This window comes from uncultured Pseudoramibacter sp., assembly GCF_903789625.1.
GTDB classification, from domain to species: Bacteria; Bacillota; Clostridia; order Eubacteriales; family Eubacteriaceae; genus Pseudoramibacter; species Pseudoramibacter fermentans.
Genome location: NZ_CAIFFF010000010.1, coordinates 1 through 56,917 on the forward strand (window position 1 = coordinate 1; position 56,917 = coordinate 56,917).

The 56,917-nt window shown below is 55.8% G+C and carries 57 protein-coding genes and 2 tRNA genes (1 of these 59 cut by a window edge); 19 read left to right on the top strand and 40 right to left on the bottom strand.

Going from position 1 to position 56,917, the window contains the following annotated elements; translation table 11 throughout:
* Positions 1-107: 107 nt before the first annotated feature.
* The 8 genes from QZX60_RS06535 to folE all read right to left on the bottom strand — a co-directional run bounded on the left by QZX60_RS06535 (position 108) and on the right by folE (position 8,653).
* Positions 108-1,118, bottom strand: coding sequence for a linear amide C-N hydrolase (locus QZX60_RS06535; protein WP_295362655.1), 1,011 nt, complete (start codon positions 1,116-1,118; stop codon positions 108-110).
* Between the two features lie 208 nt (positions 1,119-1,326).
* Entirely contained in the window at positions 1,327-2,568 is a 1,242-nt protein-coding gene (locus tag QZX60_RS06540; protein WP_295362658.1) for a phenylacetate--CoA ligase family protein, read from the bottom strand.
* 5 nt (positions 2,569-2,573) lie between these two features.
* Positions 2,574-3,170: an indolepyruvate oxidoreductase subunit beta gene (locus tag QZX60_RS06545; RefSeq protein ID WP_295362663.1), complete on the bottom strand. Its 597-nt coding sequence runs from the start codon at positions 3,168-3,170 to the stop codon at positions 2,574-2,576.
* Positions 3,167-4,951, bottom strand: coding sequence for an indolepyruvate ferredoxin oxidoreductase subunit alpha (gene iorA / locus QZX60_RS06550; protein WP_295362666.1), 1,785 nt, complete (start codon positions 4,949-4,951; stop codon positions 3,167-3,169). The genes QZX60_RS06545 and iorA overlap by 4 nt, the downstream gene beginning before the upstream one ends.
* A gap of 124 nt (positions 4,952-5,075) precedes the next feature.
* Entirely contained in the window at positions 5,076-5,759 is a 684-nt protein-coding gene (locus QZX60_RS06555; RefSeq protein ID WP_295362669.1) for a DNA alkylation repair protein, read from the bottom strand.
* A gap of 169 nt (positions 5,760-5,928) precedes the next feature.
* Positions 5,929-6,630, bottom strand: a complete 702-nt coding sequence (locus tag QZX60_RS06560; RefSeq protein WP_295362671.1) for an ATP-binding protein — start codon at positions 6,628-6,630, stop codon at positions 5,929-5,931.
* A 104-nt stretch (positions 6,631-6,734) separates the two neighbouring features.
* On the bottom strand, positions 6,735-8,093 hold the full coding sequence (locus QZX60_RS06565; protein WP_295362674.1) for an MATE family efflux transporter: 1,359 nt from the start codon (positions 8,091-8,093) through the stop codon (positions 6,735-6,737).
* A complete protein-coding gene (gene folE / locus QZX60_RS06570; RefSeq protein ID WP_295362677.1) occupies positions 8,090-8,653 on the bottom strand; it encodes a GTP cyclohydrolase I FolE in 564 nt (187 codons plus the stop codon). The genes QZX60_RS06565 and folE overlap by 4 nt, the downstream gene beginning before the upstream one ends.
* Before the next feature lie 142 nt (positions 8,654-8,795).
* On the opposite strand from folE, the gene QZX60_RS06575 reads away from it, so the two are divergent.
* Positions 8,796-9,380: a biotin transporter BioY gene (locus QZX60_RS06575; protein WP_295362680.1), complete on the top strand. Its 585-nt coding sequence runs from the start codon at positions 8,796-8,798 to the stop codon at positions 9,378-9,380.
* Here QZX60_RS06575 and queF read toward each other — a convergent pair.
* The 11 genes from queF to QZX60_RS06630 all read right to left on the bottom strand — a co-directional run bounded on the left by queF (position 9,377) and on the right by QZX60_RS06630 (position 18,247).
* Positions 9,377-9,874 (bottom strand): preQ(1) synthase, encoded by a 498-nt coding sequence (gene queF / locus QZX60_RS06580; RefSeq protein ID WP_295362683.1) that lies wholly within the window; start codon positions 9,872-9,874, stop codon positions 9,377-9,379. The genes QZX60_RS06575 and queF overlap by 4 nt on opposite strands.
* Positions 9,875-9,889: 15 nt before the next feature.
* Entirely contained in the window at positions 9,890-10,612 is a 723-nt protein-coding gene (gene queC, locus QZX60_RS06585) for a 7-cyano-7-deazaguanine synthase QueC (protein WP_295362686.1), read from the bottom strand.
* Positions 10,613-10,641: 29 nt separating this feature from the next.
* Complete coding sequence (queE, locus tag QZX60_RS06590; RefSeq protein ID WP_295362688.1) at positions 10,642-11,307, bottom strand: putative 7-carboxy-7-deazaguanine synthase QueE; 666 nt, start codon at positions 11,305-11,307, stop codon at positions 10,642-10,644.
* A 1-nt stretch (position 11,308) separates the two neighbouring features.
* Positions 11,309-11,752 (bottom strand): 6-carboxytetrahydropterin synthase QueD, encoded by a 444-nt coding sequence (queD, locus tag QZX60_RS06595; protein WP_295362691.1) that lies wholly within the window; start codon positions 11,750-11,752, stop codon positions 11,309-11,311.
* Positions 11,753-11,952: 200 nt separating this feature from the next.
* Positions 11,953-13,050: an ABC transporter substrate-binding protein gene (locus QZX60_RS06600; protein ID WP_295362694.1), complete on the bottom strand. Its 1,098-nt coding sequence runs from the start codon at positions 13,048-13,050 to the stop codon at positions 11,953-11,955.
* 11 nt (positions 13,051-13,061) lie between these two features.
* Positions 13,062-15,380 carry a sulfatase-like hydrolase/transferase gene (locus QZX60_RS06605; RefSeq protein WP_295362697.1) on the bottom strand — a complete coding sequence of 773 codons (2,319 nt, stop codon included), beginning with the start codon at positions 15,378-15,380 and terminating at the stop codon, positions 13,062-13,064.
* Positions 15,367-16,026: an HD domain-containing protein gene (locus QZX60_RS06610; protein ID WP_295362701.1), complete on the bottom strand. Its 660-nt coding sequence runs from the start codon at positions 16,024-16,026 to the stop codon at positions 15,367-15,369. The genes QZX60_RS06605 and QZX60_RS06610 overlap by 14 nt, the downstream gene beginning before the upstream one ends.
* Before the next feature lie 32 nt (positions 16,027-16,058).
* A complete protein-coding gene (locus tag QZX60_RS06615) occupies positions 16,059-16,526 on the bottom strand; it encodes an Rrf2 family transcriptional regulator (RefSeq protein WP_295362703.1) in 468 nt (155 codons plus the stop codon).
* Between the two features lie 299 nt (positions 16,527-16,825).
* Positions 16,826-16,917 (bottom strand) — tRNA-Ser (locus QZX60_RS06620).
* A gap of 64 nt (positions 16,918-16,981) precedes the next feature.
* Positions 16,982-17,070: transfer RNA gene (locus QZX60_RS06625), tRNA-Ser, on the bottom strand.
* 112 nt (positions 17,071-17,182) lie between these two features.
* Positions 17,183-18,247 carry a branched-chain amino acid aminotransferase gene (locus QZX60_RS06630; RefSeq protein ID WP_295362706.1) on the bottom strand — a complete coding sequence of 355 codons (1,065 nt, stop codon included), beginning with the start codon at positions 18,245-18,247 and terminating at the stop codon, positions 17,183-17,185.
* Between the two features lie 160 nt (positions 18,248-18,407).
* Here QZX60_RS06630 and mutY point away from each other — a divergent pair, with 160 nt between their 5' ends.
* Complete coding sequence (mutY, locus tag QZX60_RS06635; protein ID WP_295362710.1) at positions 18,408-19,511, top strand: A/G-specific adenine glycosylase; 1,104 nt, start codon at positions 18,408-18,410, stop codon at positions 19,509-19,511.
* 57 nt (positions 19,512-19,568) lie between these two features.
* Here the strand turns inward: mutY and QZX60_RS06640 are convergent, their stop codons facing one another.
* Genes QZX60_RS06640 through QZX60_RS06650 form a run of 3 tightly spaced genes read right to left on the bottom strand, consistent with a single transcriptional unit; the run spans position 19,569 to position 22,230 of the window.
* Positions 19,569-20,090, bottom strand: a complete 522-nt coding sequence (locus QZX60_RS06640) for a nitroreductase (protein WP_295362713.1) — start codon at positions 20,088-20,090, stop codon at positions 19,569-19,571.
* A 45-nt stretch (positions 20,091-20,135) separates the two neighbouring features.
* Positions 20,136-21,467 carry a chitobiase/beta-hexosaminidase C-terminal domain-containing protein gene (locus QZX60_RS06645; RefSeq protein ID WP_295362716.1) on the bottom strand — a complete coding sequence of 444 codons (1,332 nt, stop codon included), beginning with the start codon at positions 21,465-21,467 and terminating at the stop codon, positions 20,136-20,138.
* A gap of 49 nt (positions 21,468-21,516) precedes the next feature.
* Positions 21,517-22,230, bottom strand: a complete 714-nt coding sequence (locus QZX60_RS06650; RefSeq protein ID WP_295362718.1) for a gamma-glutamyl-gamma-aminobutyrate hydrolase family protein — start codon at positions 22,228-22,230, stop codon at positions 21,517-21,519.
* Between the two features lie 199 nt (positions 22,231-22,429).
* Here QZX60_RS06650 and ppk1 point away from each other — a divergent pair, with 199 nt between their 5' ends.
* Positions 22,430-24,619, top strand: coding sequence for a polyphosphate kinase 1 (ppk1, locus tag QZX60_RS06655; protein WP_295362723.1), 2,190 nt, complete (start codon positions 22,430-22,432; stop codon positions 24,617-24,619).
* A gap of 112 nt (positions 24,620-24,731) precedes the next feature.
* On the opposite strand, the gene galU is transcribed toward ppk1, so the two are convergent.
* Both galU and QZX60_RS06665 read right to left on the bottom strand, forming a co-directional pair.
* A complete protein-coding gene (gene galU / locus QZX60_RS06660; protein ID WP_295362725.1) occupies positions 24,732-25,613 on the bottom strand; it encodes a UTP--glucose-1-phosphate uridylyltransferase GalU in 882 nt (293 codons plus the stop codon).
* A 79-nt stretch (positions 25,614-25,692) separates the two neighbouring features.
* Positions 25,693-27,099, bottom strand: coding sequence for a UDP binding domain-containing protein (locus QZX60_RS06665; RefSeq protein WP_295362727.1), 1,407 nt, complete (start codon positions 27,097-27,099; stop codon positions 25,693-25,695).
* A 172-nt stretch (positions 27,100-27,271) separates the two neighbouring features.
* On the opposite strand from QZX60_RS06665, the gene QZX60_RS06670 reads away from it, so the two are divergent.
* From QZX60_RS06670 to QZX60_RS06700, 7 genes are all read left to right on the top strand, one after another.
* On the top strand, positions 27,272-27,631 hold the full coding sequence (locus tag QZX60_RS06670) for a P-II family nitrogen regulator (protein WP_295362729.1): 360 nt from the start codon (positions 27,272-27,274) through the stop codon (positions 27,629-27,631).
* Positions 27,632-27,681: 50 nt separating this feature from the next.
* On the top strand, positions 27,682-29,142 hold the full coding sequence (locus tag QZX60_RS06675; RefSeq protein ID WP_295362731.1) for an APC family permease: 1,461 nt from the start codon (positions 27,682-27,684) through the stop codon (positions 29,140-29,142).
* A 65-nt stretch (positions 29,143-29,207) separates the two neighbouring features.
* Complete coding sequence (locus QZX60_RS06680) at positions 29,208-30,350, top strand: tyramine oxidase subunit B (protein ID WP_295362733.1); 1,143 nt, start codon at positions 29,208-29,210, stop codon at positions 30,348-30,350.
* Positions 30,351-30,473: 123 nt separating this feature from the next.
* Entirely contained in the window at positions 30,474-30,812 is a 339-nt protein-coding gene (locus QZX60_RS06685) for a (2Fe-2S)-binding protein (protein ID WP_295362737.1), read from the top strand.
* Positions 30,809-32,386 carry an FAD-dependent oxidoreductase gene (locus QZX60_RS06690; protein WP_295362739.1) on the top strand — a complete coding sequence of 526 codons (1,578 nt, stop codon included), beginning with the start codon at positions 30,809-30,811 and terminating at the stop codon, positions 32,384-32,386. Before QZX60_RS06685 ends, QZX60_RS06690 begins: the two co-directional genes overlap by 4 nt.
* Before the next feature lie 15 nt (positions 32,387-32,401).
* Positions 32,402-32,752 carry a (2Fe-2S)-binding protein gene (locus QZX60_RS06695; protein ID WP_295362742.1) on the top strand — a complete coding sequence of 117 codons (351 nt, stop codon included), beginning with the start codon at positions 32,402-32,404 and terminating at the stop codon, positions 32,750-32,752.
* Positions 32,752-33,879: an FAD-binding oxidoreductase gene (locus tag QZX60_RS06700; protein ID WP_295362745.1), complete on the top strand. Its 1,128-nt coding sequence runs from the start codon at positions 32,752-32,754 to the stop codon at positions 33,877-33,879. Before QZX60_RS06695 ends, QZX60_RS06700 begins: the two co-directional genes overlap by 1 nt.
* Positions 33,880-33,924: 45 nt before the next feature.
* Here the strand turns inward: QZX60_RS06700 and QZX60_RS06705 are convergent, their stop codons facing one another.
* From QZX60_RS06705 to QZX60_RS06720, 4 genes are all read right to left on the bottom strand, one after another.
* Positions 33,925-34,725 (bottom strand): helix-turn-helix domain-containing protein, encoded by an 801-nt coding sequence (locus QZX60_RS06705; protein WP_295362747.1) that lies wholly within the window; start codon positions 34,723-34,725, stop codon positions 33,925-33,927.
* A 116-nt stretch (positions 34,726-34,841) separates the two neighbouring features.
* Positions 34,842-35,297: a ribose 5-phosphate isomerase B gene (rpiB, locus tag QZX60_RS06710; protein WP_295362750.1), complete on the bottom strand. Its 456-nt coding sequence runs from the start codon at positions 35,295-35,297 to the stop codon at positions 34,842-34,844.
* Positions 35,298-35,391: 94 nt separating this feature from the next.
* Positions 35,392-36,258, bottom strand: coding sequence for an aldo/keto reductase (locus QZX60_RS06715; protein ID WP_295362753.1), 867 nt, complete (start codon positions 36,256-36,258; stop codon positions 35,392-35,394).
* Positions 36,259-36,313: 55 nt separating this feature from the next.
* Complete coding sequence (locus tag QZX60_RS06720) at positions 36,314-37,258, bottom strand: DMT family transporter (protein ID WP_295362757.1); 945 nt, start codon at positions 37,256-37,258, stop codon at positions 36,314-36,316.
* A 148-nt stretch (positions 37,259-37,406) separates the two neighbouring features.
* Between QZX60_RS06720 and QZX60_RS06725 the strand changes: the two genes are divergently transcribed.
* The gene (locus QZX60_RS06725) at positions 37,407-37,940 is read left to right on the top strand and encodes an ECF transporter S component (protein WP_295362759.1); all 534 of its coding nucleotides are present in this window, start codon (positions 37,407-37,409) and stop codon (positions 37,938-37,940) included.
* A gap of 1 nt (position 37,941) precedes the next feature.
* Positions 37,942-38,676 (top strand): alpha-ribazole-5-phosphate synthase, encoded by a 735-nt coding sequence (locus tag QZX60_RS06730; RefSeq protein ID WP_295362762.1) that lies wholly within the window; start codon positions 37,942-37,944, stop codon positions 38,674-38,676.
* Between the two features lie 94 nt (positions 38,677-38,770).
* Here QZX60_RS06730 and QZX60_RS06735 read toward each other — a convergent pair whose 3' ends face one another.
* The 10 genes from QZX60_RS06735 to QZX60_RS06780 form a co-directional block, all read right to left on the bottom strand.
* A complete protein-coding gene (locus QZX60_RS06735; RefSeq protein WP_295362765.1) occupies positions 38,771-39,673 on the bottom strand; it encodes a patatin family protein in 903 nt (300 codons plus the stop codon).
* Positions 39,674-39,686: 13 nt separating this feature from the next.
* Positions 39,687-40,340: a TrkA family potassium uptake protein gene (locus tag QZX60_RS06740; protein ID WP_295362768.1), complete on the bottom strand. Its 654-nt coding sequence runs from the start codon at positions 40,338-40,340 to the stop codon at positions 39,687-39,689.
* Positions 40,341-40,358: 18 nt separating this feature from the next.
* A complete protein-coding gene (locus tag QZX60_RS06745; protein ID WP_363174783.1) occupies positions 40,359-41,606 on the bottom strand; it encodes a potassium transporter TrkG in 1,248 nt (415 codons plus the stop codon).
* Positions 41,607-41,730: 124 nt separating this feature from the next.
* Positions 41,731-42,591, bottom strand: coding sequence for a methylenetetrahydrofolate reductase [NAD(P)H] (gene metF, locus QZX60_RS06750; protein ID WP_295362774.1), 861 nt, complete (start codon positions 42,589-42,591; stop codon positions 41,731-41,733).
* A 9-nt stretch (positions 42,592-42,600) separates the two neighbouring features.
* The gene (locus tag QZX60_RS06755; protein ID WP_295362776.1) at positions 42,601-43,485 is read right to left on the bottom strand and encodes a patatin family protein; all 885 of its coding nucleotides are present in this window, start codon (positions 43,483-43,485) and stop codon (positions 42,601-42,603) included.
* A gap of 88 nt (positions 43,486-43,573) precedes the next feature.
* The gene (locus QZX60_RS06760; RefSeq protein ID WP_295362779.1) at positions 43,574-44,332 is read right to left on the bottom strand and encodes an amino acid ABC transporter ATP-binding protein; all 759 of its coding nucleotides are present in this window, start codon (positions 44,330-44,332) and stop codon (positions 43,574-43,576) included.
* A 15-nt stretch (positions 44,333-44,347) separates the two neighbouring features.
* Positions 44,348-45,001 (bottom strand): amino acid ABC transporter permease, encoded by a 654-nt coding sequence (locus QZX60_RS06765; protein WP_295362782.1) that lies wholly within the window; start codon positions 44,999-45,001, stop codon positions 44,348-44,350.
* Positions 45,002-45,121: 120 nt separating this feature from the next.
* Positions 45,122-45,937, bottom strand: coding sequence for an amino acid ABC transporter substrate-binding protein (locus tag QZX60_RS06770; protein ID WP_295362785.1), 816 nt, complete (start codon positions 45,935-45,937; stop codon positions 45,122-45,124).
* A gap of 131 nt (positions 45,938-46,068) precedes the next feature.
* Positions 46,069-47,061: a pyruvate kinase gene (locus QZX60_RS06775; protein WP_363174780.1), complete on the bottom strand. Its 993-nt coding sequence runs from the start codon at positions 47,059-47,061 to the stop codon at positions 46,069-46,071.
* Positions 47,062-47,104: 43 nt separating this feature from the next.
* Positions 47,105-48,274 carry an alanine--tRNA ligase-related protein gene (locus tag QZX60_RS06780; RefSeq protein ID WP_295362788.1) on the bottom strand — a complete coding sequence of 390 codons (1,170 nt, stop codon included), beginning with the start codon at positions 48,272-48,274 and terminating at the stop codon, positions 47,105-47,107.
* A 147-nt stretch (positions 48,275-48,421) separates the two neighbouring features.
* Between QZX60_RS06780 and QZX60_RS06785 the strand changes: the two genes are divergently transcribed.
* The gene (locus tag QZX60_RS06785) at positions 48,422-48,844 is read left to right on the top strand and encodes a PaaI family thioesterase (RefSeq protein WP_295362790.1); all 423 of its coding nucleotides are present in this window, start codon (positions 48,422-48,424) and stop codon (positions 48,842-48,844) included.
* A gap of 213 nt (positions 48,845-49,057) precedes the next feature.
* On the opposite strand, the gene QZX60_RS06790 is transcribed toward QZX60_RS06785, so the two are convergent.
* Positions 49,058-49,489 (bottom strand): Hsp20/alpha crystallin family protein, encoded by a 432-nt coding sequence (locus tag QZX60_RS06790; RefSeq protein ID WP_363174781.1) that lies wholly within the window; start codon positions 49,487-49,489, stop codon positions 49,058-49,060.
* Positions 49,490-49,635: 146 nt separating this feature from the next.
* The gene (locus QZX60_RS06795; protein ID WP_363174782.1) at positions 49,636-50,064 is read right to left on the bottom strand and encodes an Hsp20/alpha crystallin family protein; all 429 of its coding nucleotides are present in this window, start codon (positions 50,062-50,064) and stop codon (positions 49,636-49,638) included.
* A 367-nt stretch (positions 50,065-50,431) separates the two neighbouring features.
* On the opposite strand from QZX60_RS06795, the gene QZX60_RS06800 reads away from it, so the two are divergent.
* The 6 genes from QZX60_RS06800 to QZX60_RS06825 all read left to right on the top strand — a co-directional run.
* Entirely contained in the window at positions 50,432-50,944 is a 513-nt protein-coding gene (locus tag QZX60_RS06800; RefSeq protein ID WP_295362793.1) for an HD domain-containing protein, read from the top strand.
* A 67-nt stretch (positions 50,945-51,011) separates the two neighbouring features.
* On the top strand, positions 51,012-51,173 hold the full coding sequence (gene rd / locus QZX60_RS06805; RefSeq protein ID WP_295362795.1) for a rubredoxin: 162 nt from the start codon (positions 51,012-51,014) through the stop codon (positions 51,171-51,173).
* A 30-nt stretch (positions 51,174-51,203) separates the two neighbouring features.
* A complete protein-coding gene (locus QZX60_RS06810) occupies positions 51,204-51,707 on the top strand; it encodes a hypothetical protein (protein WP_295362798.1) in 504 nt (167 codons plus the stop codon).
* A 54-nt stretch (positions 51,708-51,761) separates the two neighbouring features.
* A complete protein-coding gene (locus QZX60_RS06815) occupies positions 51,762-52,991 on the top strand; it encodes an exonuclease SbcCD subunit D (RefSeq protein WP_295362800.1) in 1,230 nt (409 codons plus the stop codon).
* Entirely contained in the window at positions 52,978-56,169 is a 3,192-nt protein-coding gene (locus QZX60_RS06820) for an SMC family ATPase (protein WP_295362803.1), read from the top strand. The genes QZX60_RS06815 and QZX60_RS06820 overlap by 14 nt, the downstream gene beginning before the upstream one ends.
* 71 nt (positions 56,170-56,240) lie before the next feature.
* On the top strand, positions 56,241-56,917 hold the 5' portion of the coding sequence (locus QZX60_RS06825) for a hypothetical protein (RefSeq protein WP_295362806.1). Its footprint extends 592 nt past the window's final position; only the first 677 of its 1,269 coding nucleotides appear in the window; its start codon is at positions 56,241-56,243; its stop codon lies beyond the right edge, outside the window.

A 56,917-nucleotide genomic window follows, 5' to 3' on the forward strand; every position in this document is an offset into this window, starting at 1 on the left:
TAAAAAAACAAAGCCTAGAGCGTTTCCCTCTAGACTTTGTCGACAGTCTGAAGCACGCTTCTAAATAAAGAAGCGCGCTTTGTTTTCACCGCACCAGTTTCACGCCTTTAATCCAGCGTGAATAAAAAGGTATCGCCCCAATGCCTGCGCTGAACAAACCGCGCCGTTCGGTTGGTGTTGTCGTACACGACAGACCACTGGGTGTTGCTGGTGATGTCCTCGGGGTTGGGTGCCTGGGACGACGCCCGCAAAGCTGCCCACGCCGCCTCTACCGTGGCGGCGCCCTCGTCGAGGATTGCCGCGATGGCCAGCGCGCGCTCTTTGCCGTGACCGAACGCACCGTTGATCTGATTGGGTTTCACCTGGTCGGCGTACAGGGCGTAGAAATTCGTGATCTCCCGCGCCGGCGTGACCGTCATCCTTCGTGTGGGATCCAACAGATCGTACTCCACCACGACGCTGTCACCCGATTCGTCGTTGATAAAGAAATGGTAATCGCGCCCCGCCATCGCGTGCATGTCGTAGCGGCCCAGCAGTTCGACAGCCTCCCGGGTCGTGGCCGCGCGGTCCAGCACCAACCGAATGGTCAGAGCGGTGTTGATCGCCTCCGCTTTTGCGTGTTGGTCGACCGGCTCGCTGTCCAGAGTCAGCACCGCGATGCTCACCCCCATGGCGTTGACGCCGTCAAGACAAGCGAAAGGCGCGAGCAGTGACGCAGCCCGCTGCTCGATGCTCATGTCGGCCTCGTTCGCGCCGAGGTTATTCAAGCAGGCGAAGGCGATGGACGCGTAGCCGTCTTTGGGATTCGCGCGGACCAATAAGGCCGAGGTGTCCTCTTTGAAATCGTAATTCCGTCCTGTGAGCACTGCCGTGTCTGTCTTGGCACAGAAAGCGCTGCAGCCGAAGGACGGCGGCGCAGCTTTAACGGATATCCCGGGAAGGGCCTGCGCCACGGCGGCGTCCGTGAATGTCTGGTCGTCTCTGGCGGCTTCGCCGATCAGAGCGTCCAAATCGTAGTCGTAATTGACCGTCATTTCGTACAAATTGTACTCGCCCTCGTAGGCGGTGAGCCTTTTAATCGAGGCTGCCGTTGATACGCGTGGGTTACTTTTTTTCATATTCTCTCCAATCTGCACTGATGAGATGTGCGCGAAAATTTTTGATTGACGATTTGGGCCTGGTTATTCTAACTCTTCATCTAGCCAAATAAGTATTTATTTATATCATGCGGGGCGATGCTGCCTTTGTCAAGGATTTCATTAAAACTTAAAATAAAAAAGACCGGGAGCGCGCATTTTTTGCGCTTCTCGGTCTCCTTGTCTGCGGTTAATAACGATAATCGTAAATCCGCGTGGCTTTCTTTTCGCTGCGGGGCAGATCGCCGATGGCCACCGCCTTTGGAATGATGCCGACGTTGATCACGGACTTGAAGGTGTCTCTCAGCTGCTTTTCAAAGGCCTTGTACCCTTCCTTCGGCAGCGACGTTTCGACAAAGACCGTGATGTTGTCCCGGCCGTTGACGTGATCGATGAACACCTGGTATTCGCTGCTGGCGCCGTCCACCTGCTTGAGGACGTCGTCGATCTGTCCCGGGAACATGTTGACGCCGTGGACCTTGACCATGTCGTCTGTGCGCCCGAGGATGACGTCGATGCGCGGCAGGTCGCGCCCGCAGGGGCAGGGTTCGTCGTCGGGGATGATCCGAGTCAAGTCGTGGGTGCGGTAGCGGATCAGCGGCGCCCCTTCCTTCTGGAGAGTCGTGATGACCAGCTCGCCGAGCTCGCCGTCCGGCAGTACCTCGCCGGTCTTCGGATCGATGATTTCAAAGTAGAGATAGTCATCGAAATAATGCATCCCGGTGTTGTACTTGCAGTTGATCGCGATCCCCGGGCCGTAGACTTCCGTCAGCCCGTAGATATCGAAGAGCTCGACGCCGAGCTCGTCCGCGATCCGGGCGCGCATCTTTTCGCCCCAGCGTTCCGAGCCGATAACGCCCTTCTTCAGCGCGATGCGGTCGCGGATCCCGCGCTTTGTGATTTCTTCAGCCAACAGCAGCGCGTAGGAGGACGTCGCGCAGAGCACCGTCGACTGCATGTCTTCCATGAATTTCAGCTGCTTGGCCGTATTGCCCGGCCCCATCGGCACGGTCATCGCGCCGAGCTTTTCCGCGCCGAGCTGAAAGCCGATGCCGGCGGTCCACAGGCCGTAGCCCGGCGTGATCTGAATCCGATCCTTCGGGGTGATGCCGGCGATTTCGTAGCAGCGTGCGAACAGCGTCGCCCAGTCGTCCACATCTTTTTGGGTGTACGGGATGATCACCGGCGTCCCCGTCGTGCCGGACGAGGAGTGGATGCGCACGATTTGTTCTTCTGGGACAGCGGCGAGCCCCAGCGGATAGGCGTTTCGCAGGTCCGCCTTTTCGGAAAAGGGCAGCTTTTCAAAATCAGCCTGAGACTTGATATCTTCCGGTTCGATGTCCTGGAGGCGCTTGGCGTAAAAGCCTCCGGCCGCCTTGACCCGTTTCATCTGAAATTTGATCTGTTCAAGGGTTTCTGATTTCATTTTCATGGATCTTATCTCCTCACCATTTCAGCGCCGAGGGCCAGCGCCTTTTTATTCATTTCGACAAAAGCCGGCTTGACCCTGCGGATCATCGCCTGTTCCACTGCCTCGAGGGACAGCCCCATCGCGCCGGTTTCAGCCAATGCGCCGGCCAGCGCGACGTTGAGGACTTTTTCTGAGCCGCACGCCTGCGCCACACGGTCGCCGTCGACGATGAAGCAGTGCGCCGCGTTGTCCTGAAGCCATTTCAGCACCGCTTCGCCGTTGTAAGCGCTCTTCCCGAGAGACGCCGTCACCGGGTAGATGGGCCGGCGGTTGACGATGACGATGCCGTCCGGCTTCAGCACCTTGAGATTTCGCGCCGCCTCTCCGGGTTCAAAACCGATGAGCACGTCGGCCTGACCGTCTGGGATCAAAGGCGACGTCACCGTCTCATCCGGCGTTTCGCCGATTCTCACGTGGGAAACCACGGCGCCGCCCCGCTGGGCCATGCCGATGGTTTCCGCCGTTCGGGCCTGGTGTCCACTGTCCATCGCCGCCTGCGCGATAATTCGGGAAGCCAATACCGTGCCCTGTCCGCCGACACCGCAAAGTAATGCGCTTTTCATCGTTTCACCTCCATGCAATGCTTCGGACAGACCTGATTGCAGAGGCCGCAGCCGGTGCACAGCGCCGGATCGATCACCGCTTTCAAGCCTTTTTCCGTCTCCGTCATCGTAATCGCCGGGCAGCCCAGCTCGTTGATGCAGCGCTTGCAGCCGATGCAGGCGTCCTGATCCACTTCCGCGATGCCCTGCTTCGGCACGATCGCGATACACGGCGATTTAAAGATGATCGCCCGAACGCCCTTTTCGTCTGCCGCCGCCTGAATCGCAGGAATGGCTTCGTCGAGATTGAGGGGATCCACCGTCCGCACGCTGGTGACCCCTGCGCCGCGCAGCACGCTTTCGATAGACACCGGTTCAACCCGTTCGCCCATCATCGTCACGCCAGTGCCCGGGTGCGGCTGATGGCCGGTCATGGCCGTCGTCGAATTGTCGAGAATCGCGAGGACGATGTCTGCCTGGTTGTAGACGCCGTTGATCGCGCCGGTAATGCCCGAGGCGAAGAAGGTCGAGTCGCCGACGAACGCGAAATTAACGGTGGACGGGTCCACATGATTCATCCCCTGAGCCATCGTGACACCGGCTCCCATGCACAGGCAGGTGTCTACCATGTCCAGCGGCATCGCGTTGCCCAGGGTGTAGCAGCCGATATCGCCGAGGGCGATGATTTTCCGGCCGCGCATCGCTTTTTTTACTGCGTAAAATGCGCCGCGGTGCGGACAGCCCGCGCAGAGCACCGGCGGGCGCACCGGCAGTGCCGGCGCTTCCGGCAAGTCCGCAGGATGGAGATCCAGCGTCACGCCGGTCTGTTTTGCGATGATGCCTGCGACGGCGAGCGCCGACAGCTCACCCGCTTCGGGCACTGCCCCCGAGCGCTTGCCGATGACGTCGACGCCCATCGCCAACAAGTGATCTTCGATGTACGGGTCCAATTCTTCAAAAACCAGCACCGAATCGACCTGATCCGCAAATTGCCGGGCCGCCTGAATCGGGAACGGGTACGGGGTGTTCACGGTAAAGACCGTAAATTGATCCTCGTGGCCTTTAATCGCATCGGCGGTGTAGGCGGCGGAAATCCCGCCGCAGGCGATGCCGATTTTCCCAGAGCCGGCGATCGTGTTCTTCCCATTTTCGGAGAAGGTCTTCGCCAATGCCGTTTCTCTCGCGAAAATTTTCTTCTTATTCTGATAGGACAAGCCCGGGAAAATGACCCATTTTTTGTCCTTGATAAAGCCTTCAGCCGGCTTCGGCGGCACAAAGGCCGGCACGTCGACGATCGCACAGGCGTGGCACACCCGTGTGGTCGATCTCAAAATCACCGGCATCCCTTTGGCTTCGGACAGTTCAAAGGCGTACTGTACCTGCTCAAAGGCCTGTTCCGGAGACGTACAGTCGAGGACCGGAATCTTCGCGAACTGGCCCCAGCTCCGGGTATCCTGCTCCGTTTGAGACGAGATCGGCCCCGGATCGTCTGCGACGTAAATGACCATGCCCCCTTTGACGCCGACGTAGTTGACGCACATGATCGGGTCCGACGCGACGTTGAGCCCCATTTGTTTCATCGTCACCATCGACCGGGCCCCGGCGTAGGCCGCGCCAGCCGCGACCTCGGCACCGGCCTTTTCGTTGATCGACCATTCGACGTAAACCCCGTCGGGCTTGCGCTTCGCGATGGTCTCAAGGGCTTCGGTGGACGGCGTGCCCGGGTAGCCGGCAACCACCTGAACTCCGGCCGCCAGCGCGCCGCAGGCGACCGCTTCGTTTCCCATTAATAATTCCTTCATCTTACTCCTTCTCCGTTGATCCTTTGATCTAATAAAAAAGCCTCCGGGCAGGCTTATCTGCCTTCCCAGAGACTGAATCATCTGCTCGTTTCAATTTAACACAGCGTTAAAAATGTGTCAAGGCTCAAAGGTATTTCGACGCCTCCGACACGCTGAGATGGGCCATTTGACGCTGGTGCCCGTCGAGGAAATCCCGCACCCAGTCCGGGTCGGTTTTCGAATACTCTCTTAGGCTCCAGCCGATGGCTTTGTTGATAAAAAATTCGTCAGAGCCCAAATTCATCTCGATCAGCTCCGCCAACAGCTCAGGATTGGTTTGTTCTTTCATGCCCCGCTGGTGGTCGATCGCCGCCCGACGCATCCAAAAATTGGCATCCTGCGCCCAATTTCTCATCACTTTTTCGATAACCGGCCGATAGGCGGGATCGTTCAGGCCGATGCGCCCGACGATTTTGTCAAATCCGTCGATGGTGTCCCACCACTGCTTGTGCCTGAGATAGGGCTCGATGTGCCGAACGTCATCCGGCGTTAAACGCCGCTGCACGCCGGCGAGGGCGTCGACAACGAAATACTGCATCTCCCGGTGGCTGTCATCGAAGCAGAGATTTAAAAAGTCGTAGTCGATCGCCGTCGCCTGCTTAAAGGCCTTGATTGCTTCCTTATAGGCCTGACGCCGGACGGCGGCTGGAATGCCGTAAAAGGCGAACTGGTTACGCATGTAGGCCGCCATCGGCACGGCGCGCGCACTGTCCGCCACGGCCGCAAGAGCCTGCTTCACCGCTGTGTATTTCTGATTCGCTTGTTTCATCCTGGACCTGCGTTTCTAAAGCCCTCCGGCTTTTTGCATATTATACCATAATTTCTTATATTTAACCGAAGGACAGCTTAAACGCTTTGACTTTCAGAAATATAAATGTAAAAAATAAAACCTCAGCCCGCACCATATTGCGAGACTGAGGTTAAAAGCTATACGGCTTTTATCCCAAGCGTCTGCCATCGATGCCGATGGTGACGATCTGCCACGGGATAAATTTGCCGGAAGCCTGGAGGGCGTTTTTCGCTGCCATGGCCAGGCCGCCACAGCACGGCACTTCCATGCGCACGACCGTCACATCCTGAATGTCATTTTCAGCGATGATGGCGGTGAGCTTTTCGGCGTAATTGACCGCGTCCAATTTCGGGCAGCCGATCAGCGCGACCCGTCCCTTGATGAAGTCTTCGTGCATCCGAGCGTAGGCGTAAGCCGTGCAGTCCGCCGCGATGAGCAGTCTGGCGCCGTCAAAATACGGGGCCTGCGTCGGCGCAAGTTTAATCTGTACCGGCCAATTCGTCAGCTGGCTCTTAGCCGCAGGTGCTGCCGCCGGAGCCGGGTCGGCGTCTCTTCGAATCTGTCTGACCTGTGAGCCTGGGCATCCGGCAAAGGGTGCCGCCTGCTGAGCCTTAGCCGCCTTGGCGCGGGCGACCGCCGCTTCGTCGTAAGCGGGCGCTTCCCGTTCTTCAAAGGTGATGGCCCCTGTCGGGCATTCAGGCAGGCAGTCACCGAAGCCATCACAGAAATCTTCCCGGGTCAATTTGGCGACGCCGTCAATGATTTCAATGGCACCTTCGTGGCAGGCCGAGGCGCACAGCCCGCAGCCGTTGCATTTTTCTTCGTCGATATGGATAATTTTGCGTATCATAAACATGTCCTCCGTCACATTTTTTCATTCTAATCTTCAATGGTGCCTCTATTGTGACAGAAGAACGGCCGAACGTCTGTTGTTATAACCACATTTTGCGTTTTTTATTCCGCCGACTCGGTGACAATCTTCCGAGACGGCCGTAGAATGAAGACGATCACCGCGATGGCCAGGGAGGTGACGCCGAGGGACACCGGGTAAATCAGCATGATCGTCCGAAAGGTCGGCGACCGCCTGAAGATTTCCGCGATCCAGAACATCCGGAAGACGCAGATCCCGACGATGGACACCAGCGCCGGCATGAATGACAAGCCGAACCCCCGCAGATAGCCAGACCCCACCTCCAGCCACGCGGTGTAGAGGTAGGAGACGTAAACGTAATCCGTCAGGACAACACCGTAGCGAATGACCGCTGGGTTGGTCGAAAACAGACTGAGGATCGGCCGCAGCCCCGCGAGAATGGCTATGGCCATGCCGCCGGATAACAAGTAACCCTCGGCAAGGCAGAGCCAAAAGGTCCGGCGGCAGCGTTCGGGCTGCTTCGCGCCGTAGTTTTGGCTGGTGAACGTCGTGCAGGCCTGATTGAAGGCGTTGAGCATGTAATACGCGGCAATTTCGACGCTGAAGGCCGCCGAAGCCGCGGCCATGATCGTCGGACCGAGGCTGTTGATCGCCGCCTGGATGATGATATTGGCAATGCAGAACATCGCGTCCTGCAGCCCAGACGGCACCCCGATGTGGAGCATCTTTTTTAGGCTAATGCGGTCGACGTGCAGCTCAGACCGGCGCAGACGAATACCGGCGTCCTCGCGGGTCAAACGCATCGTCAGGAAAATTGAGGCCACCGCGTTGGCAATCACGGTCGCCACTGCGACACCGCCGACCCCGCGGCCCAATCCCGCGACAAAAATCAAATTCAGCACGACGTTTAACACGCCGGAGAGCGCCAGCGCGACCAGTGGGGTCTGCGCGTCGCCCTGACTTCTGAAAATCGCCGCTTCAAAATTGTAGAGCAGGATAACCGGCATACCGACCAGATAAAGCCGCAGGTACACCGCGGCGTCGGCCATGACGCTCGCGGGTACACCCGTCCAGCGCAGCACCGGCTCCACGAACAGCTCCCCGACCACGAGAACAGCGGCGCCGGCCAGTACGGCGAAAATCACCGAGGTGTGGGCCGTGCGCACCGCTTCTCGATGATCCCGGCGGCCGATGGCGTGGGCGATCACCACGTTGGCCCCGAGGGAAATGCCGATGAAGAAATTGACGAGGAGACTGACGATCGGCGAGTTGGCGCCGACCGCGGCCATCGCCTCTTTCCCGGTGAAACGCCCAACCACGGCCACATCCGCCGCGTTGAACAGCTGCTGGAGAATGCCGGTCAGAGCCAGCGGCAGCGCGTAGATCAAAATCTTTTTCCACAGACCGCCGTGGAGCATATCGATGTCGTGTGCTGCCGTCATGACTGCCGAATTAAATCGAAAAACATCTGGCGCTGTTCAGACTCAGATTCGAAAATGCCTCTGGCCGCCAGGGTGACGGTCTGGGTGCCGGGCTTCTGGACGCCGCGCATCGTCATGCACATGTGCTCCGCCTCGATTTTGACGATGACGCCCTTCGGGGTCAAGCAGCGCGCCACCGCGTCGGCGATCTGCCCGGTCAGCCGTTCCTGAATCTGCGGCCGTCTGGCGTAAACCTCAACGGTCCGCGCGAGCTTGCTTAAACCCACTACCTTGCCGTCAGGCAGATAGCCGATATGCACCTTTCCGTAAAAGGGCACGAGGTGATGCTCACAGGTCGAGAAAAACGGGATGTCTTTGACGACGACGATCCCGCTTCCGCCGCCCTCGGCGTCAAACTGTCTGGCCAGATGAGCGTCCGGCGTCTGGCCCAATCCGCCGTAGATTTCCTCACACATCCGCGCGATCCGATCCGGCGTCTCCAAAAGCCCGGGGCGGTCTGGATTCTCGCCGATCCCCTCTAACAACAGGCGTACCGCCTGCTTGATTTTATCCTGATCCATGCTCTATTTTTCCTTTCTCACTTACGCTCGATGCCAATCGCTGGCTCCACCAAAACGCCATTGCCTCACTTATGATATAATAAGGGCTGATTCATTCTTGATAAAATTCCGCATTTTATCAAATTTATCAAAGGAGAAAATGATGGCAAACAAACCCAAGACCCGAAATTTGATCTTCACAGCGCTGCTCGCGGCATTCATGGCCATTCTCGGCCCGCTTTCGATCCCGCTGCCCGGCGGCGTGCCCCTTTCGCTGCTCACCTTTGCGCTGTTCCTCTCGGCCTATCTGCTGGGCTGGCGTCTCGGGACGCTGGCCGTCGTCGTCTACCTGCTCCTCGGCTTCTTCGGCGTGCCGGTGTTTTCCGGCTTCACCGCCGGCGCCGGCAAGCTTCTCGGCCCCACCGGCGGCTACCTGATCGGCTACATTCCTGCCGCGCTCATCGCCGGCAAGCTCTGCGCCACCCGACGGAAATTCGTACCGGCGCTGATTTCGATGCTCATCGGCTCCGCCGCCTGTCTCGCCCTCGGCACAATCTGGTTCATGTTCGTGACCCACACCGCACTGATCCCGGCCCTCGTCGTCTGCGTCGTCCCCTTTATCCCTGGGGACATCGCGAAAATGGCCGCAGCGGCCGCCGTCGGCAAAATCTTAGACGACCGGCTCACACGGAGCGGGCTGTCCATTCAAAAATTCGAGGCTGGCGAAAATCCGAAGCGCCATTCCTAACGGTTGTCCACCGCTTCGGGATTCATGTCGTGGTGGGAAAGGCGCTGCCACGCGGCGTCTTCCCATTTCGTCCCGGGCCTGCCGTAGTTGCAGTACGGATCGATCGAAATCCCGCCTCGGGGCATGAACCGTCCCCAAACCTCAATGTATTTCGGATCCATCAACGCGATCAAATCTTCCATGATCGTGTTCATGCAGTCCTCGTGAAAGGCGCCGTGTTCCCGGAACGAGAACAGGTAGAGCTTCAAGCTCTTGCTTTCCACCATTTTCTTGTCCGGCACGTAAGCGATCACGACGTTGCCGAAATCGGGCTGACCGGTGATCGGGCACAGGCTCGTAAATTCCGGACAGTTGAATTTGACAAAATAGTCGTGGTCCGGATGTTTGTTTTCAAAGGTTTCGAGCATCTCCGGCGCGTAATCCGTCGGGTAGACGGTGCCGGCACTGCCGAGCTTCGTCAGATGCTCTTTTTTCTTATCCCGCTGATCGTTCATTTGCTTCTCTTCCTCTCACGCTTTTTCGTACTGCGCCATCGCCGGATCGGCGACGCCGTTCGCCGCAAAGGCCGCGACCCGGTCCAGGCACGTCCCGCATTTGCCGCAGGGGCGGTCGCCTCCTTCGTAGCACGACCAGGTCAATTCGTAGGGCACGCCGAGCTCGAGACCGAGCTTCACCACCGCCGCCTTATCGATATCGACAAAGGGCGCGGCGATTTCCAGCTGGTGGCCCGACCCTTCGTAGACCGCGCGGTTCATCGCGTCGGCAAAGGCCGGCGAGCAGTCCGGGTAGGCAAAACCTGCCGAATCGTCGGCGTGGGCACCGTAAAGAATGACGTCGCAGTCCTTGGAAAGGGCGACGCTCGCCGCAGACGACAGAAACAGACCGTTGCGGAAGGGCACGTAGGTCGAAACCGGCTTTTCGCCGCCGGTGGCCTCAATCTGTTCGGCGTAGCTTTCTTCGGGGATCGCCTGATCCGAACCCTTGAGCAGCGCGCAGTCGCTGTACTGAAAAATCGGCGTCAGATCCAGAAACAGCTGCTCGACGCCGTAATGTGCCGCGACGGCCTTGGCCGCTTCGATTTCCTTGTCATGCTTCTGACCGTACTGAATCGACAGCGCGATGACGTTTTCCGCGCCGAGGCGGTCTACCGCCAGCCCCAATGCCGTCGTCGAGTCGACGCCGCCGCTGGTCAAAACCATCGCCTTCTTGTATTGATCGAGTGATTGCTTCATCTTTATCCTCTATTCAAATCTAAATATCCTTATACGCCCCGGGTCATCGGATCCCAAATGATCTTGTGCAGCTGAAGCTGCAGCCGCACGCCGTTGAGCTTCCGCTTTTCCATAAAGGTCACAATGTCCACCGGCTGGATCATTCCAAAGACAGGACTTAAAAACACGTGACAGGTATGGTCGAGATCGTAGGCCGCGATGATGCGCGCGGCATCTTCCAAATCGGCCCGGCTGCCGCAGACGAATTTCACGCTGTCGTGGGGGCCCAGGTATTGATAATTCTCCGGCCGCATCGCGCTGACGCAGGCCGGGCCGCTGGCCGAAAGCTTGCAGTCCAGCGTAAAGACCGGCCGATGGGCCGGGTCGGCGCAGAAGGGCGCGATATCGATGGAACCGTTAGTTTCCACTTCGACGCGGCAGCCGTCGTCGATGAGGCGGGCGATCAGCCCATCGATGTTGTGCTGGAGCAGCGGCTCGCCGCCGGTGAGCGTCACGTTGTGCGTGCCGGTGGTCTTCACCCAGTCCGCGAGCTCGGCCGCCGTCTCGTCCTTCGCGGCGCAGTCCGCGCGGTTGGCCCACTTCGTGTCGCAGTAATCGCAGTTAAGATTACAGCCCTTGAAGCGGATAAAGGCGGCCAATTCCCCGGCGTGGGGGCCTTCGCCGTCGATACTGACAAATTTTTCAGCTACCTGCATGTCAGTGCCCTCCCTGATCTTTATCCTCAGGCTCGTAAGACGCCATGTTGTTCGGCGTCTCGTAAACCTCGACGCGGCGGACGTCATAGCCCTTTGCCGTCATTTCATCGCAGAACAGCTTTGCGAGGTTTTCCGCCGTCGGCCGAACGGGAATGGCCCGGCTGGAAAAGCCTTCCTCGGATAAAGCCTGCATCGCCGTCTCCGAGAGGCTTCCGGCTTCGTAGATCAAGCGATGGTCAAAGCCGTCGCAGGCAGCCTTGAGATCCGCCTTCAAATCGCCGAAGTCGACGAGCATGCCGCGGTGCTGTTCGTCCGTCTGCAGGGTTTCCCCTTGAATTTCCACCGTCACCGTCCAATGGTGGCCGTGAAGATTGGCGCATTTGCCGGCGTAGCCTTTTAAAAAATGGGCCGCGTCGAAATGCCCTTTCGTTTTGAGTGTGTACATCGGATTGCCTTCTTTCCCGATTGCTTTTATTTCGTATTTTCCAATAAAAAAGCCCTGCTGGGCAGGGCACAATGTAATCATTTATTGAAGCCCTGGTTTTGTTTATCGACAGGATGGTGCAATCGAACTGTCGTCAGCATTATAGACCAACGCGGCCGCAAAATCAAGCTTTACGGCCGCGCCTTTCAATTCGTCTAATATTAATAGTTACCTTGCTGCGTCGTGCCCGAGTTGATTCTGGTCGTGACCAGCGTCGGATCGTAATGGTCGAGATAATCGCCAATTTCCGAAAAAGATTTCGGATAGGTGCGGTTCATCTGCGCCGCGATCGTCTTCTGATAAAGCTTTTGAGACGCGCTGGACACGAAAATCTTCACGTGCATGCGGCTCGGTTTATCGCCTTTTACGAGAATCGAGTAGGCCATCCGCCCGGCACGGTACCCTTGATTGTAGGGATCAGTGTAAAGCGTCGCCAGCACGTTCTTCCCGACGGCGGCATCGCCGGCCACGGTCGAAACGCCGGCTTCCGCCGCGAGGGGCGCGATAACCGCCGCCTGTTTAGAGAGGCCGCAGTACATCGGAAAGTACAATGCGCTGCATTCCGACACCGCCGTTTCGCCGAGGCTCGCCGCTTCCGTATCACTGCTGGTCCGGGACAGATCGTAGGTTTTCGAAGCGACGCCGGCTTCGTCGAGCATCGCCTTCATTTTGTTGCACTGGTAGACGCTGTCCGGTTCGCTGGGATCACGGACCAGCCCGACGGTTTTCAAATCAGGAGTCACCTCGATGAGCAGCGACAGTGTGTCCGGCAAGCTCGGTTCGCCCGATACGCCGGTGACGTTGCGGCCGGTTCGGTAGTCCCAGTTGTCGCTGACGGTCATACCGAGGGCCCGCTGGAAATTGACCACACCGACGCTGAGAATCGGGGTCTCGCTTGTCGCGTCCTCGGCCCCCATCAGCGCTCGGGTCCCGCAAGTGAGGATCAGATCCTTGTCCTGCTTGACCATCTGCTTCGCGGCTTTTTTCGCTTCATCTCTGGTTTTGACCCGCTTTTCCGAAAATTTGATGTGGGTCGAGCCAAAAATGTCGGTCACGGCGTCCATCGACCCCTGAACCATCTGGTCGGCGTAGGTGCCGCTTTTTGATTGAATGATCCCAATCGTGTAAACCCGCGAGCCTTCTTCTTTGGAATCCTTGTACGTCGTAATATTGACACGGTCTCTGAATACATATGCCAAGACCGCAACGGCCGCCGCGATCGCGATTACCGCGATGATGATTTTCTTGCGTTTACTCATCCTGCCGCCTCCTATTCACTTTTCACCGTGGGCGCTGTGTAAGTCACGGTATTCGACGAGCGGAGCTTGTCGTCTCCTGAGCCCATCTGACTGACCTGAATCTTGTCGCCCTGGCGCACATCGTCGACGCTGATCGACAGATGCTGGCCGCTCTTGTACTTCGTCGAGACCTGCTTGCCGTTCACAAAGACCTTGCTCCACCGCGTGAAGTTTTCCCCGAAGAGGTGCACCCGGTTATCGTAGGTGTAGACACGGTCAATTTTAATGTCGTTTAAGCCCATTTCGATGTCGGTCGCCGGGTACGGGTCCTTGCCGTTGTAGGCGTAGCGCTTGCCGTAAAGCAGATCGTACTGCAGTGTCTTCAGCCCGCGCATGTAAGCGAGCGAGCCCGGTTTCGTCCCATTTTCGATCATCTTCTGCTGATAATTCATCATCGTGCCGCCGTGAACGCCGAGGCGCCCGAGCATATCCGCCACCAGGTTGTAAGACGTGCGGTCCGCGTCCTTTTTCTCCATACCGAAATTGTTCCAGGTGATGTACTTCGTCTTGAAGATGTCGCCGCTCTTCACTTCCTGATTCGTCAAATCCATGCTCGGCACGTGGTCCCCGAACATGATGACGAGGGTCGGTTCGTCCCGGCTGTCGAGCATCTTAATGTAGTTCTTGATCCACTGATCTTCTCTGTGGAGCATATTGACGTAGTATTCCCATTTGTAATTGAGGGCCTGATCCTTACCCTTGGCCTTGACCTTGACGTCCGGATTCGTGAAGACCTTGTAATCCGGATAATTGCCGTGGGTCGCGACGGTGATCGTGTAGACAAAATCCTTGCCCTTGGTCGAATCCATCGCTTCCTTGGTCGAATCGATCAGAATGTCGTCGGTCGGCCAGGTTTTGATCGGGTTGTATTCCTTCTTTGTGATGTCGAGCATTTCCTTAGACGTGAACGTATCAAAGCCCATCATCGAGAAGGCATTCTGCCGGCTGTAGAAGTTCGCGCCGTTGTTGTGAACGACATGGCTCTTGATGCCAAGCTTCTTCAGATCCGACGCGTAGCTTTCGCAGTCCTTCACGTGCTTGAGGACTGTTTTCTGCGGGTATTCCCCTGGGCCAAAAAACTGCATCGACATCCCGGTGAGCATTTCAAATTCGGTGTTGCACGTTCCGGCGCCGACGACCGGCACTTCGAGATAGCCCGTCGAATAATTCGATTCCAGCGAGTGGAAATACGGGATCGGATCCTCCGACATCGACAGGTATTTCACTTCCGTCGGATCCATGAAAGATTCCAGCAGCACCACGACGACGTTGACCTTTTTCCCATTGATCCAGACGGTCTTGCCCATGTTGGTATCTGAGGTGACCTTATCCACCGATGCCTTCGAATAATTCCACGGCTTGCTCATCCCCCGGCTGAAAATACTGGTGCCGAAGCCGTAGAGAAAGCCGTAATCCGAATACCCCTGAGCCAAATTGCCGAAATAGGCGCTGAGCTCGTGCCGGCTGCGCAGGAAAATTGTCGAGCCCGGAATCAGCGCGATACTGACCGCCACGGCGAGGAGCCTGATCGGAAACGGCCATTTGCCCTTCTGCTTGCGGCCCTTGAAAAACAGGATCACAACGTAGGCAAAAAAGAGAATCACAGCGATAACAATGACCGCCGCCAAACCGCCCGAGACGTATTGGCTGCCCTTCATCGTCAGAAGGTCCGAAATCATTGTCAAGTCGGTAAAGCCGAACGGCGACACGCGGGCGAGCAGAATGACGCCGTTCACGACGCCAAGAATCAGCAGCAGCCCGGTGATCAGCGTGCGCAGAAAGGTGCGCCGCCTGACGAGAAAAGTCAGTGAGTAGATCAGGTAAACCACCAGACAGTTGTAGAGGAACGGAATGGTATTGTGCGCCATGAACTCGAAGACGCCGGTGAAGGAGTGCCGTGCGAGCAGCTCGATAATAAAGACGACGAGCACCGCCAGCGGAATGTGAAGCCAAACCGCGTGGTCGTTGAAGAATTTGTCCGGGCCTTCCATTTTTTTCGCGGCCCTATTGACAAACCGGTCGGCCTGTTTCCAGCCGTAGCGCAGGTAGAGTCCAATCGTTCTCAATACCTTGGTGAATTTCGAGGAGCCGCGGACGTCCACGTCCCGGAGTTCCTGTTCGTCGTCCTCTTTTCCGTGCGCCTCCGATTCGAATTTGACCTCGTCTCTGGTAATTCTCGGGTTGTCGCGATCTTCCGAGGCGTCCTTTTGTTCCAGATTTTCTGGCGTTTCTGATTTCAAGTTGTCGGCTTCATCTGCCGCCCTTTGATCCTTTTTCTTACGCGATGCCATCGGCGTCTCCTTTCCCGTCGTGCTGGCCGGATGCGGCCGCTTCCGTGGCCGGTGCGATATTGCCCTCTGCCACGTTTTTGTCGATTATTGCTTCAACTAAGTTGTACAGCGAAACGGAGCCCCGCTTCGTGCCGATCTGACGCTTTTCGATTTGATCCCGGCGGACGTGATGGCGCCGCCAGTCGCCGCCGCCGTTGGAATTATTGAGCAGCACCGGCTGAAGGTTGTCCATCGCCCGGGCAAACCGCGCCTCCGGGGTGACCCCGGCGTCGAATTCCTCAAATAAGGCGCGCAGCTTCGCGCCCTGATCCTCAGGCAGCAGGCCGAAGATCCGGTCAGCCGCCCGTTCTTCGCGGTCGTTCTGCGTCTGTTTCGCCATTTCGTCGTAGGCGTAGGTATCGCCGGCGTCGATCTCGACGATGTCGTGAATCAGACACATCAACATCCCACGGGCCAAATCGAAATCATCGTCGGCGTACTCGGCGAGCAGGGCCATCATCACGGCCATGTGCCAGGCGTGCTCGGCGTCGTTTTCGGCACGTCCGCCGCCGCTCAAATGGGTCTGACGGAACACGTTTTTTTCCTTATCGATTTCCAATATAAAATCCAGCTGCTGATGCAGCCGTTTCTGATCAATCTCTTGCATCAAACTTACCTCTACATAAAAAAGAAGGCTTTTCAGCCTGCTTCCTTTGTTTTTGATTCTTCCGTCTTGTGGTCCAGTACGACCGGCTGTGCTGGGTCGAACAGGATTTCGCGGAGGGTGTGTGCCTTCAACACCGTTGCAAGCTGGTGCTGAATCGCCAGCAAATGGCCTTGAACGCGGCAGTCCTCATCGTGGCTTTCGCACCACGGGCAGGCGTAATTTTTTCCGTCAACACACGCCGCAACGCCCGGCGCGTCGCCCAATGTCTCCATCACATCGTACAGCGTCACCGCTGAAAGAGACTGGGCCAGCTCGTAGCCGCCGTCAGCACCTCGGGTTATGGCGACGATCCTGCCGCCCTCGAGCTTTTTCAAAATTTTGTAGGCGTACTGCCTGGGCACTTTTTCCGCACAGGCGAGCATCGCAACGGTGTGCCTTTTGCCGTCGGAAAGGCCGCGGATCAGCCGCAGGGCGTAGTCCGTCTCTTTTGAAATCAACATCATGTTCTTTTCACTTTCCTCTATACACAATCAATGATTGATCAATCTTTGACGCAAATTTTACATTTTGCTGTCAAAAATCCCTAGTCGTCCATTTTTGTCCATTTTTTATGAACGCATTTTATCACAGGAAATGGGGCACTGCAAATATTTTCAGAAACTCTCTGTCTTGATTTAAGAATCTGGAGGATACTGCTCTATTTTTTATTTATGAATAGGATATTTCCCGGGAAATAACATCAGTCTAGAAAAACAGCAACAAAAAAAGCACGGTGCAAACGCATCGTGCTGAGTTTTCATGGCGGAGAAGGAGAGATTTGAACTCTCGCGCCGCGTGAACGACCTACACCCTTAGCAGGGGCGCCTCTTCAGCCAACTTGAGTACTTCTCCGTACTGCGCTTCAGGATTCTACGCTGATTGTATCAATGAATCTCAAAGCTTTATTCAATTAAAATGGCCGAGAGGGTGGGATTCGAACCCACGTGGGCTTGCACCCAAACGGTTTTCAAGACCGCCTCGTTATGACCGCTTCGATACCTCTCGGAATGCGTCGTCACAGTACGCGACAACTGCATGAAATATTATAACAGGGGCTTTCGCCCCTGTCAATTCTTTTATTTAATCTTTTTAATATTTTTACAATTAAAATTTCAGACTAGCAGACCTTGACGACCCAGTTGAACGGGTCTTCGACAGTGCCGTGCTGGATACCGACTAAGGTGTCGTAAATCTTCTGAGCGTACGGGCCGATTTCGTCGTTGTTGAAGACCATGTCTTCGCCGGCGTAGTTCAGCTTGCCGATTGGCGCGACAACTGCTGCAGTCCCCATACCGAAGACTTCTTCAACCTTGCCTGCGTGGTAGTCGTCCAACAGTTCCTGAATTGGCAGGATCCGTTCTTCAACGGTTTCGCCCCAGCTCTTGAGCAGCTGAATGATGGATTTACGGGTAATCCCTGGCAGGATCGTACCGGTCAGCTTCGGCGTGACGAATTTGCCGTCGATCTTGAACATGATGTTGCAGGAGCCGACTTCTTCGATGTTTTTACGGGTTGCGCCGTCGAGCCACAATGTTTCTTCGTAGCCTTCTTCGTTGGCCTTTTCGGTCGCAGCCAAGGAACCTGCGTAGTTGCCGCCGCATTTCGCTTCGCCAGTCCCACCAGAAACGGTTCTTGCGTAAACCTGTTCGATGTGCATCACAGCCGGTTTCAAGCCGTCTTCGTAGTAAGAGCCGACTGGGCAGAGAATAATGAAGAATTTATAGGTGCTGGATACGTGAACGCCGATGTAGTTTTCCGTCGCGAAAATGAACGGGCGGATGTAAAGTGACGTGCCCGGAGCGGTCGGGATCCAATCCTTTTCGATTTCAACGAGCTTCTTTAACGCTTCGAGCGCAAAATCTTCGTCGATCGGCGGAATGCAGAGGCGCTTAGCTGAGCGGTTCAGACGTGCGAAGTTTTCCTGCGGGCGAAACAACTGAACGTGGCCGTCCGGCGTTTTGTAGGCTTTTGTGCCTTCGAAAACTTCCTGCGCGTAATGGAAAACACAGGCGGAAGGATCCAGGCTGATCGGACCGTAGGGTTCGATTGTCGCATTGTGCCAGCCATTTTCTGGATCGTAATCCATTGTGAACATATAATCCGTGAAGATGCGGCCGAAAGGCAGATTGCTCTGATCCGGCTTTTCTTTCAGGGTTTTCGCTTTGACAAACTTGATATCCATTTATTTCTCCTCATCTATCAACCGCCGTCACGCGATTGGTCATTTGTTAACAATAGTATTATTTTAACAATCATGTATACAATCTACAAGACATTTATTGTACTTTTTCTGATACAATTTTAATTTGAACGTCACCGCGCTTTTTGATACACTACCTTTTATGAAACAAAGGATCAAACACACAACTTCTTCAACGACTTTTCCCGCGCCGCCGGACGGCGCAGCTGACGCACTGCTCACCTGGTTTTCTGAAAACAAACGCGATCTCCCTTTTAGACGCCCCGCGCGCACAACCCGAGCCGACCCATACCGCGTCTGGATTTCTGAGATCATGGCCCAGCAGACCCAAATCGACACGCTGATTCCCTACTTCGAGCGCTTTATCTCCACCCTCCCGACGCTAGACGACCTGGCCAGTGCCAATGAGGAGACCGTCCTTAAGCTCTGGGAGGGCCTCGGCTATTATTCCAGAGCCCGCAACCTGCGCAAGGCTGCCATTCAAATTCAGGCCCTCGGGCATTTTCCTGACACGGCTGAGGCGCTCGCGAAGCTGCCGGGCATCGGCCCCTATACCGCCGGCGCCATCGCGTCCCTCGCCTTTAATCAAAGGGCCACCGCGGTTGACGGCAACGTCCTGAGGGTTGCCGCCCGGCTGATGGACAGCCCGGCTGATACGGCGCTGCCCGCCGTGCGCAAGTCGGTCTCGGCCTGGCTCTTAACCTGGATGCCGGAGAACCGGCCCGGCGATTTCAACGAAGCCCTGATGGAGCTCGGCGCACTCGTCTGCACGCCGAAATCCCCATCCTGTCTGATCTGCCCGTGGCGGGACATCTGCCTGTCTCTAAAAAACGGCACGGTCGACAAGCGGCCGGTCAAATCAAAACGAACGAAGCACCGGACCGAAAAAATCGCCGCCGCGGTCGTCACCGATTCAGCCGGCCGGCTCTTGATTCACCGACGTCCGAAAACTGGACTGCTCGCCGGCCTGTGGGAGCTGCCGAACGTGACCGCGGCCAATAAAAAAGAAGGCGCGGGCGCCATTAAAAAATACCTCGAAGCTCAGCTCGGCGTTCTTGTGTCTGACCCTGCCTTCTTAAAAAACGACCGTCACGTCTTCACCCACATCACCTGGCAGATTGCTGTTTACCGTTTCTCGCTGGCGGCGGACGTCACCCCAAAGGCCGACGACTGGGTGTTCGCCGACCGAAACGATCTCGAACAACGCTATCCGCTGCCGACCGCCTTTTCCAAGCTGCTTTCTTGACGCAAAAAATCCGAAGGACCGTCATTTTTGGCCCTTCGGATTTTTGATTGCCGCATTTTAGTCGAGCTTGTACAGCCGCCCCGGTTTTCTCGGAAGATCCGCAGGCGCATCGTCGCGGTAACCGACCACGCAGTGGCCGATCCCTTCGTAATCTCCTTCGATGCCGAGGGCCTTCAAGATCGCCTTGCCTTCAGGCTGTTCAAATTCCTGCTTCGCCCGGTGAATCCAGCACGCGCCGAGGCCAAGGCCTTCGGCCGCCGTCAGCATGTTGCCGATGACGAGGGCGCCGTCGTACATGTAGGTCGGCGCCAATTTGTCCGCCAGCACTACATAGACCACCGGTGCGCCGTAAAACGGATCGCTGTCCACGCCCATGATGTCCGCATTCAGCTTGGACAGCGTGTCGCGGATCGCCTTGTTGCGGATCTGGATGATGATCGCCGGCTGACGGTTACGACCCGAGGCCGCGTTGAGCCCCGCCGCTGAAATCTGATCCAGCAGGCCGTCCGGCACGGCATCCGGTTTGAATTTTCTGCAGCTGCGCCGTTCGAGCAGCGCTTTCATTGCCATGTTTTCCATATTCTATACCCTCCTCAAATTTTCAAAGCTTTCGCTTGTGTATCCTTATAAATCGCGGCTGACCTCATTGCTCCAGTCGGAGTAGTAGCGCTTGCCGCCAATCTTAATGTAGGCGCGCACCTTGCCCTTGACGGTACAGCCCGAATCGTTGACGTAGACCGCCACCGATGTAGTCTGATCGTTCCAGTTTGCCGGCCGCACCGCTTCAGTGTCGTCGTCCTTGGTCTTCGTGATCTCGACCTCGTAGCCATCTGCGCCATCCACCGCGTTCCACGAGAAACTGATGCCGTCCATATCCTGAATCTTGGTATCCTGCCAATCCTGTGCCTTTGGCGCCGGGAGAGCCGAAACGGTGTAAACGCCGTTGAGCACCGTGCCCTTTCTGCCGGACGCGTTGTAGGCCACCACGCGGATCGTCGTCGTGCCCGGCGGCAGCTCGATCGCCTTGGTGTATAAGGTAGACTTTTTCGTCGGCGCCTTGCCGTCTGTCGTGTAGTACAGCGTATCGGTTTTTCGCCCCGCCTTGATCGTGAGCTTAAAGCCAATGTCGTAGCTGCCCGGATCCGAGGCGAAGCTCGGCCGGCTGACCAGCAGCGTTTTTTTAAGCTTGAGCATGTCGGCGTCGCCCGTTGCTTGGGCCGCCTTGTCGATGAGCTTCGAAACGGTCGAATTGCTGCGTCCCTCACTGATGTATAGATCGATCAGCTCGCGGTACAGCCGTTTCAAATCACGCTTATCTGACGCCGCTTTGATGCCGTGGTTGACGATTTTTTCGCCGAGCGAAAGCTCGCCGATTTTCTGTGCCGCCTGTCCGCCGGCAATGGCCGTGCGGCGGTCGATATTTGCGGCGATTGCGACCTGGGTTAACAGGGTCTTCGCGTCGCTGTCCTTGTTTTGAGCCGCCGCGGATTTCGCCCGCAGTGCCTTGCCGTAATTCGTATCCTCACGGCTCTTAGCCTGGGCGAGATACTTGTCAGCCGTCTCCGTCTGGCCCTTCGCCAGCGCAGCCGCTGCCAAACCTTCGTAGCCCTCGACGCGCCGGCTGTTCATTTTCACCGCCTCGCGGAAGGACGTCTGGGCCGCCGTGTACGCCTTTTGATCCAGGTTGCGGTTGCCGACGTCAATCGCGGATTCGTACTGATGATTCTGAAACAACAGCGCCGCCGCACCGACGCCGCCGGCGATCAAAATCAGCACCACGATCACCAGCGTCACCTTGATCCGGCCCGAGGACGGCCGGCGCTTGGCCGGCTTCGAGACCGGCCTCTGTTTGCGGGTCCGCGGCTTTGCTTTAGTTTCAGTTTTGACGGGATGACCGCATCGGGGACAAAATCGCATCCCCGACTCCAGCGGCGCCCCGCACTTACTGCATTTCATTTTTCTTTATCTCCATTGCTTTTCTCTTTATTTTAGCATTTTATGTCCTTTAGGGCAACGGCACGCAGGCGCGGACAAAGGCCTCGAAGACGGCCAGGCTCTTGGGATCCTTCTCGAAGGCGCATTCCGGATGCCACTGTACGCCGAGAAGAAAAGCCCGGTTCGGATCGCTGACGCTCTCGACCACACCGTCCTCGGACACCGCCTGGACGATTAGGTCAGCCCCCACATCCTTCACCGCCTGATGGTGAATCGAGTTGACCGCGTAGGTACCCGCGCCGACGACACCGCTTAAAAAGGTGTCCGGCAGGACTTCGACCGTGTGGATTGGCACGTCGTAGGGCGGGTGCTGATGGTGTTCGGTGTCTGTCGGGTGTTCCGTCGGCAGATCCTGGTACAGATTGCCGCCGTAGAGCACGTTAAAAAGCTGAATGCCGCGGCAGATGCCGAGGACGGGTCTGTCCGCCGCCGCCGCGCCGTAAAACAGCGCCACGCTCATCCGGTCCAGCGGCTCGCAGGTTTCGTCCGCATCGGTCAGGCGCGGTTCGTTGTAATAGGACGGCGTCACGTCCTGACCGCCCGGAAAGAGAAAGCCGTCGCAGGTCTTCACGAAATCCTTCAGGATCCCTTCGTCCTCGGTGTAGGGCAGCATCACCGGAATGCCCCCGGCCGCGAGAAGGCCGTTCATGTACCCGGGCAGCATCCAATAGCTCCTCCGCTGTTGGTCCACCAATGGCAGAATACCGATTTTTGGTTGCTTCATCGTTTAACCTCGTATGCTATAATAAAATTATTCTTATTATAAACAAAAATAAATGAAAAAAACGGCGGTGAATGAAATTCCCCATTATTTACCTATTTTTTACTGTAATCCGCTGTAAATTTTATATTTCTCCATTATATTGTTAAATTGAAAAATTGTGACAATTTAATTCTATTTGAATTTAGAAAGAGAGTACACTATGCCAAATGAAAATCTAACCGCCACTCCGGCAGCCCAGCCCGCGAGCCCCTACGACTACATGCAGAACCGCGAACTGTCCTGGCTGAATTTCAACGACCGCGTCTTGAGTGAAGCGCAGGACCCGTCGGTCCCGCTTCTCGAACGCCTCCGCTTCGTTCAGATCTTTGTCTCAAATCTCGACGAATTTTTCCGCGTCCGCGTCGGCTCACTGATCGATATGGTGCCTGCCGGCGACGCCTACCACGACAGCAAAACCGGCTGGACTGCCGACGAACAGCTCCAGCACATTTACCGCGCGGCCAGAACCCTCTGCACCAAAAAGGATCGGGTCTACTTCCACCTCGAACACAAGCTGCGCCACCAGGATATCTGGCATCTGTCTTACGACGAACTGACCGACGACGAACAGGAATACATCGAACAGCATTTCCAGAATCATATCCTGCCGCTGCTCTCGCCGCTGATCATCGACGCCCACCATCCGTTCCCGCACCTGCAGAACAAAAAAATCGAAATCGGCGTCGTCCTGAAGGATCAAGCGGAACGTAAGGTCTTCGCGATTATCCCAATTCCCGACAGCCTGCCTGACGTGATCTACCTGCCGTCCCGCCACGCACTGCGCTACATCTCCACCGAAGACGTGGTCTGCGATTACGCGGATATCATCTTCGACACCTACACCATCGTCGAAAAGGTCAAGATGTCGATCACGCGCAACGCCGACATCCATGCCGACGACGAAGATTTCGAAGTCAACGACGATTTCCGAACCGTGATGCGCGATATGCTCAAGCGCCGCAAGCGCCTGGCACCCCTTCGCCTGGAATTGTCCAATACCGTCAGCGACGAATGCTACGATTTCTTGAAAAAGAAGCTGCGCCTAGCCGACGCACAGATTTTCTACGTCAAATCGCCGATGCGTCTGGGCTACGCCTACCCGATCGCTGACAAGCTCAACGACGAACAAAAGGCCGACCTGCTCTACGCGCCGTTCTCACCGCAGATTCCGTCTTCGGTGAATATGAAACGCAAAATGGAGCCGCAAATCAAGGATCACGACATTCTGCTGTCCTTCCCCTACGATTCGATGGACCCCTTCGTGAAAATGGTCTCCGAAGCGGCGGACGATCCGTCGGTGCGCTCCATCGCCATCACGATTTACAGATTATCCTCGAAGAGCAAGCTGGTCGAAGCGATCTGCCGCGCTGCCGAAAACGGCAAAAACGTCACCACCCTGATCGAGCTCCGGGCCCGCTTCGACGAACAGAACAACATCGACTGGTCCGAACGGCTGGAAAACGCCGGCTGCACCGTCATCTACGGGACGCCGGGCTTCAAGGTCCACTCGAAAATCTGCCTGATCACCCGGGAAAGAAACGGCGAAATCACCTACCAGACCCAAATCGGCACGGGCAACTACAACGAAAAGACGGCGACCCTCTACACCGATTTGTCGCTGCTGACCGCCAATCAGGACATCGGGCTGGACGCCATGCATTTCTTCCAGAACATGGGGCTTGAAAAGCTCAACGCCAAGTACAACAAGCTGATCGTCTCGCCGTCTACTCTGAAATCGACGGTGCTGAAGCTGATGGACGAACAGATCGCCCTCGGCGATGAAGGCGAAATGTTCTTCAAGCTCAATTCCCTGACCGACGTGGACATCATCCGCAAGCTCAAGGAAGCCTCCTGCGCCGGCGTGAAGATCCACATGATTATCCGCGGCATCTGCTGCATCGTGCCTGGCATCCCGGGCGTCACCGAAAACATCAACGTGCGCAGCGTGGTCGGGCGTTACCTCGAACACTCTCGGATCTACCGTTTCGGCACCGGTGACAGTCAGAAAATGTACATCGCCTCAGCCGATTTCATGACCCGCAACACCGAACGCCGTGTCGAAGTCGGCGCGCCGATCCTCGACCCGAAGATCCGCGAAAAAATTAACCACATCGTCGACATCATGCTGCACGACACATCGAAGGCGCGCATCCTCGGGCCAGACAAGCTTTATCACCCGATCACAGACGCCAAGGGCGCGCCGCTGCCACCGTACAATTGCCAGGAAGCGCAAGCCAAAGAGGCCATCGCGAACAGCTTTCCCGTTCAGAAGAGCAGAACGCCCGACGCCTCCGAAAAACCCAAGCATAAGCCGTCTTTCTTCTCAAGACTCTTCCGGCACGACAATTAAACCTAATCCCAGATTCGATTCAAAAGGCCAGACGATTTTTAAACCGTCTGGCTTTTTTTGCGAAAAAAATACAGCAGCTTGTTCAAAGCTGCTGCAGTTTTGATTCCCAAAATTATTGATTGTCGATATCGAGTTCCTTTAAATACTTCTTGAACCGATCGCCGACCCCAGGCATGCGCAGCCCGTATTCGACGGTCGCTTCGAGGAAGCCGAGCTTATCGCCGACATCGTAGCGGCGCCCCGCAAAATCGTAAGCGATCATCTTCTGACGATGGGCCAATTTTCTCAGCGCGTCCGTCAGCTGAATTTCGCCGCCGGCGCCCCGGCCGGTGTGTTCGAGAATTTCAAAAATGTCCGGCGTGATGATGTAGCGCCCCAAAATCGCCAAATCGCTCGGCGCTTCGTCAATGGCCGGCTTTTCGACCAAATCATCGACGGCAAATTCGTAATCGTTGATAGCCTTTCCCGAAACGATGCCGTATTTATCGACTTGATCCTTCGGCACACGCTGCACCCCAATGACCGATGCCTGATGTTTATTGTAGACGTTGATCATCTGCTTGAGGGCTGGGTTTTCTTTGTTGTAGACAATATCATCCCCCAGCACCACTGCGAAAGGTTCATCCCCGACAAATTCCTTGGCGCAGAGCACGGCGTGGCCGAGGCCCTTGGCTTCGCCCTGACGAATGGTGTAGATGTTGGCCATATTGGTGATATCTTCCACCATCTGCAGCTCAGCGTTCTTGCCCTTCATTCTCAGGTTGAATTCCAATTCCGGCACGTGGTCAAAATGGTTGATGATGATTTCCTTGTTGCGGCCGGTGATGATCAAAATGTCGGTAATGCCCGACGCGACGATTTCTTCGACGATATACTGAATGGTCGGTTTATCGACGATCGGCAGAATTTCCTTCGGCACCGATTTGGTCACCGGCAAAAACCGCGTGCCCAGACCAGCCGCCGGAATGACCGCCTTTTTAACTTCTTTTGTCATAATGTTCTCCTATATTGATCTCATCCAAATTCTGTGAAAATGCTTCACAAGTCTGTATATAAGTATAACGGCTTTACCGCTAATCTTCAAGTTTTTCGAACACGCCGACCGGCTTTAAGCCGAGGGCTGCGATCCGATTCCGGTCGAGCCGCGCCGTGACGTCGACGATCTGACGCCCCACCATGCGCTTCGCGAGCGCCGGCGTCAAAATCCGGCCCATCCCCGGCCACGCGCCGAGCACGACGACCAGCTCCGCGCCTTTCGTCGCCTCGGCGCAGCTTTCGCAGAAGGTAAAGGCGTCTCGGGTGCGGAACAGCCGCCACTTGGCCTGATCCATGCCCCAGGGCAGGTAAAGAGCGAAGGGCTTCACGCCCTCAAGCTGTCGGTCTTCAAAGGGCGCCGCTATGGCTTTGAGCAGTTCCACAGCCGGCGTCTCCCGCAAATCGTCGGTTCCCGGGACGTTGGACAGCCCCAGCACCGCAATTTTCCCGCCGTGTGCTGTGATCTTTTGAACAGGCGGCAGCAGCCACGCCTTCATTTTTTCGAAATGCGCCGTATTGGCGGCCTGAAAGGCGTCGATTAACGACCGTTCCTCTTGTTTTTCAAAGGCCGATAAATTGTTAAGCTCCTGGCTCAGGCGCCGGCCCCCTGCGCCGGCAGATAAGCCTAAGCCCGCTCTGCGGCGACCGCTTTCTCCTTTGGCGAGGATTTCTAAGACCTTCTGCCCCGACGCGCCGCAGTCCGCGGCGACGTCCTGCCAGTAGTTGGCCAGCACCTGTTCAAAGGCAGTCCGTGCCGCGTCCGATACCGCCGCCGCTTCCGCGTCCTCCGGCGTGCAGTAGATTCGGCGGCTGCCGTCCGGATCCATCACGTCGAGCACAGCCTCCGTCGGCTGGTACCTGCCGTCTGCCCCGACGACGATCGGCGCATCCCGGCGCATGGCCTTCAGCATGGCTCCGTCGTCGTAAAGCTCGGGCAGCGCGATGACGTGAACCGCCGCGGTGTCCTCGCGGTCCGCTGCTGCGTCGTCCGCGGCGCGCTGCAGCGCGCGGATGCCCCCCGGCGGCAATGTCGCCTTGACGGCGAGCACGGTTTCCTCTGGGCATTGGTAGACCGCCTGGCGCACCACCGACTCGATCAGCCTGAGAGACGGGCTGCCATCTTCACCGGCCGGCGTCATGCCGCACAATGTGATAAACCGGCAGGTTTTAAAAATGCGCCGCGGCTGGGTCAAAATGGTCACCCCGCCGGATGTGATCTGTGCCGCGATGGCGTCCTCCAATCCCGGCTCTACACCTGGCAGTGTCATCTCCTCCTGAATGCCCTCGGCCATATCTTCGTCCGGGTCCGTCGCCAAAACGGCGAGTCCCATTTCCGCCTGAACTGCGGCCCAGGCCAATCCCGTCACCGTCAGACCGATCACGCCGACCGTCATACGGTTGTCTTCTTTTATATCGCTGTTTGCGTTCCAATTCGTGTTCATCATGATGCTATTATAGCAAAGATACGCATTCTCAAAAAATAAAAAACTGTTCCGATTTTTACAATTTTTTGTCGGGCTTCAACGTTATCATAATGGCATCAAATCAAACAGATCAAGACAAAGGCGTCGATCACCAATACGGTGACGGCGCCTTTTTTGATTGATGGAGGCAAACATGAAATTTTCAAGAGTTGAAATCGTCACAGACAATGCGAAATTGGAAACCTTGCTGAGTGCAGTCGGACAGTACGGCATCTCCGGTATCACTGTTTATCAGGTTTTGGGATGCGGCGTTCAGTACGGCTCTAAGGAATTTGAAGGGGGCGTGAAAGAAACCCCGACCCTGCTGCCGAAGCAGGTGGCCATGGTCGTCATGCCGACGGATCAGGTCGACGCCTTTTTGAAATTCGTCAGCGAAGAATTGTACACCGGCCACATCGGCGACGGTAAAATTTTCGTTTCAGACATTCAGGAAATCATGCGTGTGCGCACCGGCGAAGTTGGTATCGAGGCGTTAGAACCCCAGAAGCACTAAGCACCGTTTTCTTAAATTCAATGTATTGATAAAAAAGGAAGTGAATCCTCTTGGCTGCTAACAAAAAACTCGGCATGGGCAGCGTCGTCGCCACCGGCGTCGGTCTGATCGTCGCCACAAGCTGTCTGCTCTCTCTCGGGCAGGGCTCCTCGGCAATCGGGACCACCTTTATCATCTCGATGGTGATCGCCTGTGCCATTAACATTCTATTCGCTTTATCGGTTTCGGAGCTCAATTCGCTGATGCCTAACATCACCGGCGGGCTGCCGCAGTACACCCTCGCGAGCATGGGCCCCTTCGTCACCATCGTCATCATGGTGGGCGGGTATCTGGCCTGCAACACGATGGTCAGCTCGGCGGAATGTGCGATGTTCGGCAACACCATTCAAAGCGTTTTCCCCCAGGCCGGCATTCCGGCTTCAGTCTACTGCGTCATCCTCGTCGCGATTTTGATCCTCATCAATTTAAACGGCGTCGATATTTTCGCAAAGGTTCAGGACTTCGTCGCCTACGCGCTGATCGTCTCGCTTTTGATTCTCGGCGTCCTCGGCACGATTAAAGTCGGCACCGGCACCCCAATCACCCAGCCCGCGGTCCTCTCCTCGAAGTTCTCGGACATCACCGGTCTCTGCGGCTTGGCCTTTTTCCTGTTCATCGGGTGCGAATACGTCATTCCGATCGGGGATAAGATCGACAACCCGCGCCGGAAAATTCCGGCTGGCATGGTCATCTCCCTGCTTCTGGTGCTGACCTTCCAGATTTTCATGTGCATCGGCTTCAGCCACTACACCCCGTGGGCACAGCTCGGCAAGAGCACAACGCCTCACGTGCTTTACGGCACCCTGCTTTTAGGCCCGGTCGGCACGTACTGGATGGCGATTGTCTCAGTGCTCGCCGTCGTCTCTTCAGTCAACACCGTCATCTCCTCTCTGGCCTACATCGCCGCAGGGATGGCCAAAATCGGACTGCTCCCTGAAATTTTCAACAAGACGAACAAGAAGGGCGCACCGGTCGCCGGTATCCTCCTCTTTGGCGGGATCATCCTCGTCATCAACGCCGTCGGCCTGTCCACCTCTTCTTCACTGTCGTTCTTGATTCTCTGCGGATGCGCGTTCTGGATGCTGTCCTATATCGTCACCCATATCAACGTGCTCATCTTCAGGAAACGCCTGCCCAACGCACCGCGCAAGTTCAAGGTGCCGGGCGGCCCGATCATTCCGGTGCTCGGCGCTATCGGCATGGGCTGGATGTTCTGGAATATTTCTTCCGATCCGGCAGAACGGACGTTGATTTACATCGTCTGCCTGATCATGGTCGCCGTCTTGAGCGTCTACGCGGTCCTGTGGATTAAAAAGGTCATGCACCGCCCGCTGTTCAAGCCCTTCCCGATGGAAGAAGTCATGGCGATGGACAACGACCTCTACTCGGTCTACCACGACCCGAAAACCGGCAGGCTGCGCGCCAATATCGCCCGCGGCGGCGTGACACCGCTTGGCGAAAGCGAATCGTAACCCCAAACCTGTGCAATTGATTTAGAGATAAATATAAAATTTAGGATTTTGAAAGGACATAAAAAATGAGTTACCCAAAAATTGATTTTCTGTATTTAAGTGAACCGGATATGTTAAAAGCAGGCGTCGATGACGTCGTGGCCTGCACCGACTGCATGGAAGACCTGCTCAAGCTGCTCGACAAAGGCGACTACCGCATGGGCGGCGAAAACGGCAACTCCCACGGCTGCATGGTCACCTTCCCGGACGAGCCGCAGTTCCCAGGCATGCCGAAAAACGGTCCTGACCGCCGCTTCATGGCGATGCCGGCCTACGTCGGCGGACCTTTCCAGGTCGCTGGTGAAAAATGGTACGGCTCCAACACCGCCAACAGAGAAAAAGGCATTCCGCGCTCAATCCTGATGGTCATGCTCAACGACAAGGATACCGGCGAACCGCTGGCCTTGATGTCCGGCAACCTGATCTCCGCTTACAGAACCGCCGCGATTCCAGGCGTCGGTGTGAAACATTTAGCCCTTGAAGACGCCAAGGTGCTCGGCGTTGTCGGCCCTGGGGTTATCAACCGCGCCACCATCGAAACCTTCGCGGCCCTGCGTCCATCTCTCGAAATCCTGAAAATCAAAGGCCGCGGCCAAGCGTCCATCGACCGCTGCATCGAATACGTCAACAAAAAAATGCCGGGACGCTTCAAAGACATCATCGTCTGTGATACCCTCGAAGAATGTGTTCGGGATTCCGATATCGTCAGCTTCTGCACCAGCATCACCGGCGGCGATCCGGCCAATTATCCGCACGTCGAAACCGAATGGATCAAACCTGGCGCCTTGTTCACCTGCCCGATGGCCGGCGACTTCAGCGACGACATCATCGAAGACCCGAATACCAAGCTGGTCGTCGACAACTCCGGACTCTACGAAGCCTGGGCGGAAGAATATCCGTACCCGACCTACAACACCATCGCCATTCCGGGGAGCAAATTCACCGACATGATCCACGACGGAAAAATCGAAGCCTCCAGAATCGAAGACCTCGGCGGCATTTTAAACGGCCGCTTCCCAGGCAGAAAGGACGACAAGCAGGTCATCATCTACTCCATCGGCGGGATGCCAATTGAAGACGTCGCCTGGGGCAAGGTGCTTTACGACAGAGCCGTTGAAAAAGGCATCGGCGTGAAGCTCAATCTCTGGGACAGCCCGTACTTCTATTGATCCTAAGGATCTCTCCTTTAATCTTTATTGAAAACATCCATTTACTGACTTCTTCACAAAAGACTCCTGAGGACAGTTCCTGCCTTCAGGACTCTTTTATCTATATTAGAAACAGAGGAACACATGAGTACAAGATTAACCACCCACCCGATTTTAGGGACGTACGAAAAGGGCCCTAAAGTCAATTTCACTTACGACGGCAAACCGATGACCGGTTACGAAGGTGAGCCGATTGCGATGGCGCTCAAGGTAGCCGGCGTCATGGTCCACCGCTACACCTCCAAAAAGCACAGCCCGCGGGGTATTTTCTGCGCGATCGGCCGCTGCACCGACTGCGTCATGATCGTTGACGGACAGCCCAACGTCCGCACCTGTATGACCCCGCTGAAAGCCGGCATGACCGTCCAGACCCAATACGGCGTCTCGGCTGAACCCTTTCCAGAATTGGAGGAAAAAGCATGAAACGTGTTGATTTAATCGTCATCGGCGCAGGCCCAGCCGGGCTTTCCGCCGCCATCGAAGCCTCCAGCCGGGGGCTCTCCACCGTCGTTTTCGACGAAAACGCCCGTCCTGGCGGCCAGCTCTTTAAACAGATTCACAAATTCTTCGGCTCAAAGGAACACAAGGCGAAAATCCGCGGCTTCCGCATCGGCCAGACCCTTCTCGACGAAGCGGGCAAGGCCGGCGTCGACGTCGTCCTGAACGCGACCGTCATGGGCATTTACATGGAAAAGGAAGTCGTCGTGAGAATCGGCGAAGCCATCGAACACATCAAGGCCGACGCGATCATCGTCGCGACCGGTGCCTCTGAAAACATGGTCACTTTCAAGGGATGGACCCTCCCCGGCGTCATCGGCGCGGGCGCGGCCCAGACCATGATGAACCTCCACGGCGTCAAGCCCGGCAACCGCATTCTGATGCTCGGCACCGGGAACGTCGGCCTGGTCGTCTCCTTCCAGCTGCTGCAGGCCGGATGCGAAGTCGTCGCGCTGGCTGACGCCGCGCCGTCTGTCGGCGGCTACGGCGTCCACGCGTCCAAGGTCGCCAGAACCGGCGTACCCTTCTACCTGTCCCACACCATCGTCGAGGCTGAAGGCGACGATCACGTCACCGGCGTCACCATCGCCGAAGTGGACAGCCACTTCAACTTCATTCCCGGAACGGAAAAACATTTCGACGTCGACACGATCTGCGTCGCAGTTGGCCTTTCGCCAATGAGCCAGCTGCTCAAAATGGCCGGCTGCAAAATGGAGGACAATCCGAAACGCGGCGGTCAGGTGCCGATTATCGACGCCCACGGTGCCACTTCTGTCCCCGGCATTTTCGCCGCAGGGGATGTGGCCGGTATCGAAGAAGCCAGCTCGGCGATGATCGAAGGCCGCCAGGCCGGACTCTACGCCGCTGAATACCTCGGCTACATTGAGGATGCCGACTTCTCAGAAGGCGAAGACGAACTGGATGCGGCCCTCTCAGGTCTGCGCCAGGGCATGTTCGCGCCGGGCAATAAAGGCAAGCGCATCGAAAAGACCGACGAAGGCATTCCGGTTTCCGATTCACTGCTGCACCACGGATTCGTTGCCGACGACGAAATCGAACGCTTCCCAGGCGTGACCCACAGACCCGGCGTCCACCCGGTCATCGAGTGCATCCAGAACATTCCGTGCAACCCGTGCCAGGATGCCTGCCCGAAAAAATGCATCGAAGTCGGCGAAAAAATCACGACGCTGCCCCACATCAACGAAGACAACCCGTGTGTGAACTGCGGCATGTGCGTCGCGTCCTGCCCGGGCCAGGCGATCTTCCTGATCGACGAAGACTGCGGAGACGGCACGGCGGAAATCACCCTGCCTTACGAATTCCTGCCGGTTCCTGAAAAGGGCGCGGTCGGCAAAGCGCTTTCGCGAAAGGGCGAACCGATCTGCGACGCGACGGTCGTCAACCTGCGCACCGCCAAAGCCTTCGATCAGACCACACTGTTAACGATGAAGGTGCCAAAGGCCTACGCGATGAAAGCGCGGTTTTTCAAAGCTGAATAGAAACGAGAATGAACCATGAGTGAAAATAAACAACCATTAACCACATTAAGCGACCGCTGTGCGGATATCGGTCCCTTTGTCCCGGCGCCGGACGACGACATGATCGTCTGCCGCTGTGAAGAAGTCACAAAGGGTGAAATTCGGAAGGCCGTCCACGCGGGCCTCTGGACCATCGCGGAAATCCGCCGCTACCTGCGCTGCGGCATGGGGCTCTGCCAGGGCCAAACCTGCAGCAAACTGGTGAAGGGCATTGTCGCCAGAGAACTGGGCGTCTCCCCGGCCCTGCTCGAACCGGCCACATCGAGAGCGCCGATGCGCCCGACTGAAATGCAGGTCATCGCCACAGAAAGCGAGGTAAACTTCTAATGAAAACAACAGCAGACGTGATCGTGGTCGGTGCCGGCATCATCGGCAACGCCATCGCGTATTACACCGCAAAAAAAGGCCATTCGGTCATCGTATTGGAAAAAAGTGCCATTGTCGGCAACGGCGGATCCAGCCGTAACGGCGGCGGGGTCCGCCAGTCTGGCCGAGACGCGAGAGAACTGCCCCTGGCCATGTACGGCATCGAAAATCTCTGGCCGGGCCTGTCCGACGAACTGGGCTACGACGTCGAATACGTCAAAAAAGGCAATCTCCGACTCGGGAAAACCCCGGCACACTTGAAAATTCTCGAAGGCTTGGCCAAGGTTGGACAGAGCTGCGGCCTCGACATGCGGATGATCGACGGCAAGGAAGTGCAGGCCATCAACCCCTACATGTCCGACGAAGTCGTCGGCGCGAGCTGGTGCCCCACCGACGGCCACGCCAACCCGCTGAAGGCGACCCTCGCCTTTTACATGAAGTCGAGGGAACTCGGCGTGCAGTTCTACACTGAAACAAGCGTCACGGGACTGAAGAAAAAGGCCGGCAAGCTGAAAATCGTCGAAACAGATAAGGGCGTCTTCGAAGGGGATACCATTATTTTGGCCTGCGGCCTTGGCGCCCGCCCCATCGCGAGCCAAGTCGGCATCGACATTCCAATGAGCTCTGTGCTCCTCGAAGCGCTGGTCACCGAACAGGAACCGGACATGTTCCCACAGATGCTCGGGACGGCAGAAGCTGACTTTTACGGCCATCAAACCGCCCACGGCTCCTTCGTCTTCGGCGGCTCCTCCGGCCTCGAAGCGGTGAACAGCGACAACGGCACACCGGTGACCCATTCGATCACGGCGCCGTGTATCTGCCGCGGGATCATCAAATACATGCCCCGGCTCGCCAACGCGAAAATTGTACGGACCTGGGCCGGCTGGATGGACCACATGGTCGACGGCGTGCCGGTCATCGACTGCATCGACGAAGTGCCGGGCTTGATTCTGGCCTGCGGCTTCAGCGGCCACGGCTTCGGCATCGCGCCGGCTGTCGGCATGACGGTGTCCGAACTGGTCGAAGGACCGGACACGACGGTCGACATCTCCGGCCTGACCTACGACCGATTTAAAGCAAAGGCATAAAGAAAAACGTGAAAAATAATCGACTCGATTTGAAATCAGCAAAATTTAACAATTAATGAATTTGCTCTCGTAATTGCTGTTGACGATCTGATCCCGGTATTTCTTCGGGGTCAGACCCGTCGCGGATTTAAAGTAGCGGGTCATCTGTGACTGGTCATAATACCCGCAGAGCTGCGCCAGGTCCACCATTTTGATCGATCTGCCGTGGGTCAGCTGGGACAGCGTATTTTGAAAGCGGATCGCCTGGCTGAACTGCTTCGGGCTGATGCCCATCGTTTGGCTGAAAACTTTATCGATGTAGCGCGTGCTGTACTGCATGTGAGCCGCCAGCTCGTCCATGCGGATGCAGCCCTTTGACTTGACGATCCATTGAATGACTGCGTCTACGAAAAGCTTCTGGGCCACGTCCTTTTCTGCATCGACGTGGTAGTGCATCGCCTGAAGCAGAATATCCGTGCGCATGCCCATGAAATGGCTCTGGATTAAATCTTCTTCCAGCTTTCGATCGGTGATGCAGTCGTCGAGGGGCACAACCTGATCGCAGAAATCCCGAAATTTCCCGTCGATAAAGGGCGGCAGCACACCGGGATCGAAGCGGATGCCGAAGTAAAAATGTCCCGGCTCCGTCTCTAACACGTTGTGGCTGGGCACGGGCCCCAACACGAGCGCGCGGACATCATTTTGATAAAAATCAAATTGAATGTCGATCGAACCGTCCGGCACCCCAGTGGTTCTGCACCGCGAGGGATCGGGAGTATAGGCGTAGGTTTGGGTAATCCCCGCCTGATGCACCCGACGGACAAAATAGGTATCGGTGCTCAGTGCAAAAAATGGCTGAATGGCCATACAATCATCCTCTCTAGAACGCAAAATAAAAAAGAACGCAAGGGCAGAATTAACGCGCCCTTGCGTTCTTTTGATATTATAGTGGATTTTGCTTCACTTTGCAAATCCTTTAAAAATTACGAACGGCTGTATTTTTCTTCAATCGCGGAAATTTTGTCCAGCCGTCTTTGGTGGCGTCCGCCTTCAAATTCGGTGGTCAGCCAAACCCGGAGGATGTCCTTGGCCAGCTCGTCGCCGACCACACGGGCTCCCAGCGCCAGCACGTTGGCGTTGTTGTGCTTGCGGGTCATCATCGCCATGTATTCGTTGGTACAGAGCGCCGCGCGCACCCCTGGCACCTTGTTCGCCGAAATGCTGATGCCGATGCCGGTACCGCAGATGACAATTCCGCGGTCAGCCTGTCCGGAGACGACGGTTTCGCCGACCTTCTGGCCGTAATCCGGATAGTCCACCGAATCCGTGCTGTCGCAGCCACAGTCGATGACTTCGACCTGATATTGATTCTTCAATTCTTCGATGAACTTCTGTTTGAGCTCGTATCCGCCGTGATCCGATCCAATCGCAATTTTCATGTTACTTTCTCCAATCGTGAATTTGTTCTTTTTCTATTTTATCATATTTTCACAATTCTGAACGTATTGGTTTTTATTTTGACATAAGTAAACATTATTCGGTTTGGAAGTCTGGATCGTGGGATTGATCCGGTTCTTTTTCGATGGCGTCGATCATCGCCATGTCTTCCGGCGCGATTTCAAAATCGAACAGCTTCGTGTTTTCTGCGATATGCTGAGGATTTGAGGCCTTCGGCAGCGGAATAACGCGATGCTGCAGCGCCCACCTGAGGATCAGCTGCGCCGGCGTGACGCCGTAGCGGCTCGCCCGTTCGACGATGAGGGGACTGCCCACAATCGTCCCCTTTCCCAGCGGGCGCCAGCCTTCAATCATGATGTCGTGGCCCATGCAGAAATCAGTGGTAGCCTGCTGGTCGAGCCCCGGATGGAATTGGATTTGATCCACCATCGGAATCACTTCGGTGTCCATCAGCGCCTTCAGATGCGCCGGTTTAAAATTGGAGACGCCGATCGCCCGGACACGTCCCGATTTGTACAGCTCGATCAGCGCCTTCCAGGTGTCGACGTTGACTGCTTCCCACTGGTCAGAGAGCGCGGGCACCATCGGCCAGTGAATCAAATACAAGTCGAGCACGTCGAGCTTCAAATCGGCCATGGTCTGATCGAAGGCCCGCATCGTGTTGTCGTAGCCCCGATTGGTCTTCCAGACCTTACTCGTGATGAACAAGTCATCCCGATCCAGTTCGTATTTGTCCAGCGCGCGGCGGATGCCTTCGCCCACGTGAACCTCATTATGATAAAAAGCCGCGCCGTCGATCAAGCGGTAGCCTGCGCCGACCGCCGCGTCAATGGCCTCGACCGCGCGCGCGTCGTCAGGGATTTGGTAGGTGCCAAATCCCAGGCAGGGAATCGCTGTGCCGTTTCTCAACGGTACGCGGTCCGATGCACTTTTAAGCTGCATGATGATCCTCCTTATAAAATACTCGTTAGATTGTCTTTATTGTACCTTAATTATCTTAAGGCTGTACAGTTTTTTGCGGCCGATTGACGATGTAAATGCCCAGCGACACGCAGACCAGCGCCAGCAGCGCCGGCCAGCCGAGGGCCTGATTTTTTTCGCCAAGGAGCCACGCCGAAAGAAACACCCCGGCCACAGGCGTGACAAAGAAGTAAATCTGCACCTTGGAGACCGGGTTGTGCGCCAACAGCAGCGCCCACAGCCCGTAGGCCACCGCCGACACAAAGGCCAGATAGATCAGCACGGCGATCCCTTGAACATTCAGGGCGCCGAAACGGCCGCCTAAAATTAAGCCCGCGGCCGTCAAAATCAAACCGCCGAAAAAGAACTGCCAGCCGCTGAGCAGGTAAGGTTCTTCCCGGCCGCCGAACTGCCGGAGCAGCGCTGCCGAAACCGACGAGGCGATCGTCGAGAGAATCATGAAGCCATCGCCAAGCAGCGAAAAGGGCTCGCCCGTGTGCAGGCCCGAAAGGTTGACGAGCAGGATGCCGAAAAAGCCGAGGGCGCAGCCGGCGAGCTTCCGCGCGGTGAGCCGCTCCTGCCTGAAAATCAGGCACGCCACGAGAATGGCCCAAAAGGTGCCGGTACCGTTAATGATCGAGCCCCGCACCCCAGACAAATGCCCGAGGCTGATGTAAAACAGCGTGTACTGTAGGATCGTCTGAAACAGAGCGAGCCAGGCCACACAAGGCCAGGCGCTCCGCTTCGGCCAAAAGGGCCCTTTGAAAATCGCCCTGCCGATGAGCACCGTTAAAATGCCCGCGAGGGTGAAGCGCAGACCGGCGAACAAAATCTGGTCAGCGGTGCCGCCGATCGAAAGAAAGCGGTAGCCGAGCTTGATCATCGAAAAGGCCGAGCCCCAGAGCAGGCAGCTGACGAGGGCCAGGCCGAACACGACCGGCCCTCGGGTCAGCGGATCCTTGGAATTGCTTGATTGTGCCACATTGTCCTCTTTTCTATACTTCTCTTTTCCATACTTATCATTCAAATCCTTTGCAGATTTCTATTTTACACGCATGGCCGCGTGTCCTTGTGCTAAAATGGTTGCGGTCTTATTTTAACATTTTTAATTACAGAAAGGAAATTGTGTAATGGAAAACAATAAAACTGAAAAAATGAACCCGACCCGTCAGCTCGTCTACGCGGCCGTGTTCATTGCTTTGTCCTTTGTCGGCGCCAATATCAAGATCATGGGCTCCATCGCTTTCGATTCCCTGCCGGCCTTCATCTCCGTGCTAGTCCTCGGCGCGCCCTGGGGCTTTGCCATCGGCTTTCTGGCCCACATCCTGACAGCCGCAACCTCCGGCTTCCCGCTGACGCTGCCAGTTCACCTGATCAACGGTGTGATGATGGGTGTCACGATGGTCGCCTTTTACTGGAGCGTCAAACTGCTGCTTGACCACCACGTCAACAGCATCGTCGCCTACGTCGTCGGCTGTGTCGTCGCGGTGATTTTCAACGTGCCGATTGCGCTGCTCGCGACTTCCCCATTGATGACGTTCAAGGTCGCGATGGCCCTCGTGCCGGTGCTGATTCCCGCGGCCTTCGCCAACGTCATCATCGCCTGCGTGATTTACCGCTTCCTGCCGAAGCGCATGCAGCGGCTGACGCCTCCGGGGAAATAAGATGACAGGTCATGTCTTCCGCTACCGGGATTTGTGCATGACGCCCATCCCCGGCGGCACCATCGTGCTCGCCGCGGACAGCTGCGCCTCCACCGGCGAAAAGCCGAACGACACGCTGAAATGCCCGCCCTATCACTGCGGCCGCGTTTCAGCGCGGGTCGTATTATTCGAGCTGCTCTGCATCGGAGCCGACGTGCTGATGCTCGCTGACGGCGTCTGCAGCGAAATGGACCCGACCGGCCGCGGCATCATCGAGGGCTTTCACGACGAGATGAAGCTCGCGGGCCTCTCGCCGGAACAGCTCACCGGCTCAACCGAAGAAAACTTCCCCACATCGATGACCGGCGTGGGGACGGCCGCCGTCGGTTATTTCCCGGGAAATTTTGAGCCGCCGGTTTGTGGCGTGGGCGACCTTCTCGTCAGCGTCGGCAAGCCCGCCGTCGGCCTCGCTTTCCTCCATCAGGACGCACCGATTGCCACCTACGACATGATCAAAACCCTCTCTAAGGATTCTGACGTCCACGAGCTGGTGCCGGTGGGTTCCCACGGCATCGCCTGGGAAGCCAAGAACACCGCGGCACTGCATCACCTGACCGCTGAACTCGACGAAAACAGCGGAATTGATTTGAATCAATCCGGCGGGCCGTCGTCGTGCATCTTAGCCGTCATGACCGATTCGGCGTTTGCGCGCCACAAGGATCAGATGATTTTGACTCCTGTCGGTCATTTTGTTTAATTTTGGCCATCAAAAAAGTCAGCCTTCTCGGCTGACTTTTTTTGATGCAGCTTAACTGCTGTTATTTTTCTAATTGCTGTTTCCAATCCACACCTTATCCCGCGAGGAACGCCTTCATCCCCTCGACGTGCTTTTCGCCGACGACGCGGCCCTGGGCGTAAACCCGGCGCAGATCGGCGGGATTGTGGCAGATGCTGCCGATCTTCAGCGGAAAATCGGGCATCACGACGTAGGTGCCGCCTTCAGAGGCGCGCCGGCGCACATAGGCGCGCTGTTTGTTGTAGAAATCGTGGCGTTCGTCCAAATCCTTCACCATTTCCGGGTATTTGCGGCCGAAACGCATGCGCAGGTAGGGCATGTATTTGTTGTGCTTTTTGATGTAATCCGCCGGCTGGGTCAGGATGACGACGTTCCGGTTGTAGCCCATATCCTCAAAGGCCTTGAGGGGAATGGAATCCGAGATCCCGCCGTCGAGATAGAGATGGCCGTCCAGCGCCACTGGTGTTGAAAACACCGGCATCGATGCAGACGCCCGCATCCATTGAAGGCTGTCCTGGGCGTCGTCGCAGCGGTGATAAACCGGCAGACCGCTTTCGATATCGGTCACCACCGAATAAAAGGCCGTCGGATTCTCGTTGTAGGCCGCCTTGTCAAAGGGGTCCAGCTCGTCGGGCAGGACCCGGTAGCAGAAATCGGCGCCGTAAAGGTCGCCGGTCTTGAACAGCGAGCGAAAGCTGCAATACCGCGGATCTTTACACAATGCGAGGTTGTAGCGGATCGTCCGGCCCGGCTGGCGGGATTTGTAATTGCAGCCAAAGGTCGCACCGGCCGAAACGCCAATGATCCCGTCAAATTCGATGCCGTTTTCCATCATCACATCGGTGACGCCGGCGGTAAACATGCCGCGCATCGCCCCGCCTTCCAAAACCAAACCGGTTTTCTTATCCGCCGTTTTCAATGTCATTTCTTCTTGTTTTGATGATTCATTTTCTCCCATAAGACATTCCTGATTACGATTCGATAATGTGCTGAATGACGTCGCGCTTGCCGAGGATCAAAATCGTGTCCTTCTGTTCGAGAATCGTCCCTGGGGTCACGGTGGTGTCTAAGCTGTTTTTGCGCTTAATGGCCAGGATATTGATGCCGAACCGCTTCCGCGTATCCAGCGCGCTGACGGTTTTGCCGGCCCAGTCCTTCGGCACCGAAATTTCGTAAATGGCGTGATCGTGATCCAGTTCGAAATAATCGATGATGTTGTCTGAGCTTGAACGGATCGCGATCCACTCCGCCAGCTGCCGTTCGGGGAAGGCGATGGAGTCGGCGCCGTTGCGCAGAAGGAATTTGGCCTGAATATCCGAGCAGGCTCTGGAAATGATGTAGTTGGCTCCCAGCTCTCTGAGCAGATCTGTGGTTTCCAGTGAGGCTTGAAAGTCATCGCCTATCGCGACGATGCACGTATCAAAATTCCGAATCCCCAATGACGCGAGGAAATCCGGATCGGTGCTGTCGCCGATCAGCGCACTGGTGACCATAGGTAACACCTTGTTCACCCGATCTTCGTCTTGGTCCACCGCCATGACTTCCTGACCGACTTCGTTGAGCCGCATCGCGATATGACGTCCGAAGCGTCCCAATCCAATTAATAAAATCGATTTTACTTTCATGTTCAATCTCCTATCCCCTTAACCGACTGTCAAATCTTCCTTCGGCAGACGCGAATGGTAAATCTTGGGTCCCGACGACAGCGCGAAGAAAATCGTCAGGCCGCCGACCCGTCCAAAATACATCAGCAGCACGAGCACCGTTCTCGAAACAAGCGACAGATGGGGTGTAATGCCGAGGGTCAGCCCAACTGTTCCGATGGCCGACGCGGTTTCAAATAAACACGTCAGCATCGGAATATGATCCACTGACGAAATGATAAACCCGCCGACCAAAAAGAGGGTGATGTACATCATGAGAATCGCTCCTGCCCGGCGCACCGTATCTTCTGGGATGTTGCGCCCGAAAAAGTGGATGTTTCCCGATTGGGCGAAGACAGAAAGGGCTTCTGCCAGCATGACCGCAAAAGTCGTCGTCTTCATCCCGCCTGCCGTCGAGCCGGGCGAGCCGCCGATGAGCTGCAGAATCGTCAAAACTGAAACGCCGGTATCGTTGAAACGGGTGAGATCGACGGAATTGAAGCCCGCCGTTCTCGGCGTCACCGCCTGGAAAAACGCCGCCATCCATTTCGCGCCCTCGGCCTTCGGCAGCGCCTGGGGCTGAAAGAAGAAGAAGTACAGCGTCGGAATCACAATCAAGAAAGCGGTTGTCGACAGGGCCACCTTGCTCTGCAGACGGTACTGCTTCAAATGCCATTTGTGCTTGACCACATCGTTCCAGACGATAAAGCCGATGCCGCCAACGACGATCAAAAGCGCGATGGTAATGGAAATGGCCGGATTACTTACAAACTCTGTGATCGAACTGTATTTCTGATGCACGCCCATGAGATCGAAGCCGGCGTTGCAGAAAGCGGAAATCGAATGGAACACCGCGTACCATATGCCTTTGCCGACACCGAATTCCCGGATAAACGTCGGCGCCATCACCGCCGCGCCGATCCCTTCGATGATGGCCGTGCCCTTCAGGATAAAGCCGGTCAGTCGGATGATTCCGCCGACCTGGGGCGCTGAAATCGAATCCTGCATAAAGGAGCGCTGCATCAGGCCGATGCGCCGCCCGGACACGATAAAGATCGACATGGCCATCGTGACCACACCGAGCCCGCCGATTTGAATCAGTGCAATGATGACCGCTTGGCCAAAGGCGGTCCAATAGGTGCCGGTATCCTGGACGACTAACCCCGTCACACACACAGCCGAGGTGGAGGTGAACAAGGTGTCGGCGAAGCTGGCGTGCCCGGGACCGCGGGAGGCGATCGGCAGCATCAAAAGCAAAGCGCCCGCCAAGATCACGGCGGCAAATCCAACAGTGATCAGCCGCGCCGAAGACAGGCGCCTGCGCATTTTCCCGGGATCCGAGAAATCGTTAATTGAAAGAAGTTCCATTTTTTTATTTATCCAAAATAGACTTAAGATTGTTCTGAATGTCCGCCGCCACGTCCGGTTTGTTCATCGAATAGACGTGGACGTGGTTGATGCCGTTGGCAAATAAATCGACAATTTGTTCTGTCGCGTAGGCAATGCCGGCTTCGTAAATCGAGGCCGGATCGTCTCTGAAATGATCGACGATGTTCAGAAAGGACTGGGGCATAAAGGCACCGGAAAGATCGACGATGCGGCTGATCTGCGCGGCGTTGGTCACCGGCATGATCCCGGCGATAATCGGCACATTGATCCCCGCTTCCCGAATCTTGTACATGAAATTGTAGAATAAATCGTTGTCGAAGAACATCTGAGTCGTTAAGAATTCGCAGCCGCAGTCCACCTTTTCTTTTAGATGCTGGATGTCGTCCTTCTGACGGGCGGATTCTGGATGGCCTTCCGGGTAGCACGCGCCGCCGATGCAGAACTCGCCGTCGAAGCGGTGAATTTCGTCGATGAGCTCCGAGGCGTGGCGGTATTCGCCGGGAACGTAATCCTTCGGCAGATCCCCGCGCAGCGCCAGAATATTTTCGATTCCCGCCGCCTTTAACGCTGAAAGCTGCGCATGAATTTTCGCCTTGTCACTGGACACACAGGTGAGGTGGGCCAGCGGCGTCACGTTCATGGCTTTGATTTTTTTGGCGATATCGACCGTATATTGGCTGCCATCGCCGCCGGCGCCGTAGGTGACGCTCATGTACGCAGGGTCGAGCTTTGCGATCTCTTCGACCGCTGACATAATCGGTTCAAACCGCGCTTCCGTCTTCGGCGGAAACACCTCGAAAGATAACATCGGTCGATCGACTTTGAATTGTTCACTGAGTTTCATTTTTCCTCCTTAACGGTTCTGCCAGTGTTTGACAAAAGCCCCAATGGCCTGGCCGTCTTTAATCCCTTTTTGATACAGTGTTTCTCCCGCCTCGGGGTCGGTCCCCAGCGTTTTCATTCCCGCGATGGAATCCGGCGCGACAATCAGCACCTTTCCCTGTTTTTCCAGCTCAAGCGCCTCTCTCAGCTGCCGGTTGTAAGTCAGCGCGCGCCGCGCAAAGACCTTGGCCGCCTCCGGATAATGGCGCTTCAAAATTTTCGAAAGCCATTTGTCGGAGGACGTCTTCCGGAAGAAATTTTTGGGCCGGGTCAGAATCAAGACCACCGCGTCCGCGCCGTCGTCAAAGGCTTTCTGAACTGGAATGGGATTGGAAATGGCGCCGTCAAAATACAGGTGACTGCCAACCGGCGCCGGCCGTGTGAACACCGGCACTGAACAGCTGGCAATGATCACCTGATATTGATCCTGGCTGAAATCTTCTTTTGTGAAATAATGGGGAAAGCCGGTTTCCGCTTCGGTCGCGATGACCGTACAGGGCGCCGGATTCGCCATCATCGCCGGGTAGTCCAGCGGGTATTCCCCGTCCGAGTTGGACAAGGTCTCGTACACGTAATGCAGGTCGATGAAAGCGTGCGTTTTCATCAAAACCTTTAAACTTTTGTATTCTTTTCTTAAGCAGTATTGGCTGTAGTAAACGTAATTTCGGCCGCGCTGCCCCGCCAGATAAGAGGTGACATTGGCCGATCCGGCGGAAATGCCGTAAGTCATATCGAACCGGACGTCTTCATCTAAACACGTGTCGAAGACTCCGGCGCCGTAAATGCCCCGCTGGCCACCGCCGACGTCGATGACGGCGACCTTTCCCGCCTGTTGGTTTTGAGCTGTTTCGTTCATTGTATTCTCCTTATTTTTGCAAATTGTGGATTGCTCAAAGGCATACCTCATCATAGCACAAAACGTTTTACGCGATTCACTTTCTTAATTAATCTTTATTTGTAATCGATGCAAGGAATTCTTCAGTCCGCTGGTGTTTCGGATGATTGAAGATTTCATCCGGCGTGCCTTCTTCCAAAATGATACCGTCGTCCATAAACAGAATTTTATTCGCCGCCGAACGGGCAAATCCCATTTCGTGGGTGACGACGATCATCGTCATCTTGGCCTTGGCCAGATCGCCCATGACCTTCAGCACTTCGCCGGTCAGCTCCGGATCCAGGGCGGACGTCGGTTCGTCAAACAGCATAATATCCGGATTCATCATCAGCGCCCGGGCAATGGCGACGCGCTGCTTTTCCCCGCCGGAGAGGGTCGACGGCATCGCGTCGATGCGGTCGCTCAGACCGACCTCGTCCAAAAGCTTCTTCGTGTTGGCTTCGATCGTCCCCTTGTCGGCCTTGGCGACGATGCGCGGCGCGAGCTGCAGGTTCTTTCTGACCGACAGATGGGGAAATAGATTGAAATGCTGGAACACCACGCCCATTCTGGAAATGATACTTTTGATTTCCGCCGGCGGCGCCTGAACACCGTCCTTGACCAGGGCCTTGTCTTCGATCATGATCGTGCCGCCGTCAGCCTGTTCCAAATCGATCAGGCAGCGCAGCAGCGTCGATTTTCCGGAGCCGGAAGAGCCGATGATGGCCACCACATCTCCCTGCTCGACTTCAAAGTTAATATTTTTTAACACGTGATTGTCGCCGAAGCGCTTGTCCAGCGACGTCACGCGGATCATCGTTTTGCTCATGGATTCCCCTTTCTCTTAGAAATCTGTCTTCTTTTCCAGCTGCTTAAAGATGATCGTGATGAAGAAGTTGATCACCAGGTAAATCGCGCCGGCGACGATAAAGGCGGTCGGGTCGGCGTCGCGGACGACGGCGCCCTTCGCGTAGTACATGATTTCCGGAACGGCAATAGCGGTGACCAGCGCGGTGTCTTTAATGAGGACGATGGTTTCGTTGGAAACCGCCGGCAGGGTCACGCGGATCATCTGGGGCAGCACGACGTGCCACATCGTCTGGGCGTGGGTCAGCCCCAGCACCTTCGACGCTTCGTACTGGCCGTCGTCGATGGCGAGCAGGCCGCCGCGGAAGATTTCCGCGAAATAGGCCGCGTAGTTCAGCGCAAAGGCGATGCAGGACGCTGAAAACCGCTGGAAGGTTAAAAATTTCCCGATGCCCGGAATGTAGGGCAGCCCGAAATACACAAAGAACAGCTGCAGCAGCAGCGGCGTCCCTCTCAGGATGTAGACGTAAACTTCCGCAATCCACTTTACCACTTTCAGCTTGCTCCGCAGCATCAGCGTAATTAAAAATCCAAGGGGGATCGACACCACCAGCGAAATGGCGAACAATTCAAGTGTCGTGCCGAGCCCAGCCATGATTGAGGTGAGCAGGCTGATCACATTTTCACTCATTCAAGTCTCCTTTATTTTCTTTTATTTTTATTTCGTATTGATCATTTGGATGTCTGAAAAAAACAATAACAGACCTCCCGGATTGCGGGAGGCCTGTCTGCACTTACGCGAGATCTTCAATTATTTGTTGTAAATGATATCTTCGCCGAACCATTTTGTCGAAATCTTACCAGCTGTACCGTCAGCCTTCATGTCATCCAATGCCTTCTGGATCTTGTTGAGCATCTTAGTGTTGCCCTTCTTGACGGCGACACCGTACTGTTCAGGCTGGAGGCTTTCTCCGACGATCTTGAAGTCGGAATTGTGTTTCTTGATGTAGTATTTCGCAACGACAGAGTCGACAACCATCGCATCGATACGGCCGGCGTCGAGATCCTGGAAGCAGGAGACGTTTTCGTCAAATTCGGTAGGTGAACCGCCTGCAATTTTGTCGTAAATCGGGTTGGCCTTTAATGCATCTTCAGCGGACGAACCTTTCTGGCAGCCGACTGTTTTGCCAGCTAAGTCACTGACCGAATTGATCGACGAATCCTTTTTGACGACAATGACCTGATCGTTTTCCAGATACGGCGTGGTGAAGTCCATTTTCTTTTTCCGTTCATCGGTGATCGACAGACCGTTCCAAATCGCATCGATGTTGTTTTTGTTCAATTCCATTTCCTTGGTATCCCAGTTGATGGCCTGAACCTTAAATTTCATATCCATGCGCTTTGCCGCTTCGCGGGCCAGATCGATGTCAAAGCCGACGATTTTGTTCTTCTTGTTTCTGAAGCCCATCGGCGGGAAGGTGTCGTCTACCCCGATGACGAAGGTCTTGCTGTCATTTTTCGTATCTGACGACGACGATGAACTCTTCGACGAGCTGCTCCCGCACCCCGCAACGACCACCATGGCCAGGCATGCTGTCAGCAGCACTGCCACAAGTTTCTTTTTCATGTTTCCGCTCCTTTACGAACGGTGTTCATTTCGTAAACACCGCATATTCTTTAAGATACTTTTTATTATACACTTCATCACGGTAAAATACTAATACTATTTTAAATTTCTATTAAGTCGGAGCGTTGCGTTCATCTATCCGCCGCGGAAGATGCCTGTGCCGCTGTCCATTTCTCTGCCTCAGCCGCGGTTTTCGTAAGATAGCGGATCACCTCAGCCGGATAATGCCCGACCGCTGTTTCATTCGTCACCATAACGGCGGCGGCGCCGTCCGCCACCGCATTAAAGATGTCGGAAACCTCCGCGCGAGTCGGCACAGGGGCGTCCGCCATCGAGGCGAGCATCTGCGTGACGACCATAAACGGCACCTCTGCCTGCCGACACGCGGCGGCGATATCCTTCTGCACGGCGGGCAGCGCCCACAGCGGCATATCGTTGCCGAGGTCGCCACGGGCAATGACGATCATGTCCGCCTCCGGCAAAAGTGCCGGCAGCGCCCGCACACCCTGCCTATTCTCGATCTTGGCGAAAATCCGCACGTCGGCCAGACCCGCGTCGTCCAGCGCCGCGCGAAGTTCACGCAGTGTTTCTGCATTGGTGACAAAGGGTTCCATCACCGCTGTGACGCCGCACCTTCTGGCGTCTGCGAGATTGGCCTTGTCATGTGCCGTCAGAGCCGGGCCGGCGACGTCCTTGCCTTCGATCTTCAGGGATTTTCGGCTGCGGATGACACCGCCGCGCAGGACGTGAAGGGCCGCGCGCTGATCCCCGACGCTGACGACAGACGCTTCGATCCTGCCGTCGTCGATGAGCACCCGATCGCCCGGTTCGAGGGCCTCCAAAATGCGCGCCGCCAATGGCAGCTCCAGGTTTTGGCCTGACTCAGCCGCAACCGGCGCCATCTTGCCAAGGCGAAGCTCCGGCCCCTGCAGATCGATCAGAAGCTCCGGCGAAACGCCCTGAGCGGCGGCCGCCTTTTGATAGCTTTCAATCATATCGCGGCTGTCCGCGAGAGACGTGTGGGAGAGGTTGAGCCGCATCCCCGTCATGCCCTCTCGAAACATCGCCGCCAGCGTCTCTTCCGACTGGCAGGCCGGGCCCAATGTGCCGTAAATTTCAGTCAAGGTTATCCCTCCTCAAGCGCTTTGTGTGTTGAACAGATGACGCTCACTGCGCATCCCACATCTGCCGAATCATCGTTTCAATCGTTTCTCTGTCGGCCTTAAAGCTGCCCTGGATCATGTTGTCCTTGCCGCCGCCTCGGCCGTTCAGCTTTTCGTTCAACTCTTTGACGCAGCCGCGCAGCGCGACACTGCCTGACAGCAGCATGTAGCTGTAGGCGCCGTTGTCTTCTAAGTTGAACATGCCAACCGTGCCGCAGTGCTTTTCGTCGAGCAGCTGTGTCGCGAAATGGCGCATGGTGTTGCGGTCCATCCCTTTTTCAAACAGCAGGACCAGCTTTTCGCCGTCGGCAATGCGTTCCGCCTGATTTTCCAGCGAAACTGCCATCCAGTGGTGCACCTGCATCTCCATCTCATCGGCATGGTTCAGCAATTTTTTAACGGCGGCCGCGGTCGACGTCATCGGCGCGCTGAGCAGATGCGAGATGGCTTCATTTTCGCGGTAAATCCCTTCCGTATAGGCCAGGGCACGGGCACCGGCGAGCATGTCGATGCGCACGCCCCCGCGATGGGCCGACAGCGACAACAGCTTGATCATTCCGATTTCGCCGGTACGCTTGACCTGCGTCCCGCAGCACGCGCACTGATCCACGCCGTCGATGGTCACCAATCTGACCCGCCCATTCAGTTCTTTTTTCGAGCGGTAAGGCAGATCCTGAAGTTCCGCCGCGTCCGGGAACCAGCACCTCACGTCCACATTGCGGTAAACGGCCGCGTTGGCTTCGCGTTCGATCTGCATCACGTCCGGCCAGGTCATTTCTCCGTCGAAATCAATCTGAATAACGTCTCCCATGTGAAAGCCGACGTTTTCGTAGCCAAATTTCTTGTGGACCAGCCCCGAAACGATGTGTTCACCCGTATGGGACTGCATGTTCTCGAACCGCCACTGCCAGTCCAGCTTACCGTGAACCGACGTTCCCGGTGCGATCGCTTTTTCACAAAGGTGAACCACCTGACCGTCAATTCTCTGAGTGTCCATCACGGCAATGTCATTCAGCCTGCCCCGATCGCCCGGCTGTCCGCCGCCTTCCGGGTAAAACGCCGTGTCATCGAGAACGACGTGCCAGCCGCCCTTTCCCTTTTCACACGTGACGACTTCCGCGTCAAAGGTCTTTCTGTACGGTTCGCGGTAAAACAATTCTTCAAATTCTTCCATGTCAAAGCCCTCCGTTCGTCTTGATATGAGATTAGTATAACCTAAACCGATAAGGGTGATGTGATGAATTTGGTGGTAGCTTGAAGTTACAGCGCACTTTTTTGATATAATGAAAATAATAAAAGCTATTTTAAAGGACAACCCAAAATGAAAAATACACTCAACTCAGAAGAAAAGGCCCTGCTCTTTGCCGAAACGAAAGAACGTTTCGCCAAAGACCGCTTCGCCACGAAAAAAACCGAATGTGCCCTGTTAGACGTCGCGCCGGGATACGCCAAATGCGGCATGCCGATCACCGAAGACCACCGCAACGGCCTCGGCATGGTCATGGGCGGCGCAATTTTCACATTGGCGGATTTCACCTTCGCCATCGCTTCCAACACCGGCCAGCCGGATACGGTTTCCCTCGACGCCCACATCACTTACCTGAACCCCTCTAAAGGGCACACCCTCTACGCGGAATCCGAATGCGTAAAGGCCGGGCGGCGCACCTGCTCCTTCTTGATCCACGTTACCGACGATCTCGGCACCAAAATCGCGGACGTCACAGTCAACGGCGTCCGCGTCTGAAAATCATTCTGAACATAAAAAAGGACGATGCCTGCGCATCGCCTTTTTGTGTTGTGATTAATTTTAAAGGAGTTAACGGCCCGCTGGGGGAGTGTGTGGATTGGCAGGCCGTTTAAGAATATTGAATGGATGTTAAAAAAGATTTGTGTCTAGAATGTTGTTCGTTAATTGAAAGGATATTATGGCTTACTGTTCAAGAATCGGTTCATAACCTTAATCGATTTGAATGAGCTTGGACGCTTCGATTTCTTCTTTGCCTTTCTTCGGAATCGTCAACGTCAGAATACCGTCTGTCATCTTCGCATTGATATCGTCTTTCTTGATGTCATCGCCGACATAGAAGCTTCTGCTGCAGCTGCCGCTGTAACGTTCACGTCTGACATAAGCGCCTTTTTCGTCCTTCTGGTCGCTGCTGTCTGCTTTTGTCGCAGTTACGGTCAATGTGCCGTTTTCAAATCTGACCGACACATCTTCTTTCTTGAAGCCCGGCAGTTCGATGTCAACGGTATAGGCATCGTCCGATTCCTTCACGTCAGTTTTCATCACGTTAGCCCGTGATGTGTTTCCATTGCCGAAAAACTTGCGGTCAAATGCTGTATCGAATAAACTATCAAATAAATTTTCTCCAAAAGTGCTTGGTAACATAATTTCCAACCTCCTGTTAATTGTCTAATTTCATTTATTTGGAAACACCCGCCGTTTTTCCGGCTGATGGATTTTTCTTAATGCCCATCCGGTCAAAGGACCGGATGGCTGAATACTTTGCCGAATTCAGGCTACCCGCTTAAGCGTTAGCCTTCAATCATGATCTGCTGTTCCTGATCGATCGCTTTCTGATCTTTCTTCGGAATGCTGATGGTTAATACCCCATCGTCCATTTTCGCTTTGATGTCATCCTTGTCGACGGCGTCGCCTACATAGAAGCTTCTGCTGCAGCTGCCTGCGTAGCGTTCACGTCTGACGTATTCGCCTTTGTCGTTCTTCTGATCGTCGACCTTTTTCGTTTCCGCTGAAATGATCAGGTTGCCGTTTTCCAGTTTCACGGTCACTTCATCTTTGCTGAAGCCCGGCAGATCCACTGCCAATTGATACCCATCATCAGATTCCTTGACGTCGGTTTTCATCATGTCGTGTCTTGCGGCATTTCTAAAGAAGCCTTGGTCAAATGCACTGTTCATAAATTCATCAAATAAGTTTTCTCCAAATACGCTTGGTAACATGATTCATAACCTCCTAATTTGAATTTGATGCTCAATCCTTCGGGTTGTCTCTCTCGGGGGATTCAGCTTCATGTCTTTGTCTTGGTGTCTCTCTTTCCTTTCGACAACTGTATTATAGTCCGATTTGTTAGCACTGTCAAGCGTTGAGTGCTAACAATTATTCGTTCTTTATTTTCTTTTAAGTTTTCTAATTTATTTGGCTGTCCCGAACTATTTATGTTGCAAGCTGCTGCGGTTTCTTTTCTTTAATATATTTAAAGATAATACCCGCATATAAGATAAGCTGATTTTATATAATTTTATAAAAGCGGGGCTGTCCGATTTATGGTATAATTTTTTTATATTTATACGAGAGAGGAACGTTTGTATGAATCATAAACTGACAGAAGTCATTCAAGCGGCCGTTGACATCGACGCGGGCGATCCGAAACGCATTCAGCATTTCTTAAAGGTCCAGTCCTTTGCGGATTACATTGCCAGCCGAGAAAATGTCCCTGCCGAGCCCGCCTTTCTGCTGGAAGTGGCTGCCATTCTGCACGACATCGGCATCCACACCTGTGAAGAAAAATACCACTCCACCGCCGGCCATTATCAAGAGCTTGAAGGGCCGCCGATCGCGCGCCGCATTTTAGATGAAATCGGCGGCTTCACCGAAGCGCAGATCGAACGGGTGCTGTTCTTAATCGGCCACCATCACACCTACGACCCCGAACAGGTCGACGGCATCGATTATCAAATTCTGATCGAATCGGATTTTCTCGTCAACCTCTACGAGGATGGCGCCTCCGAAACGGCGATCGCCAATGCCCGTGAAAAAGTTTTCAAAACCAACACCGGCATTTCGCTGATCGAACGGATGTTTCTCGCCAAAAGCCATTAATTTTCTTGCAAGCGGCCAGTTTGTTCATTATAATATTAACCATGCAATACTTGAAAGGAGAATCCCTATGAAAAAATACGAATGCACCATTTGCGGTTATGTTTACGATCCTGAAAAGGGCGATCCGGATAATGGCATTGCCCCGGGAACCGCATTTGAAGATCTGCCAGACGATTGGACATGCCCAGACTGCGGCGTTGGCAAAGACGATTTCGAAGTCGTCGAATAATTTCCTGTAATTTTCTAAAACGAGGAAAGCATGGCCATTAAAGCCCAGGAAAGAGTTCACAACAAGCAGATGTCCGGCAAGACCTCGCTCGTGATCTGCGTGATTCTCGTCGCCTACATCACCTTTTACTACGTGATGAGCAGAACCCATCCTGCAACTGCCCAGCGGTTCAGTTTGGTCACGACGATTGCCTTGGCTATTGCCCTGGTGCTTCTGCTTCGATTCGACAGCACGATGTACGACCTGCTGCTGACCCACGAACGTCTGGAAATCGAACGCCGCGTGACGGTTTTGTATCACAAGATCGTCGCGGAAATTCCGATTTCTCACATCATCGGACTGTGGCGCACCAGCCAGTTCAACGAAGACGGCCTCGTCACCGGCAAAACTTTCAAATACACCGTCTCCCCGAAGGAGCTCGACGATTTGAAGTTCTACACGCTGCTGTACAACCGCGACGGCGAAACCTGCCGCGTTGATTTTCAATGCAGTGACAGCTTTTACCGTTCACTGCGCCGTTTAATTTCAAAATAATTCAGATCCCATCCGTCTTTTCTGCGGATGGGTTTTTCTTTATCGGAGGACGAAATGAAAATACTGCATACCGGAGACTGGCACATCGGACGGGTTTTGGACCAGCATTCGCTGATCGACGACCAGCGCTGCGCACTCGAAGCCTTTCTCTCCATCGTCCACGATGTCCAGCCAGACGTCATTCTCATCGCCGGCGATCTGTACGACCGGGCCATCCCGCCCCGGGAAGCCCTCGAACTCGTCGATGAGATCCTCACCCACCTGATTCTCGACGACCACATCCCCGTCATCGTCATCGGCGGCAACCACGACGGGCGCAGCCGCCTCGATTACGGTTCGGCCATCCTCGCCCGCAAAGGCCTCTACTTCCGCGGTGCCTACGACCCGGAGGCCGGTCCCATCGAAATCACCGGGCAAGGCGACACCGTTCCCACAGCCTTTTGGGCCGTGCCCTTCATCAAGCCGGTCGAATACCACACCGCTGCCGAAACCGAAAGCATCCCAGACTACAACGGGATGTACGCCGACATCGTCGCCCATATCCGGCCGAGAATGAACCTGGGTCAGCCTAACGTGCTCATTTCCCACGGGCTGATTCTCTCCGCGCCGCCCACTGCCGACACCCTCGACGATTCGGTGCGCCCCATCGAAATCGGCGGGATTGCCTACGCCTCCTCCCATTTGTTTTCCGATTTTGATTACGTCGCCCTCGGCCACCTTCACCGCCCGCAGAAGGTCGGCAGCAACCGAATCCGCTACGCCGGATCGCTCCTTAAATATTCGTTTTCCGAGGTCAATCAGAAAAAATCTGCTGCGGTCGTCACCCTCGACCCGAACCGGCAGGCCCTTCCCGAGATCGAGCTCATTCCGATTCCGGCGAAGCGGGACCTGCGCATCATCTCCGGCCCCTTCGACGATTTGACAGGACTAGCCGCGTACACCCAGGAAAACCGCGACGACTACATCAAAGCCGTCCTCACCGACAAAATCCGCGTCACCAACCCGATGGACGGGCTGCGCGAGGTTTATCCCAACGTGCTGGAAATGACCTACGCCCACAGCCAGACCGTCGATGGCACGGACAAACAGCGCAGGATCAAGGAGCATCTCAACGATCCGATGACGCTGTTCTCGGATTTCTACGAGACGATCCGCGGCGAAGCCCTGCCTGAAGAAGAGGCCGCGCTCGCCAAGTCCCTTTTCGGCGCCGCCCACGCGGAGGGCGGCGAAACGCAGCACACGGCGGAGACCGCCGAGGAAGGAGCATCCCATGCGTCCCATTAGTCTACACCTTCAATGCTTTGGCCCGTTTTTGGACCAGCGCATCGACTTTTCAGCGCTGAAAAACCATCTCTTCCTGATTTCCGGGCCGACGGGCAGCGGCAAGTCGACCTTATTTGATGGGATCTGCTACGCCCTTTACGGCGAAACCAGCACGCCGGGCGACCGCCCGATCGACACCATTAAAAGCGATTTTGCCGACCCCGGTAAACTCTGCTGCGTCTCCTTCGTCTTCCGCGTCGGACCGAAAACCTACAAAATCTACAGACAGCCTCGCCAGCAGGCCTTTAACCGCCAAAACACCAGACTGGTGGCCAAGGCCGCCGAGGCGGCCCTCTGGGAATGCGACGCGTCCGCCAATCCCGTCACCCTGTTGGAATCCTCCGTCAAAGCCTGCAATGACGCCATTCACCGCATCCTCGGCTTAAGCGCCGAACAGTTCAGGCAGATCGTCATGCTGCCCCAGGGGCAGTTCAGTCAGCTGTTGAAAGCGAAGGACTCGGATCGAGTCGCCCTGCTGAAAACCTTGTTTTCCATGGCTGGATACAAGCGCTTCGAACATCAAGTCGAGCTAGCGCGTCAACGCAGCATCGAAGCTTTTGAGCGTTTGAAATCGACGCTACAGGTCGAAATTGATCACCTTCAATACAAGCCTAAATCAAACCCAGCCAAACTGATTGCCGAGGGTGCGCCGGTGCCGCACCTGCTGCGCGCCCTCGAGCAGGACATCGACAGAGACGAGCGCTTCCGCGAAGGGCTCGAAAAAGAACAAGCCTATTTCGACAGCCGCATCGACACCATCAACCGGCAGATTGAAAAGGACGAGGCCTTAATTGAGCGCTTTCATCAAAAAAAATACCTGCTCCAGCAGCAGCAGGCCCTTGAAGAGCAGCAGGACGCCATCGAAAAAAACCGCCGCTGGGTCGCACTGAGCCGCAAAGTGCTCCAGATTCTCCCGGTTTACCGAAATCTGATGCGCCAGCAGCAGCGCGAGGCCAAATCTCAGGAGGCTCTGGCTGAAATCAAGGCCAAGCAGGCTGACACCAAGCAGCAGATCGAAGCGCTGCGCCCGCAGCTCGAAACCGTCAGCTCCGACGCCTACGCTCAGGACCTCAAGACCAAGCAGGATCGGCTCTCCCGCCTCACCGGCGCCAAGACGACCCTGGCGAAACTCACCGCCGCCAGCCGCGAGCTGGCAGCCTGCCGCCGTCAAATGCAGCAGCTGGACGCCCAGCGCCAGCAGCGCGAAGCCCTCGAGGCACAGATGGCCGAGAGCCAAAAGCAAATCCACGCCCTCAGCGAAAAACGCAACCATGTACAAGGCGAGCTGATCCAAAAAGGCAGCGCCCAAAACGAAACGCGCGAAAGATTGACGCATTTAAAAGAACTCGGCACTATCTGCAGCCGCATGGCCGAGCGGCAGAAAGCCGTCGACGCCAACCGCCTGCTGTGTCAAAACAGCAGCGCCGAAATCGCGAAGCTTAAGCTGCGGGCGGAATCGCTGGAAAATAAGCTCAAGGCGACGGCCGCCGGACGGCTGGCCCAGACCCTGACCGACGGCGAGCCCTGTCCGGTCTGCGGCGCGGTGCACCACCCTGCACCCGCGCCAAACACCGAGCTGGACGCCGCCGACAAAGCCCTGCGGGTGTGCCGGGAGCAGCTGACCGAGGCCCAGCGCGCTGCCGACACGGCCCAGGGACAGATCGATCTGCTGAGCCGCGAGCTGACTGCCGACCGGCAGGTCCTCGACGAACGGACGTCCCGCCACCCGTGGATGGCCCCCCTCCTCGAGGGCGAGCTGGACGCTGTGCGCGGCGCCATCCGCGACGAACACAAACGGCTGAGCGCAGAAAATCAAGCCAATCAATCCGCGCAGGAAAAGCTGCAGGAAAACCTGACCCAAATTGAGCGCCAACTCGACACCCTGACCAAAACGGCCGCACAGAACGAAAAAATCCTAGCTCAGGCTCAAGACGACGCTGACAAACAGACGGCCCTTCAAAGCCAAATCGACCAGAAAACCGGCGCCATCGATCAGCTTAAAGCCGACATCGACGCGGTGCTGCCCGGATTGACCGCGGACGGCGGAGCAGCCCGGCTCGACGCCGAAATTGCCGGCCTTCAAAAGCAGGTCGACGACGCGGCCGGACGTCGGGACACCCTCAGGAAAAAGCAGCAGCAGCTCGAAAAGGATTTAGCCAGCGCCTCCGCCTCGACCGCCCAGCTCGAGCAGGCGGCTCATCAAGCCAAAGCGGCCCTCGAACAGGACCAGCAGGAATTCAACGACGCGCTGTCCGTCAACGGTTTGACCCGCGAGGTCTTCCAGGTGTACGAATCCCACGACACCAAGACCTTGACGGATCAGATTCAGTCCACCGAGCAGAAAATCGCGCGCTACGACGAGAACGTCCACACCATTCAGAGCCGGCTCGACGCCGTCGAAGAGGAGCTGGCGGGCAAGACGATGCCCGATCTCAGCCAGAATCAGACCCGGCTCGATCACTACAAATACTGGCACAAGCGCGTGTCCGACGCCATTGCCGATCTGACCCTCCGCGTAAAGACCAATACCGATCAAATCGCGCGCATCCGAAAGACATTGACCCGTCAGCAGGTAGCCGAGCATCAAAAGCGGATTGCCTGCGATCTTTACGACACCGTCAAGGGAAAGGTCAAGGACTGCCCGAAGATCAGCTTCGAGCGCTACATCCTCTCGGCCTACCTCCAGGACATCCTGTTGTCGGCCAACACCTTCCTCGAGGACATGTCCGACTCCCGCTACCACCTCACCCTGGCCGATCAGCCCGAGGGCAAGAGCAGCCGGGGACTCACCATTCAGGTGTACGACGATTTTACCGGCAAAGAGCGGCCGGCCGCATCCCTTTCCGGCGGCGAAACCTTCATGGCCGCGCTGTCGATGGCCCTCGGCCTTTCAGACCGGGTGCAGAGCGAAAGCGGCGGCATCCAGCTGGATACCCTGTTCATCGACGAGGGCTTCGCGACCCTCGACGCCGACGCGCTGGACAACGCGATGAACTGCCTGGCCAGGCTGCAGCGCAACGGCCGCGTCATCGGCATCATCTCTCACGTCAGCGAGCTGCTGGATCTGGTTGATGACAAGATCATCGTGCGCAAAACGGAAGGCGGCTCCTACGTCAAAGTCGTATCTGCTAAAGCATAAATCCTTAAGAATTTGCAAAGCTTATCTGATTTTTATATAATAGTTCCGTTAAACTAGAATTTGGAGTATTTATGAATCGCATGGAAAAACCCAATAAGACTTACGTGTCCAAGCCTCGGAAACGGCTTGGCATCTTCTGTCTCATTATGGACGCGGTTTACGTCATCCTCGGTCTCAGCTTTTATCAATACAACAACCTGCCGTCCCTCTATCAGCACATTCTGCCCTACGTGTGGATCGCTTTGATGGCGGCCGCGCTGATCGCGGCGCTCGTCGGCATTTTTGCGAGCAAGGAATACGAACTCTTCCGCAGCTGCATGTTTGAAACGGTGATTCTCGCCGCTCAGGGCGTGTGGCTCGGCGCCTCGAGCTCTCTGATGCTCGTCAAAAATCAACAGGCGCCCTTCCCGATGTATTTTCTCATTGGGCTGTTCTGCATCCTCGCCATCGGCCTCTTCGTTCAGATCGACGCGATCTGGTTCCGTTCGATTATGCATTTCATGATGAAGGGCGCTGACAACATGGTCGAAATTGAAACCCAGCCGCAGGCGAAACCCGCGTCGACACCTCAGGCCACAGTGCACCAGGGCACAGTCACCCTCGACACCACGCATCTCAAGCGCAGCACAATGCGCCGCCAGACTCAGGCCCATCCAAAGATTCAGGTCATCGATCAAAACGAGGCCCGCAACGCCGTGAAACAAGCTCAGGCCAAGGCCAGAGCTAAACAGGTGCTGGCCGAAGATTT

Coding starts and splice junctions, on each gene's coding strand:
- QZX60_RS06535 (WP_295362655.1), bottom strand. CDS start 1,118: ATGAAAAAAAGTAACCCACGCGTATCAACGGCAGCCTCGATTAAAAGG.
- QZX60_RS06540 (WP_295362658.1), bottom strand. CDS start 2,568: ATGAAAATGAAATCAGAAACCCTTGAACAGATCAAATTTCAGATGAAA.
- QZX60_RS06545 (WP_295362663.1), bottom strand. CDS start 3,170: ATGAAAAGCGCATTACTTTGCGGTGTCGGCGGACAGGGCACGGTATTG.
- iorA (WP_295362666.1), bottom strand. CDS start 4,951: ATGAAGGAATTATTAATGGGAAACGAAGCGGTCGCCTGCGGCGCGCTG.
- QZX60_RS06555 (WP_295362669.1), bottom strand. CDS start 5,759: ATGAAACAAGCGAATCAGAAATACACAGCGGTGAAGCAGGCTCTTGCG.
- QZX60_RS06560 (WP_295362671.1), bottom strand. CDS start 6,630: ATGATACGCAAAATTATCCATATCGACGAAGAAAAATGCAACGGCTGC.
- QZX60_RS06565 (WP_295362674.1), bottom strand. CDS start 8,093: ATGACGGCAGCACACGACATCGATATGCTCCACGGCGGTCTGTGGAAA.
- folE (WP_295362677.1), bottom strand. CDS start 8,653: ATGGATCAGGATAAAATCAAGCAGGCGGTACGCCTGTTGTTAGAGGGG.
- QZX60_RS06575 (WP_295362680.1), top strand. CDS start 8,796: ATGGCAAACAAACCCAAGACCCGAAATTTGATCTTCACAGCGCTGCTC.
- queF (WP_295362683.1), bottom strand. CDS start 9,874: ATGAACGATCAGCGGGATAAGAAAAAAGAGCATCTGACGAAGCTCGGC.
- queC (WP_295362686.1), bottom strand. CDS start 10,612: ATGAAGCAATCACTCGATCAATACAAGAAGGCGATGGTTTTGACCAGC.
- queE (WP_295362688.1), bottom strand. CDS start 11,307: ATGCAGGTAGCTGAAAAATTTGTCAGTATCGACGGCGAAGGCCCCCAC.
- queD (WP_295362691.1), bottom strand. CDS start 11,752: ATGTACACACTCAAAACGAAAGGGCATTTCGACGCGGCCCATTTTTTA.
- QZX60_RS06600 (WP_295362694.1), bottom strand. CDS start 13,050: ATGAGTAAACGCAAGAAAATCATCATCGCGGTAATCGCGATCGCGGCG.
- QZX60_RS06605 (WP_295362697.1), bottom strand. CDS start 15,380: ATGGCATCGCGTAAGAAAAAGGATCAAAGGGCGGCAGATGAAGCCGAC.
- QZX60_RS06610 (WP_295362701.1), bottom strand. CDS start 16,026: ATGCAAGAGATTGATCAGAAACGGCTGCATCAGCAGCTGGATTTTATA.
- QZX60_RS06615 (WP_295362703.1), bottom strand. CDS start 16,526: ATGTTGATTTCAAAAGAGACGGACTACGCCCTGCGGCTGATCCGCGGC.
- QZX60_RS06630 (WP_295362706.1), bottom strand. CDS start 18,247: ATGGATATCAAGTTTGTCAAAGCGAAAACCCTGAAAGAAAAGCCGGAT.
- mutY (WP_295362710.1), top strand. CDS start 18,408: ATGAAACAAAGGATCAAACACACAACTTCTTCAACGACTTTTCCCGCG.
- QZX60_RS06640 (WP_295362713.1), bottom strand. CDS start 20,090: ATGGAAAACATGGCAATGAAAGCGCTGCTCGAACGGCGCAGCTGCAGA.
- QZX60_RS06645 (WP_295362716.1), bottom strand. CDS start 21,467: ATGAAATGCAGTAAGTGCGGGGCGCCGCTGGAGTCGGGGATGCGATTT.
- QZX60_RS06650 (WP_295362718.1), bottom strand. CDS start 22,230: ATGAAGCAACCAAAAATCGGTATTCTGCCATTGGTGGACCAACAGCGG.
- ppk1 (WP_295362723.1), top strand. CDS start 22,430: ATGCCAAATGAAAATCTAACCGCCACTCCGGCAGCCCAGCCCGCGAGC.
- galU (WP_295362725.1), bottom strand. CDS start 25,613: ATGACAAAAGAAGTTAAAAAGGCGGTCATTCCGGCGGCTGGTCTGGGC.
- QZX60_RS06665 (WP_295362727.1), bottom strand. CDS start 27,099: ATGATGAACACGAATTGGAACGCAAACAGCGATATAAAAGAAGACAAC.
- QZX60_RS06670 (WP_295362729.1), top strand. CDS start 27,272: ATGAAATTTTCAAGAGTTGAAATCGTCACAGACAATGCGAAATTGGAA.
- QZX60_RS06680 (WP_295362733.1), top strand. CDS start 29,208: ATGAGTTACCCAAAAATTGATTTTCTGTATTTAAGTGAACCGGATATG.
- QZX60_RS06685 (WP_295362737.1), top strand. CDS start 30,474: ATGAGTACAAGATTAACCACCCACCCGATTTTAGGGACGTACGAAAAG.
- QZX60_RS06690 (WP_295362739.1), top strand. CDS start 30,809: ATGAAACGTGTTGATTTAATCGTCATCGGCGCAGGCCCAGCCGGGCTT.
- QZX60_RS06695 (WP_295362742.1), top strand. CDS start 32,402: ATGAGTGAAAATAAACAACCATTAACCACATTAAGCGACCGCTGTGCG.
- QZX60_RS06700 (WP_295362745.1), top strand. CDS start 32,752: ATGAAAACAACAGCAGACGTGATCGTGGTCGGTGCCGGCATCATCGGC.
- QZX60_RS06705 (WP_295362747.1), bottom strand. CDS start 34,725: ATGGCCATTCAGCCATTTTTTGCACTGAGCACCGATACCTATTTTGTC.
- rpiB (WP_295362750.1), bottom strand. CDS start 35,297: ATGAAAATTGCGATTGGATCGGATCACGGCGGATACGAGCTCAAACAG.
- QZX60_RS06715 (WP_295362753.1), bottom strand. CDS start 36,258: ATGCAGCTTAAAAGTGCATCGGACCGCGTACCGTTGAGAAACGGCACA.
- QZX60_RS06725 (WP_295362759.1), top strand. CDS start 37,407: ATGGAAAACAATAAAACTGAAAAAATGAACCCGACCCGTCAGCTCGTC.
- QZX60_RS06730 (WP_295362762.1), top strand. CDS start 37,942: ATGACAGGTCATGTCTTCCGCTACCGGGATTTGTGCATGACGCCCATC.
- QZX60_RS06735 (WP_295362765.1), bottom strand. CDS start 39,673: ATGGGAGAAAATGAATCATCAAAACAAGAAGAAATGACATTGAAAACG.
- QZX60_RS06740 (WP_295362768.1), bottom strand. CDS start 40,340: ATGAAAGTAAAATCGATTTTATTAATTGGATTGGGACGCTTCGGACGT.
- QZX60_RS06745 (WP_363174783.1), bottom strand. CDS start 41,606: ATGCTGCCGATCGCCTCCCGCGGTCCCGGGCACGCCAGCTTCGCCGAC.
- metF (WP_295362774.1), bottom strand. CDS start 42,591: ATGAAACTCAGTGAACAATTCAAAGTCGATCGACCGATGTTATCTTTC.
- QZX60_RS06755 (WP_295362776.1), bottom strand. CDS start 43,485: ATGAACGAAACAGCTCAAAACCAACAGGCGGGAAAGGTCGCCGTCATC.
- QZX60_RS06760 (WP_295362779.1), bottom strand. CDS start 44,332: ATGAGCAAAACGATGATCCGCGTGACGTCGCTGGACAAGCGCTTCGGC.
- QZX60_RS06765 (WP_295362782.1), bottom strand. CDS start 45,001: ATGAGTGAAAATGTGATCAGCCTGCTCACCTCAATCATGGCTGGGCTC.
- QZX60_RS06770 (WP_295362785.1), bottom strand. CDS start 45,937: ATGAAAAAGAAACTTGTGGCAGTGCTGCTGACAGCATGCCTGGCCATG.
- QZX60_RS06780 (WP_295362788.1), bottom strand. CDS start 48,274: ATGGAAGAATTTGAAGAATTGTTTTACCGCGAACCGTACAGAAAGACC.
- QZX60_RS06785 (WP_295362790.1), top strand. CDS start 48,422: ATGAAAAATACACTCAACTCAGAAGAAAAGGCCCTGCTCTTTGCCGAA.
- QZX60_RS06790 (WP_363174781.1), bottom strand. CDS start 49,489: ATGTTACCAAGCACTTTTGGAGAAAATTTATTTGATAGTTTATTCGAT.
- QZX60_RS06795 (WP_363174782.1), bottom strand. CDS start 50,064: ATGTTACCAAGCGTATTTGGAGAAAACTTATTTGATGAATTTATGAAC.
- QZX60_RS06800 (WP_295362793.1), top strand. CDS start 50,432: ATGAATCATAAACTGACAGAAGTCATTCAAGCGGCCGTTGACATCGAC.
- rd (WP_295362795.1), top strand. CDS start 51,012: ATGAAAAAATACGAATGCACCATTTGCGGTTATGTTTACGATCCTGAA.
- QZX60_RS06810 (WP_295362798.1), top strand. CDS start 51,204: ATGGCCATTAAAGCCCAGGAAAGAGTTCACAACAAGCAGATGTCCGGC.
- QZX60_RS06815 (WP_295362800.1), top strand. CDS start 51,762: ATGAAAATACTGCATACCGGAGACTGGCACATCGGACGGGTTTTGGAC.
- QZX60_RS06820 (WP_295362803.1), top strand. CDS start 52,978: ATGCGTCCCATTAGTCTACACCTTCAATGCTTTGGCCCGTTTTTGGAC.